Origin of the sequence: Paenibacillus glycanilyticus (genome assembly GCF_023715145.1) — a bacterium.
Taxonomy (GTDB): domain Bacteria; phylum Bacillota; class Bacilli; order Paenibacillales; family Paenibacillaceae; genus Pristimantibacillus; species Pristimantibacillus glycanilyticus_A.
On record NZ_JAMBNP010000021.1, the window covers coordinates 1 to 57,671 of the forward strand.

Here is a 57,671-nt window from a genome sequence, read left to right on the forward strand (position 1 = left end):
GCTGAAGAAAGCAGCAAGAGCAAAAATATCGCTGCAAGGGTAACCCTCTGCAGCGATATTTTCATGAAAAAACGTTTTTATTTACCTATGCGAGCCGTCTTTATAGTGAGCGATCACCTTTTGAGACAGCCCCATTCTTATTTTGGGAGGTGCATTAGGACAATGGTATCGGTAATGAAATTCCATGCAGACATTGTTGTTGAAACAAAAAAACTTACTCATGAAGAATGGCTAATACATCGCCGGAACGGCATCGGCGGTTCTGACCTCGCCGCCATTTGTGGCATATCGAAGTGGAGATCACCTATTCATGTGTATCTAGAGAAGCTTGGGGAAGCACCAGAGGAGCAATTCTCCGAAGCAGCTGAGTGGGGAACTAGGCTTGAGCCCCTCATTGCAAGTAAGTTTGCTGACGAGCATTCTGAATGGGCTATCACCGAGAATAAGGTTATTTATTGTCATCCTGATCATCGTTGGGCAACAGGAAATCTTGACCGCATGATTATTTGCCCCGATCGTGGTCGGGGTATCCTCGAGATAAAAACTGCGAGCGAATTCCTACGCCAAGATTGGGACAATGGTAATATCCCAGACTACTATTATGTCCAGCTCCAATGGTATATGTTTGTCACCGGTTTAGACTGGGGCTACTTTGCTACGCTCATTGGCGGCAATAAGTATCGTGAATATGAAGTCATACGTGATGAAGAACTCATAAATCAGCTTCTAAGACTGGCCAGTGACTTCTGGCATCATAATGTAGTCGTAGGTAAACGTCCTCCGGTAGACAGTTCTGAAGCTTGTGCGAGGCTGCTTGATAGGCTTTATCCCCATGCTCAGAGCAGTAGTACCATCATTCCAATAGAAGAGATTGCACAAATCGAATCGTATTTCGAAAGTAAGCATCAACTCAAAATGTTGGAGGAAACCATCTCAGAAATTAAAAATCAGCTTAAATCCATTTTGGGCAATCATGAAATTGGAATCGCAGGAGACTACAAAGTGAAATGGGAAAACCGCAGTCGATCTGGTGTGGATAGCAAAAAACTCAAGGAGTTACATCCTTTAGTTTACGAGGACTGTATTAAACAAACGAATTTTAGACAATTCAGTATTAAGAAGGAGGTAGTCCATAATGGGCAATGAAGCCACAAGCTTGTTCGAACGGTTAAATGCTCCATTTCTTTACTCTGACTATCAGTACGATAGCTTCGGTGATCGTTGCTACATTTCTGGCCAATGTGTTACAGAGCGATTGAACGAGGTGCTAGGAGTCGGATATTGGAAGTATGAAGGATTGTACGAGACCGAGAAAATTATACAGGAGCCAAACGCAAAGAATCCTCGTGTGAAGATGTATGTTCGATTTAGCCTCTATAATAATGAATTGAAAGATTGGATTACTTTCGTTGATGTTGGAAGTGAACAAGTGAAACCAGGTATGAACGAAGGAGATGCAACGAAGAGTGCAATCACCGATGGCATGAAGAAATGTGCGAGCCGAATCGGTGTTGGGAGCGACCTGTATAAGGGAATGATTACTTGGGATAAGCAAAAGCAAATGATCGTTGTTCCGGCGAGCTATAGCACTTACTATCAACAGATGGGCTGGCCCAATGCTCAATCCGCCGTGCCTGACGTCAGTACTAGCACTCCCCCATCCACTTCAAAAGCTATTAAAGCTTCTCTAACCAACAAGCTAAAGCAGAAAAATACTACCGCGCAATCCGCACTCAAACAATTATGGCAGGAGCTAGCTACAAACTTAGATGGCTTTGATGAATGGGTACAGAAGAAGCAAGCGGAGAAGATGTCCGATCAGCAATGCTGCAAATCTTGCAGAAACGACTATCGGGAAAAAGCGGAAATGCAAGCGCATAAGAAATCGAAGCTCCCCCACCTTAGCGTTATGGTTGGGGGAGTTTCACTAAGGATAAACATTTCACTTTGAAGACGCCATTTAAGAAGCTGCAAGATCAAAAATTGTAAATATATATTATACTCCTGACGCTATGCTAGATAGCGGTCTTCCGGAAGGACGGAACATAGTCTTCAGGATCATAAAATTCCATAGAATTCTTGAGAATTACATAGCCATTCCTTATTCTCAGAGGATACTGAGTAATGTAACTTAAATTGAAATAACGAAGTATAACGTTTCATAATGAAACAATACTGTAAATAAATGCATATTGGTGGTGACACACAGTGTATGATGATTATAATGAAATTATCACAGTTGGACAATTAGCTGAGCTCCTGCAAATCGGCATGAACACAGCATATAAACTGATAAACTCAGGAGAAATTGAATCATTTCGAATTCATAATGTCCATCGCATTCAACGAAGTGCAGTGACGGATTATATTATTAGGAAGAGCACTAGCTGCAACCGAGTTAAAGGAGAATCCTAAAGAATGTTATATATAAATTCCACTTCACAAGAAACTATGAAAACAATAGTCGATACTTATAAATTACCGGTCGAAGCCCCTGCTGAAATCTCTAATATTTCAGCATTAGCCACGTTTGTATTTGAAAGTTGTGTACATCTAATCCCACTTGATATTAGAGATTTTTTTAATGTCAGTAGCGAAAATTCCATTTTTAAATCAGAGCTAACCCTGCATATAATAATTAATGCATATATGGCTCACCTTATTGAAACAGAAGGGAATATTATTCGAACCGGGTCTTTATTTTCGCGGGTATTCGATTTTTTTGGTCTTGCCTTAATTAAAGAAAAGCCGGTTAACAATCTATTCGGAGATAAGAATATTCCTCGAGTTGCAAAAGAGCACTTCAAAAAACTTGCTGGTCATTGGATGCTCCCATCCTCAGATGATTCCCATGCTATCCCTGCATTCGCAACTCCATTGATTGCATTTCAAGCGGTTCATGGAGATTCTCATAAAGTCATTAGCGACTATACGGATAGTCAGCATAGATGGAACTACATGAAGCAGAATAAAGATATAGGTGAAAACTTACATCTACATTTCTACGACAATTTCAAATATTTATTAGATCATTTTCCGAACATCGACAAAATTGAACGCTTGTTTGAGGGAAACCGATTGAGTTATCATCCAACCCTGAACAAGATTTTATTTGAACGAGATTATTACTTAGGGCTTGCAAGTAAAATAGAAATGCTGACAATGCATTATTCCGATCACGCCAAAAATCAATATTATCAATATTTGAGCAAAGTCGCGCTACTTCCAAACATAAATGGTAGATTATATTATTTAACCTCTATACTCACTGGAAGTCATGACCCCTATATCAAAAACGATCATAATATAGAAATACTGACCGAAGACGAGCATTTAATAAGAATTAAAAAAATAAGCTCATCACTTATAGGCATGGCAGTGATAACAATCCCAGTTATGGAAGTCTATTTTCTTTACTTATTGAAGCAGAAAAACCTCTCTTTCAAAGATCACACAATGAGAAATGTCATGGAGGAGTACGGTCGAAATAAGTTTATCGATGAGAGAGTCAAGCCACTGATCATTCCTGGTGTCAAAACAAATATACTTGGCGCAAGAATGAGTGGTGAGTGGGAGCTTGCAGAACTCCCCTATGAAGGGATTCGTGACATATTAAATTTACTCAATAAAGTTTCTGTTCTACATAAAACTACTTTAAGTAATATTTTCATGCAGCCATATCAATACCTAGATAATAATGGATATGATAAATATGATCAGATGGTATTAAGTGATTGTCAGATGGTCGATGCAATCTCAGGTGTGATCGAAGTTAACCATTTTAAATAAGCAGTTCTTTAAATGGAGTTGAATACTCCGGAACAAATTGAGCCATCGTTCTGGTAAGAGAGAGCCACGTCTCCGGCGTTTTTGATCTACGCCTCCGGTAAAGAGAGCCACCCAATTTCTTGAGTGGCTCTCTGTCTTTTTTGTTAAACTATCGTCCCCATTACATTAAGTACATCTCTTAAAACTTTTTTTCTCAAATATAGCTTGTTTTCATTCCTATCAGCGATAACATAGTGTTATTACAAAAACTTAAAAGTCTCAGATGAAATTCCATTTGCTCTCAAGTCACTATAAAGATACCGAACGCAAACATCCTCAACTATTTTTTCTTTGCTATCATTCCACTCATTCGGAAGAGAAATTGGTGCATCCACATTCCAAGATATTATATATCCAGGAACTGATGAATCATCCCAAGACACAATAATATTTACGATCGCATTTGCAAGCTCAACATCATCATTACCTTCTCCAAACCGGTTTACTATAATCTCATAATTATATGAAAAACGATAAGTATCATTTTTTTTCAATGAACGGATATAATCGTCTTCATTTTCATAGCCATTAACCATTAATTTCCCCTCCCAATATAATATAAATATCAATTTGCAAAAAAAGCATTTTTTGTAATTATGGAGTTTTTATGGTAGTGCTGCAAGTATTACTTTGTGTCTATAGAACATAATTAAAACTTTGTGATATGAAACTCCCCAAATCAAATATATAATTATAAAAAAGCTTTCCTAAGTTTGAAGTGCACTCCGTCAAGTAGACAGTACAAAAAATAAAAGTCAATTAAGCGGCCTTCGTCCTGAATTCCATGGGACTGAGGCCGTTTAGTTTTTTCTGTAAACGTTCGTAATTGTAAAGGTGAATGTAGTCATCAATGTCACCTTGTAGTTGCTCAAAGGTTTTATAGGTGTGCAAATAATACTTCTCGCACTTCAACGTTCCCCAGAAGGACTTCATGGATTCGTTATCAACAATGCAACGTCCAACGCGAGACATGCTTTGCTTCAAGTCAGACTCGTCCAGCATCCCTTTAAATCGAAGGGATGTATCTACTCTAGAAATTCTTCTGAAGTTAAACTGCCCCGTTACTTCTACTCGTATATGGCGGCTCCCACCACCGGACATGCGGCTCAATTTTTCCGGACAGGTGGCTCACTACTCACCGGAATGATGGCTCTTTCATACCGAAATATTCAGGAGTTGCCTCTCAATGAGAGGCAACTCCATTTTTTAACCAATAATTATATCATAAATAAAACATGAAAACTAGACGCATTCCCAGAAAAACTAAATTATTTCTCGGAAGTTTCAAGTACTTCTTCTGAAGTATGATCATTCACAGAGGCGCCTCACAACAAATCCTCACAAGGAGAGAGAACGAATGATCACAAAAACATTGCTTAGTAATATGTCTGAAAAAGAAAGTAAGCTGGCCTATCAGCAGATCAAAAAGAAAAAGGATATCCAACTCTTGGCTAGTAATGGAGTAGAATCTGGAGTCTTCATCGATGATACGGCACTCCACCCATTTAATTTAATTATTGGCTTCGCAAGTAATCTGGGTAAAACTTGCACTGGCGTATTTGGTGAAAAGAACTTTTCATTCCCTTCAGATACCCATCCCATTCTAACAAGATTATGGATAGACTGCAGGGAGCAAACAGACATTAAATTTCATATTAATAGCAGCGGTCAGTATTACGGGCTTTCAAACGATGATGAGGAACAACTTGACGAAAAACTACTAATTGTTCTGCTTCATTGCTCTGATTTTATCCAACTGTCTTTATATGATGGGCGATTACCGGTCAGAAAGGTAAGTCATCTATTCACCACTTCAAATCAAGCAATCGAAAAAATAAACACCATTGGACTCAGTATGTTAAATCAGCAGTTTCCAGGGTTATCAGAATATCTGTGTCAGTTGGAAGGTGAAGAGAATGATGACCAATAAAGAAAAATCCATCAATCAAAGAGATATCACCGATGATGGTGATGCTTATCTGGAGGCACTTAAAGAACTAAATATTGGAAGAGTGGCCAGCGCGAGACTAGAAACAATGAATACAGAATTAATTAGCGATGACTATGATCAATCTGAATACGGAACCTTGAGAGGATCATACGCTGAATCACATACCGAAAATATTGAAGAGATTGATATCGCCCCTGCTGCACAGGGGCGGTTAAATCAAGAGTACTATGAGAAACACAACGAGTCGATTGATGAACCTGTTATTCAAATGAGCAACCAACCTTCAAAATCGATTGGCAGCGACTTTCAACCGGAAGAAAATCATTCAGAGTCAAGGATACCATTTGATGTGCAAGTAAAAATGGCCTTCCTAGAAAAAAGAACAGTACGTTGTTGTGGTTCAAGTGTCTTTCTCTATAAAGATGATTTTGGGTACTTTGAAGAACAAAACGAAACCAGCCTTCATATAGCGATACGTGAAAGCATTAGTAGCGACATGGATTTGAAACTGACTAAACATAAGATAGCCGATGTTGTTCATCGCATCGTAAGTAGCCCAGAACTTCAAGTCGATTACGAGGAATTTAATAGTCAAGTTCACTTGATCAACTTTAGAAACGGCGTTTTTGACATCAATACCAGATCCAGCCTCCGCCATAATCCAGCTTATTTGTTTACTAGCTTTATCGATGCTGAATACGGGGATCACCCTTCCCGTATTCGGGTTTATCGGACGTATTCAAATGGGCGTTCAGCAAATCAAGGCTATTATTTCATGAAATTTTTAGAAGACTGTACAGAGGGTGATCCACTCAAGATTAAGTCTCTACAACAGTTAACCGGCTACATCATCAGCAATGAATGGCGGGCTAAGAAATTCTTTGTGTTAATAGGTCTGCCCCATACCGGAAAGAGCGTATGGTTAGCACTGTGGCGTTCATTAATTGGTTCAAAACATACTACTGCCATGTCTCTTAAGCAATTAGGGGAAACTCGGTTCATGACTGCCGAGCTATTTAAATCAAAATTAAATATAAGTGCAGAGATGGATGAGAATGGGTCAATAAAAGCTACTGATGTTATTAAGACAATAACCGGGGGCGATCTACTCACAGCGGAAAAGAAAGGAAAAGACCCCTTTCAATTTTATGGTAAAACAAAACTTGTGGCGGCAGGCAATCATATGCCATTACTAAATAAGCTCGATGGAACTTCAGCTTTCACTGATCGAATCTTATTTTTAATGTTCAACAACACCATCCCTGAAGAGAAGAGAGATAAGTCTCTAATGGATAAGCTGATGAATGAGAAAACGTACATCGTAGAATGGGCAATAGAAGGCTTGCTCGAACTGATGGAGGATAACCTGATCTTCACAGAGAGTGAGGAAGCAACTGCATTTAAGCAACGCTATATCAATGAGTTAAATAACGTTTCAGAATTTGTCAGAGACCGTTGTCATGTCGATTTAGTTAATGATGAATGTAAGGTTCATCGCAAAGCATTATATCCAACCTATAAGCATTATTGTCGTGAAAATGGATTTAAAGCACTCAGTAAGCAAGAGTTTTTCATTGAGATCTTAAAGATAAATGTAAAATCAGCAAAATTTAGAATAGATAAATCCACACCATTACAAGGGTTCCGCGGCATTCGGCTCTTGACTAACGAAGAACTAAAATTGCTAAAAGAATAGTCAGTTTTATTGGCTACGTTGGCTACATTTGATATAGAGCCTTGATTTCACAAGGTTTATAGAGGATCTTCTGTAGATTCAGACAGCTACAGTAAGGCTACAACAGGCTACGACGACAAGTCACATAAATCAAATATATATTATCTTATTGAATAATCCAATTGAAGGAGCTTGATATAACATGGATACCTCAATAAATACAACAGTGACACCTGATAATAAGAATTCCCATAAACGAATTCGTAACACTCTGACATTTGCAGAAGCATGGGACGAGGTATTTGAACGAGCCCTTTCAAAGGACAAGCTATACTCCGAATGCAGAGCCGGACGCATTCCACACCTGAAAATCGGCTCTAAGTTAATTTTCAGACGTGATACTTTGGAAGGTTGGATTCGTGAGCAGGAAGCTGCAAATTTCAAAGTCAGGTAATGACTAATCTTACATGACATCAACTTTATCGGTCCCTTGTGTGCCCCACAAGGGACCGTACTATTTCAGGGAAACGGAGGATAAGTTCAATGGCAAGTATTGAAAAGCGTGGGGTGAACTCATGGCGGTTAGTTGTCGAAGCTGGGTATGATGCTACGGGTAAACGGTTGAAACGGTATAAATCGATTAAGATTGACGATCCAGCACTACTGAAGACAACAAAACGCTTGAAGGATTATCTAAACGATGAATTAGTAAAGTTTAAGATCGAAGTAGAAGCAGGTGAGTATATTGCACCAGAAAAGATGACTTTTGAAGTTTTTGTTCAAGAGTGGGAATCCAAATACGCTCGAAAGCATTTGGCAGAAAAAACATTATATACGTACCAATCTAACTTGAAAACTAGAATATTACCAACCTTTGGCCATTTAAAGTTGGATCAAATCAAAACCATCCACATTGTAAGCTTCCTAGACTCTTTAACCAAAGATGGTGCACGTAAGGGCTATCGAGAAGGGAATTTATCTACAGGTTCGATTGAGATTAATCACCGAGTACTAAAAAATATTTTTTCGAGAGCTGTCGAGTGGAAATTGCTCAAACAAAACCCAGTTTCGGGTGTAAAAAAGCCTGTTGTAAAGTACAAAGAAATTATCCCTTACGATGAGTCTGAGGTTCAACTAATGCTGCAAGCCTTACAAAATGAACCCATTCATTGGCGGACTATGGTGACTCTTGCTCTAACTACTGGTCTTCGCCGCGGTGAGCTGCTTGGCCTTGAGTGGCATCATGTCGATTGGGAAGCCGGAATACTTAGTGTAACCCAGAGCGTTTCGTTGTCCCCTGCTGGTATCGCCCATGTAAAGGAGCCTAAGACAAAATCTTCAAAACGTAAGGTAGCTCTTCCAACATCAATGCTTGATGAATTGAAGGAGTACTACAACTTTAAACTTCAGGAACGTGAAAACATCGGTGAACTATGGAATGGCGGCATGTATAATTTCGTCTTTTGTCATCCCGACGGTAAAGCGTTTCACCAGGAAAGACCCTATTTATGGTTCCGAGAATTTCTCAAGAAAAACAACCTTAGATACATTAAATTCCATACCCTGAGACATACGAGTGCCACACTCTTGATCAATCAAGGAGTTCATGCAAAAATCATCTCAGAGCGACTGGGCCATGGTAATATTCAAGTAACTATGAACACCTACGGATTTGCTCTCCGTTCAGCTGATAAGGCTGCAGCTGAAAAATTCGACTTCATACTAAGACGCAACATAGGAGATTCTTAACATACATTCTCATCTCCCCATAGATGGCGCATTAAAACAGCAAGGTCAAATCTTCATTGATTTGACCTTGCTGTTATTGTTAATGAAGCATTCTGCCACCTTTTAAATTGATTGCATCCTTGACCACTTGTCTTAGAATGGTTAAGTATTCATGTGATGAAAGCGTGGCTGCTTCTCCAGGGATCGGAGCGGCTATTTCAAAAATACTCTCCATGTGCTTAATTCTTTCGACAGTGGAGCCCCTTCCAGCAAGATTAAAGGCTTCATTCCAAGGTGTTTGACGCTCTGCCCATAACCGCTCTGTGGCTAGATTAATAAGTTTCGAATGAATCTCCCTTGCGATTCTGTCAACAGCTTCTTTTTTCTCTTCATCAGCAGTATTACCTGGCACCCAGCGAACAGGCTGGTTTAAGTACATTCTAATATGATCCATTAAACGATCTTTTAACTCAGGAATAGGTCGAAGATTATCATATTCAAGATTATCGTAATTAAGCGCAAGCCTGCGGGATATTGCTTTTAATCGTGCCCAATGTTGAACCGGTTCATTTGAAATGCTTATCCTCCCAAACCTTCCTTTCCAAATATCATGAAATCTCCTCGTTGCATTTTGCACAGCTATAATCAAATTTGCTTCATCGTAATAAGGAATAGCATCGCTTACCTTCTCAACAAAAATACTTGTTTCCAATGCCGCAACTAAGTTTTTCAGTTGCTCGAGTGTATTTTTGTCCTTTTCTTCAACATTTTGATCTAAGCATCCCATATAATACGAACGCTCAGGAAGCATCAGATCCAAATTAACTGCAACTTCATTGCCTAAAGTCTCCCGAATTCGTGTAACAACTTGATTAAGAGAAGCACTTACATGATTCACTCGACTTTTCCTAGTTGGCAAGTTATCACCTTTCAACTCGTCAAGATGAGTAAAGCATATTCGCAACTTAGAAATGTGTCCACTAGATGCAAGTTCTTTTAAGACCGCCTGTGATGCCGCTTGCATTGGCTGTTTTGAACTATCAACAAGCAGAATCGCATCACTAGTTTCAAACTTTTTGGATGTTTGGGATGGCAGGCTACTTGCTGACGTTACTGTATGGCCGATGCCCTGCCCATCGATCAATACTAACCTTGGCACAACAGTATATCCAGTAGGTATGAATGGGCCTTTAACTCTTATTCCTTGAACGAGTGGAGTAAGTAATTTTCCAAAATGAGGTGCATAATTACTCGAGAGGCTTCTCACATTCTGAATAAACTCACTTCTATCATTGGTTCTAAAGCTCCATCTTATCGGCCATTGCTCGCCATCGAATTCTAGGTGTCCTTCTTTCAACAACTTAAATCTTTCCGTCATCTCATCCAGCATATCATCAACTAATCTATGAAACTCTCTCTTTTGTCTAAGCTCCTCATCCATAATCTCTTCAAATGCCGTTTTATCCTCCGCACCTAGCGAATCAGGATTAAGATTAAACTCTTTCACCAATTGATTTTTTACCTTCTCACTTACCAAGGCTAACTCATTTACTTGCGATAGAAACCCCTTAATCACTAACTGAAACTTAGCATTTTCTTCTTTAGTCACTCGACCTTTAAATAAATCCTGATCTTCATCCTCATCTACTTCATCTTCATCATCTAAATCTATTGTAGGGTCACCTAGTACATAGAAAAAGCGAAATCTTTGTTCGCTATGCTCTAGTAATCGCATTGTAACTATATCATTGTCCAATCCGTTAATTTTCGCCAACACCGCCGCCATAACACAATCTTCAAGATGTAATCGAATTTCTCTAAGCTCGAAAAATGTTACTATTGTCTCGAAGTAACCCTGAGAACAAATTACCTCTATATCGGATACAGTTGTTTTATTGGGCGAAGTCGACGGGAACCGTTCCTTCTTTGGATCAGTGCCGATTAACTGCCTTAGAAGTGTCGTTTTCCCAGCCCCTGTTGTGCCAACTAAGAGGACCTTAGCATATCCTTGTTCTGCTCCAGGTAGCGGTAATGCAGCTTCCCTCAAGCTAAAATAGTCTGTATTTCTGGGCTCTAACGTGTCATAAAAAGCATCAACAATTTTTACATCATATTTTAGAAGCGCAAATTGCCTGGCACTTAGGTCCCAAAGTGTTTTATCAGAAAGAATTTCATTCATCTGCTCAACCAAACGTTGTGCTTCATTCTCGTCAGTGGTGCCAAGTCCCCTCCTAACTCTAAGACCAGCTTTTCCTGACGAATCCTTACGTACTGGATGTCTAAATACAATAGAATACGATTGCCTCCCGGCACCAAGCACTTTGCTTGCTTTGTAGCCCATAGTCAGTACCTCCTCATTTTTTGTTGTTCCACAGAGTATTTTGTTGTGTTCCATTGTATGTAATTATGCACCACCAACATATAACTGTCAATTATTTCATTGGATTTTTATGGTTCTACTCATTTGATTAATAAACTGAAATAGGGACGTGCTTATCGCACGTCCCCGTTTCGTCCCCCACTAGTATATTGACTTACTCAGAACCCTTATAAATCAACACACAAACACTCTCGATATGTGTCGTATGCGGGAACATTTGCACTCCGCGGATCCGCCACCTCGCTGATTTCCTTGCAAATGCTCAGCATCTCGGTAATGCTTCAAAATAGCTAAATCCACACTCAAAAACACCCCCAAAAGTCCTCCCCCGCATCTCACGACACGGAAGCTACCCCTTAAAGGTGTTTTCTAATTTCTAATTTTCTATTTCCTATAACACAGTCCTCAAACTCCAAAGCTCCGGGAAATACCGCTGACTAACAACATGCTTCAAGTAATCAACGCCTGAAGAACCGCCGGTTCCATGCTTGAAGCCGATGACCCGCTCCACCGTTCCCATATGGTTGAAGCGCCACTGCTGCTGGCGGCTGTCGATATCGACGAGCTTCTCGGCGAGCTCGTACAGATCCCAATATTGCTCGACGTCGCGGTACACGGTTAGCCAAGCTTCCTTGACGCTCTCGTTCTCCGCATAAGGCTGCGACCAGTCACACTGCAGGCAGTCTGCATCGACGGTGAGGCCTCGTGCCGCAAGCGCGCCAATCGCCGCATCGTAGATGCTCGGCTCATTCATCGCATCGCTCATCTGCTTGTGCAGCTCCGGTTGATGCTCATAGACGGCAAGCACGCTTGGCTTCTTCAGACCCAGCATGAACTCGATCATCCGGTTCTGATAGGACTGGAAGCCGGAGGAGCTGCCGAGCTTATGACGGAATTGCATGTATTCCGCTGGCGTCAACGTAGATAATACGTCCCAAGATTGGATCAGCTGCTGCTGAATTCTGGATACTCGTGCGAGCATCTTGAACGCAGGCTCCAGATTATTTTGCTGGATACTTGCTCGGGCTGCGCTTAGCTCATGCAGGATCAGCTTCATCCACAGCTCGCTGGCTTGGTGGATGATGATGAACAGCATTTCATCATGATGATCAGATAGTCTGTGCTGGCTGGATAGAATCTGATCTAAGTGAAGATAGTCACCGTATGACATCGATTTCGAGAAGTCGGAAACGAGATTTTCTTTGTTTTGCGGCGTATCGGCCATCTGTTCATAAGCTCCTTTTCTATGGTGTGTGTGATCGAAGTACAGCTCGTACAGGGCTGCCGTCCGCTTCTGTAAGCGGGAGTGGCAGCGCGATTAATTCGTAATCCCCAGGGGAGACATGGTCGAGATTGAGCCCTTCCAGGATATGAATGTCATGGGCATGCAGGCCGTGATGGGCCGCAAGCTCCTTGCTGTCCAGCGGATCAACCGAAGGAACATCTACTCCGATCAGCCGGATGCCTCTAGCATGCAGGAACGGTCCAAGATCCGCTCTCAAATACGTAATGTCGGGCGGAAATTCATCTGGATTAGTCCAAGAGCTCGTGCGCAGCAGCAGACGGGTTACCCCTTCGAGCTCATACGCTGCCAGATCCTCCGCACCGATACTCGAGCGGCCGGATACTTCAATCAAGCGCGCCGGCCCTGCATATAGCTCCAGATCCAAATCCATTACCTTACGCCCATCATTATCGAAGTGAAACGGCGAATCGATATGCGTGCCCGTATGAATGCTCATCGTCAGCCTGCCAACGTTCACCGATCCGCTCTGCTCCTTGGACCAGCTTACTTCATAGGAGAATGGCGTGTCTCCCGGCCAAGTTGGCGTCCCGTTAGCAAGAGGACGAGAAATATCGATTAAGGTCATCCAGATTCTCCTTCCTCCATCTTATGCGACGACATCCCGCATATTGGCGAACTTCTCGTATTGCTTTTCCGCCATGACGGTTTTCAGCCGCTGCACGGTTTCCCATACGTCGCTATAGCTGGTATACAGCGGAACAGGCGCGAGTCGAATAATGTTCGGAGCGCGGAAATCCGGCACGATATGCTGCAGCTCCTTAAGCGCTTTGCAGATTCTCGCAGCTTCCGCATGCTCGAGACTCACATGTCCGCCTCTGCGTTCGTCCTCGGTAGGATTGCCAAGCGTGAAGCCCATATCGCTCAGTTCGTGCTCAATCAATTGCATCATATAACGCGTGATATGCAGCGACTTCTGACGCAGCTTCTCCATTGTCGCTTCGGCGAATAGCTCCAGCGAGCCAATAAGCGGCGCCATGCTGAGGATGTTAGGCGTTCCAATCTGAAACGCTCCCGCCGTGTCCGCTTGATGGAACTGATGCTCCATATCGAACTGCTTCTCTTTATGAGAACCGAACCATCCCGTTAAGCCTGGGGTTGTGCCATGATGCTTGCGATTAACATACAGGCTGGCTGTCCCTCCCGGTCCGCTGTTCAAATATTTATAATTGCACCAGAAGGCAAAATCGACATCCCATTCGCTGAATGAATGCGGAATAGACCCGACCGAATGACAGCCGTCGAAGCCAATCAGAATACCGCGCGCATGAGCTTCAGCCGTTAGACGCTTCATATCCAGCAACTGCCCGCTCCGGTACAGCACCGCAGGGAGCACAATAAGCGCAACTTCGTCCGTCATTGCAGCGATGATGTCTTCTTCTTGGAGAAAACGTCCATCGCGGCTGGCCACTCGAATGAGATGCTCATCCGGATCGTAGCCGTGCAGCTTCAGCTGGCTTTGCAGCGCATAGATATCGGAAGGGAAATTCAGCTCGTCGGCCAAAATTTTTGTGCGAGTACCTTGGGGCTTATAGAAGGTCGCTACCAGCTGATGTAGATTCACGGTTGTGGAGCCCGTTACGATCACTTCATCAGCAGATGCTCCAACAAGCGGCGCGCTCATGGCGGCCAGCTTTTCCGCGAGATAGAACCACGGATGCTGACCCTGCGTCCAGCCGTCGATGCCTTGGTGTTTCCAAGCACCAAGAACGTCCATTATGGATTGCTCCGCGCGCTTCGAGAGCAGGCCCAGCGAGTTGCCGTCCATATAAATGGAGTTCGGATTGATGTAAAATTCATCCCGATATGAGGCAAGCTCATCATGTTCATCGAGCTGCCGGGCATATTCCTTGGAATATGGATCTAAGTCTTGTTGTTCTTGAACCATCATGTGCCTCCTTACTCCTATTGAATGTGAATTCATCATTGACTTGATTATCTTAACGTAGAGCTTTCGGGAGCGTCAAACGTTCCGGCAGGCCAGATGCGAATTATTAAATTCCTTGAATAAAACTTGAAATCATCCTCTTTAAAAAACGCAGAGCTATCCAGCCCAAAATAAAAAGTGGTACAATTTGGACGATTGTTCGAAAGAGCAATTGGACTTATAAATTTATTCATAAGGGAGCTGCATCGATGAAAATTGGTTTTCTCATTATCGATATGCAAACCGTGCATCTGGAGGGAATGGATAAGAAAGCAATCGATAGAGCGTGCGAGTACATAAATTATGTCTCAGACAAGCTTCGCTCAAAAGGTCAGATGGTTGTTCACATTCAGGATATTGAAGGCATTTCCGAGAGCAATAAAGACGTATATCAAACCATAGCAAGTATTGATCGAGAAGAGACGGACGTTGTTGTAACAAAAGAGTTCTCGAACGCATTTTGGAACACAGAGCTGGAGCAAGTGTTAAAGGACCAAGGAATTGAGCTCTTAATCCTTGCCGGTACGGCAGCCGAGCATTGCGTCTTGTTTACGTATAACGGAGCGGTGGAACGAGGCTTTAGACCCGTCATCTTGCAAAACGGGATACTGAGTTCGAATAGTGATGCCGTAACATCCTTGTATCGAGACAGAAACGTCGTATCTTACCCGGTAGTCCCTTATTTAATCCATGAATAGAAAGAGGCTGTCCCAGAAGCCGCGGCGACTGTGGGACAGCCTTTTTTTAGTATGTTGGATTCGCTCCAATGAAATCTAAAGACTTGGTGCACACGTAAAAGCTACGTTGGATTGGCTCCAATAGGTGACTCTCGGAAGAAGCAACTATCGACCAAATGAGCCGATTACCCTGTATGGAATCCAACGTAGATTGAGTTATTTGAGCAAAACGCCCCATTATGCTGTATGAAATCCAACGTAGCTGCAGCTTGATCGACTCTAGCTCTAGCTCCAGATCTGGCTATAGCTATGGCTATAGCTATGGCTATGGACTCTAGCTAAGGCTAAAGCTCTAGCTCTAAGCTCCAGCTCTAAGCTCCAGCTCTGGCTATAGCTATGGCTATGGACTCTAGCTGAGGCTAAAGCTCTGGCTCTGGCTCTGGCTCCAGCTCTGGCTCCAGCTCTGCCTGCCACTCAGTTCCAGCCACGAGCACGCATGCGCTGCGCCGACATAGCGGCGCCAGGTCTGCAGCTTAGCGAGCCTCTTTCAAGACGGCCTCTTTCTGTCCATCTACTCATGGACAGCCGCAGGCCGCTCCTTCGCCTTATCCGACTCGATCGCGTTGCGAGTCGCAGCCTCCCGATCCTGGCTGAGCTCCTCGATCGACTTCGTCTTCAGGCGCGCAGCGCCTTGGTAGTTCTCGCGCGTTGGCAGCAGGTTGCCGCTTGCCAGCCGCTCCTCCGCAGCAGCAATCGCGTCCTTATACTGCGGAAGCCACTTCGCTTGCGCGACGAGCATCTCATCGGCCATCTGCCAAATTTCCTTCGGATTACATACCGCGCCAACAAGCGGGTCCATCATCATCGCTTGGCGGAGCAGCTTGTCGTCGCCGTGAACGGCGGCTTCTACGGCCATGCGCTGGACGGAGATGCTGACGTTGCAGACGGCTGCGGGGCCAAGCGGCAGATCGCCGACAACCGGCATGTTGATGCCGTTGCGGTCGACATAACCCGGCGCTTCAATGATGGCATCGTCCGGCAGGTTGGTGATCACGCCGTTGTTCACGACGTTGAAGTGACCGCGGTAGACTCGGCCAGTCTCGAGGCCTTCAATAATGTAGGAACCATGCTCTTCGCCGCGGTTCTCCGCCGTATACTTGAATGGCTCTGCCTTCATCCAGTTCGGGAAGTCGGTCTCGAACCAGTTGCGGCCTTCGGTACAGACGCGCAGGTAACCGCCAGTCTCGCCGTTAATCCATACGCCAAGGTCAATCCAGTCCTTGATCTCGTCCGCACGCTTGCGGTACCAAGGCACGTATTCGCTGAGGTGTCCGTTGGATTCGGTGGAGTAGTAGCCGAAGCGGCGCAGCATGTCGATGCGGACCTTCTCGGTCTGGGCGAATTCCGGAACCGACTCGAATGCTTCCAAGAGATCCCCCGTACGATCTACGCCATCCGTCTTCACGGAGATATACCACGTCTGATGGTTAATGCCCGCGCAGATGATATCGACGTCCTTCTTCTCGCGGCCCAGCGCACGAGCGATTTGGTGATGTCCGCCTTGTACGCCATGGCAGAGACCGATGGTACGTACACCGCCGTACTTGTTGCATGCCCAAGTCAGCATCGCCATTGGGTTCGCATAGTTGAGTAGCAGCGCATTAGGCTCCGCAACCTCGCGAATGTCCTTGCAGATGTTCAGCATCTCGGCGATGCCGCGCTGGCCGTACATGATGCCGCCCGCGCAGAGGGTATCGCCGACGCACTGGTCGACGCCGTATTTTAACGGAATGTCTATATCGTACTGGAATGCTTCCAGACCGCCGATCCGAACCACACAGAAGACGTAACGCGCATCCTTAAGCGCCTCTCTGCGGTTCGTAGTAGCCTGAATCTCGATGGACAAGCCATTCTCGTTGATGTCTCTTTGCACAAGCTGGGTCACCATGTCGAGGTTATGCTCGTTGATGTCTGTAAAAGCAACCTGGATATCCTTAAACTCCGGCACCGCGAGCAAATCTCTCATCAAACCGCGCGTGAAGCCTATACTTCCCGCGCCTACGAATGCTACTTTAAAACTCACAAAAAACGCCTCCTCTTCGCCTATCAGGGTTTTGTTATTCATTACCCTTATTCTAGCAGGCGGAAAAAGAAGGCGTTTCCAAATTCGCAACGGGTTGCGTTAGATCTTGTCAACTATTTCAACTTCATAGTCGGTCCAGCTTGTAATTGACTTCTTCGAATTGCGATATTCGGCTGGCGATGCTCCGGTCATTTTCTTGAACAGCATGCTGAAATATTGGCGGCTGTTCAGCCCGATATGATCCGCGATCTCGATGATCGGCACGTCCGTGCGGGCGAGCAGCATTTTCGCTTTATCCATTCTCAAATCTACCAGATACTCATTAATGGTCTTGTTCATATTCGCTTTGAAAATACGCTGCAGATACACGGGATGCAGATTAACCGCCGCCGCAATATCCTTGGCTTGAATAGCGGTATCGTAATACTGGTGGATATATTCCGTCGCGTGCCGCACGTAATGATGAATTTGGCGCTCCGCGCTATTTTTCGATTCAACGGCAACCAGCCGGGCAACACGAACGAGCAGCTGGGACATGAGCAGATTCGTCATCATCTCGCGGCCCCGTTCAGGATCCTCACCGCCCAGATCCAGCTCAAAGACCAGATTTCTCAGGTTCACCTGAATGTCTTCATAGTCTCTTAGCACAATCGTATCCAGCCGCTGCTCCAGGAGCTTCGCAAACATCGGGTTATGGTTGGCAAGCTGGTTCATCGACGGATAAATGCCCTCGCAGGGCTGAAAGCCAAACTCCACGTTCAGCATCCGGCATGGACTGCCGCTCTCGACGATCAGCCTATGCGGCACCTCGGCATCCAGCATAATGAGATCGCCTTTGCGCATCGCAATGACATCCTTGTCCGTCTCCACGGTGCAGTTCCCGGAGATGACATACATGAATTCGGTCCAGTCATGCTGATGAAAGCCCATATGGAAGTCTTCCCACTGCTTGTAGTAGTACGCTATCACCTTCGGGCGGAAATCCCCGGACTCCCGCCAATTCGCATCATAAAAGCTGTTCGCGCTCATGGTTTTCCCACCTTTGCAACCGATATAGCCTCTATGGTCAGCATATACCTGCCGGAAAGGAAGGTCAACGCTTCTTGCAATCCTCAGCCCTATGCTTCCGGATACAGAACAAAATACCTCGTCCCAAACTTCACGGTATAATGCTCGGTTGTAATGCCATGCAGCTTCAGGCGTTCCTTCAGCTTCCTATAATAACTGTCTAATCTGCCCCTATCCTTCTTGTTCCCCGGCTCCAGCTCCAGATTATATCTAGCCTTAAATATCTTCTGGGAGGTACAGGTTAACCCTTCCGTGATCATCGTGAATAACACGCGAATATCGTCGGCGGACAGCCTCATAGCCTCGCCCTTCGCAAGCGATTCCCCTTTGCTCAAGTCCAAATAGATATCGTAATTCACCGGCCGGTGCTGATTATACACCTGCGTGAGCTGCTTCTTCGTCTTGGCTTCCTTCCGCACGCTGATGTCCGAATGTATGTAAGTCAGGACTTCCTCCAGCTCTGCCTCTGGATCCCCGTCTTCTTCAAGGGCTTCACGCAGCAGCTTCTGTGCGATCTCGCATTCCTCTTCCGTCAAATTCATCTCTCTAGCTTCCTCCTGCCCCACTTCAAACTGCCTCTTACTTTGCAAAAAAAGCCTCTGCCTTGTCCCGGTGTTCATCCGTAATATGCGAGCTTATAGCCTTGTAAGCGACGAATATCGCGGTCGCATCATCCCCATAGCCGACAAGAGGGAAAATATCCGGAACAAGATCGATAGGCAGAATCCAGTACGCTAGCGCGCCAATCGCCGTTACTTTTACCTTGGTCGGGGTATTCGGGTCCATAGCGCAGTAGTACATGGCAACCGCTTCCTTGGAGAAAGGCACCTTGGACGCATATTTTCTAACCTTGGACCAGAAGCCGTTATTGACGTACTTCAATTGCTCCTCATGGTCCCCGATCTTGGAGGTCCAGGAGTCCGTATCCACTTCCTCCTCTTGCGCATCCGTTCGGGCCGATTCTACGGTAGTTGCAATCTCCTCATCCGAAAAGGTTGCCGGGATCACATCATCCTGCGCAAGGCTCTCCTGGCAAGCCCCGCATTTCGCGTGCCTAAGCTTCTGCGCTTCTACTTCGTTTTTCTGTCCGCAGTTTGGACATTCAATCACAATGACAGACATCGCTATCCCTCCATTCATTCGATTCCATCTATTCGTTTACGTTAGAATATGATTGGACAACAACAAATACCCTCTTATCATCATTAAACAAAAAAGCCATTCTTTAGACAATTAACTTTTGTTAACTTTCTGCATAAAGCTCCCCTCCCTTGGGCGACAATAGCCTTTGGGTGCTGAACCGGTGCCCGACTACCAACACGTATAGGGGGAATATCCGTATGGCAAAGCCGGACAATCGGTCGGATAACGCAGAACATCTGCAGGAGCACATTGCGAATACGCAGCAGAACATCAATGAGACTGAGCAATATTTGAACGAGTTCAGCTCGGAGATTAGCAGTTCGCAGCAAAACGAGCTTAAAGAAAAGAACGAGCGCCGCAGAGAAAGTGTTGCAGAGTTCGAAGAAGAACTAGACGACGAAGAAGCTTAACGGAGCAAAGATGACTTCTGATTATGTCAGGAGTCATCTTTTTTCATATTCGCAACCTATGCTATACTGTCGCTAACTACTCAGATATTCGCATCGACAAAGGAGCAGGTTGGATGAATTTTGAACAATGGATTGCACCCGAGCAATATAGTATAAGCTCCGAGATCGAGCGTCATCAGTCGGATAAAATCGCGCTGCAGCTGCTGGATGATCAGGGCCAGACGACAAGAATTACATATAATGAGCTGCTGAAGCAGGTGAACCAGCTTGCCGGCGGCTTGAACGAGCTTGGTCTGACAAAAGGCGACCGCGTCCTCGTGATGGTGCCCCGAACGATCGAAGCGTACATGATCTATATCGCATGCCTCAAGCTGGGACTTGTGATTATTCCGTCCTCCGAGATGCTTCGGGCCAAGGATCTGTCCTATCGCCTGAATCATTCGGAAGCGCGCGCGGTTATCGCATGGGCGGAAGGTACCGCGGAGGTAGACCATATTACGGAAGAGCTGCCTTCGCTGCAGTTCCGGATTGACGCGAGCGGCGGTCAAGCTGGCGGCTGGATCTCAATCCGCACCTTAATGGATGGTCAACCGGAAGAACGCGCGGCCGCTCCAACCCACCGCGACGATATGGCGATTCTTGCGTATACGTCGGGGACAACCGGCAATCCAAAGGGCGTCGTTCACAGCCACGGCTGGGGTTATGCGCATCTGCGCATCACATCCGCATGGCTTGGCATTCAAAGCTCGGATCTGGTCTGGGCAACTGCCGCGCCGGGCTGGCAAAAGTGGATCTGGACTCCGTTCTTATCCGTTCTTGGCAGCGGCGCAACCGGCTTTATCTATAACGGCTCGTTCAGCGCTGAGCGGTATCTGGAGCTTATCCAAGAGAACCAGATTCAGGTGCTGTGCTGCACGCCAACGGAATACCGCATTATGGCCAAGACCGATGGCTTATCCCAATACGATTTGTCCTCGATCCGCAGCGCGGTATCGGCTGGAGAGCCCCTCAACCGGGCAGTGATCAAGCAGTTCGAGGATCTCTTCTCCTTCATCATACGAGACGGCTATGGCCAGACGGAAAATACCCTCCTGATCGGCAATCTGAAGGATTCCCCGATCAAGATTGGCTCCATGGGCAAGTCCATTGCTCCGGGACTAGTCGAGATTATTGATGAGGAAGGCCGCCCGCAGCCCATGGGTGAAGTTGGCAGCATCGCCGTTCATGCCGACATGCCCGCCTTGTTCAAGTCGTATTACAAGGATCCCGGGCGCAAAGGCGCCAATATCGTTGGCTCCTACTTCATTACCGGCGACCGGGCGAGCCGGGACGAGGAAGGTTATCTGTGGTTCGAAGGCCGCGGAGACGATATTATTATCAGCTCCGGCTATACGATTGGACCGTTTGAGGTGGAAGAAGCGCTGCTTCGCCATCCATCCGTCAAGGAATGCGCGGCTGTCGCAAGTCCGGACGAAATCCGCGGACATGTCGTTAAAGCCTTTATCGTGCTTAGGGATGGTGTAGCAGGGACGCAAGAGCTCGTGAAAGAGCTGCAGGATCATGTCAAATCCGTAACGGCGCCGTACAAGTATCCGCGTAAAATCGAATTCATCAGCGAGCTGCCGAAAACCAACTCCGGCAAAATCCGCCGGATCGAGCTTCGCCAGCGCGAGGCGCATCTGAACTCCTAGTAGAATGATTTGTCTTAGGAGTAGCAAGGACTAGCAGTTGTGCGGACTACGTTGGATTTCCTCCAATTAAGCGGTCCTTCTTACGCTGATTCGCATGTTTACGTTGGATTTTATACAACAAAATGCACATCGTTTATTCTGGTACTTGCCGAATAGTGTACGAATGATGGATGAAATCCAATGTAGGGGTATGCAGCATTAGAATAGCTTAAATGAACTGGATGAATTCCAATGTGTGCAAGCAAACAACGATGACTGTCATCGGTTTAGATGCTTGTGCAAATAAATAAGGGCTGTACCAAAGTCATTCTGGATGACTTTTGGTACAACCCCTTCTTTTACTTCATATAACTATACTTTTAACGAAAATGCCGCATTATCGAAGTTGCCGACATACTTCTTGCCTGTCTCGCCAGTAACGGACGTACCGGTAAGTACTAGATAGACGTCTTGAATGCCAGTCAGCTTCTGCGTCAAGCTGCCGCTCTCAACCTTGTACGTTCCCCAGCTTCCTGCCGTTGGAGGAACGGCGATTGTCCCCACCAAAGTGCCGGTTGGACTGCCAAGTCGCACCTCAATTGCAGAGTTATTAAAGCAGTTGGACGAGTTACTCGAATACTCAACCGAGAAGCTGTTTACGCCTTGCGTGCCAAAGTCCATTCGTTTATAGGCGAGCCATGCGCCGTTAAACGTGTTCTTCACTTGCTTGCCAGCTCCGCCTTTACCCGCTTCAGTACCGAGTGGATCGCTATTTGCTGGATTCCGCTCCGCAGTCAAAGCATCATATGACTCCAGCTCCAACTTGGCATAATCATTGCGAACAGACTTATAGCCAAGTGTGAAGCTGTCATAGTTGCCCACGTACAGAAGGTCCGAAGTTGTACTTCCCGTCATGACGATGTACAAATCCTGTTTGCCTTTAACCGTTGTGTTAAGGTCCGCAGTTACGGTATTATATTGACCCCAAGCACTCCCTGTATTAGGGATCGATACTGTTCCGACAACCGTACCATCGTAGCTGCCTAAGCGGATCTCCGCTTTTACATCCGCAGGAGCTCTATTGGTTGGTGCGTCGTAGACGATAGATATTTGGTTCTTGCCTTTCTGCGAACCAAAATCAACATCCTTGAAGCCCAGCCATGCACCGGTATACGTATTGCCGATCGTTTTGCCGCCATTGTTGTTCTCGATCTTCATTGCCTGTTTATTGAACGTATTAAGAGCCGTATTCCAATCCGTCTTGTCTTCGAATTGTACGGTGACTTGCTCCTGATCAGGCTGCTCCGGCTCCTCTGCTTTCAGGGAGAACGCCGCGTTATCGAAGTTGCCGATATATTTCTTGCCTGTCTCTCCTTCTGCCGCAGTACCGGTAAACACCAGGTACACATCCTGAATGCCAGTCAGCTTCTGCGTCAGGTTAACGCTGACCGTAGCATACGTTCCCCAAGCGCCTGCCGTAGGAGGCGTCGCGACTTTGCCAACCAATGTACCCGTTGGGTTGCCAAGACGAACCTCGACAGCCGAGTTGTTATAGGTGTTTGTGGTGTTGCCCGAGTATTCGACCGCAAACTTGTCAACGCCTTCGCTGCCAAAGTCCATCTTCTTGAATGCCAGCCATGCGCCGTTGAACGTATTGGCCACTTGCTGGCCAGCTCCGCCTTTGCCCGCTTCTGTCTTGAGCGGCGTGTTGCCATTGCCCGTATTCACGTCCGTGGTCCACTCGTCGTACGTTTCAAGCTCCAGCTTGGCATAATCCGATCTAATCTTCTCGAACTTGAACCAGTCGAAGTTGCCGATGTACGGAAGGTTATTAGGCGTTCCGGCTACCATGACAACATACAGCTTCTGTGCACCTGTCAGCGTTTTTGTCAGCTTCGCGCTTGTTGCGATATAGCTGCCCCAGCCTGCATTCTTATCATCCAGATCAACGGTCCCGACAAGCTCGCCGGTCTCGCTGCCAAGTCTGAACTCCAGCTTGGAGCCGGCAGGCACTTTATCCGTAGGCGCGTCATATTGAACGGTTACGCCATTAAAGCCTGTTGAACCAAAGTTCACATTATAGGCCAGCCATGCGCCGTTAAACGTATGGGCAACAACCGTTCCGCCGTTCCCGGCTTCCGTCTGCAGGGTTTTGCCGTCCGGATGCGTAGCCGGTGTCCACTCTGCGCGATCCTCGAATTGAACCGTCATTTCGTTGCCCGGCTCTTCCGGTGTTTCCGGTTCGTCCGGCTTCGGCTCCGGCAATGGGATTGGCACCGGCACCGGATCTTCAATAACCGGTGGACCTTCCGGATCCGGAAGCGATCCAGGTTCTGTCTGCTGGACAATTGGATCGGCCAGCCACAGCGGCGACTCGAAGATATTGCCGTTGAACTCATTCACAAGGTAGACGTTCACCTTGTACTTGCTTGCATCCACGTTGTAGATTTGCGAAATATCGAAGCTGCCTGTCTTAACCGGCACCGCGCTGGATACCCATGCGCGCTCTTTGCCGTCCATCAGCTGGAAGACAACAACCGCGGAATCAACATAATCGCCTTTTAAGGTACCTGTTACATCAACAACCATGTTGCCGTCTTGATGAATATTGGCCTTCAGGTCGTATACATCCCATTTCACATCAGAAGTGTAAGCTTCCGTAGAGAGTAGCGCTTCACCAGCTGCACGGTTCTCCTTCAAGTTAGCCATTACTCTGACCTGAATCTCTCCTGGTGCGTAATTGAGAGGTCCAACCGTCTGCGGATTGGCTGTAGCTTGTCTCCAAGACTTACCGCCGTCCGTACTGAATTGATAGTCGCTTGCTGAGTCGATGCCTTCTACAGGCGTCCACCCAATTGTGTTCATTTTATCGTCTGTCACCGGATTCGTTGGCGCGGCCGGAATCGTCAGCTCGCGAACGGCTTCCAGGCTGAACTCAAACGCGATATCCGAGCTCGTCGCATTGACCTGGTGAATCTCGGCAGTCAATACGTTCGTGCCGTCAACCAGATAGGAAGGATCAATGATAAATCCGACGCGATCCCGCTCATCGCCAACCGTTGCGTTTGCATACGTGCCGTAGCCTACGCCGCCTGTTGGCATATTGGTACGGAACACCTCATGCCCGTTCAGGTACAAGACCGCGCCGTCGTCGCGGATCAGGCTTCCGTCCAGCTCAAGGATCTTATCGATATCCTTCGCTTCAAAAGTCTTGCGGAAATACGTCGTTACGTACTTGTTGTTAGCATCCGGACCATAACTCACCTTGGTTGCCGGCTTGTTATAGCTGTCGTAACCAAGCATAGCTTGACCGGCGCTCCAGCTGCTGTCGTCGAAATTAACTTCCGTCCAGCCTTCGCCTGCCGCTTGGCCTTTGTCATAATATTTCCAAGTCGATTTCTCGGCGATCAACGGTTCATGATTCAAGTTATTGTCGATCTCAGCCGAATAATCCGTTGTTGGAGGAGCCGCGCTTGCTTTGGCACCCCAGCTGTAATTAGGCGTCTTGCTCATTTGGAACTCCAACGTGCCGCCAGCCATCAGATCCTCGAACGAAATCCAGGATTGATCGAAGCTCTTGCCGTTCAGCTCTGCGGATTGGATGAAACGGTTCTCGCTGGAGACGCCGTTTGCCTTGATCGTCAGCGTCTTGCCGCTACCCATATGCAGCTTCACTTCGGAGAAGATCGGCGAGCCGATCAGGAAGTAAGCATCGCCCGGGTTGCCAGGGAACAGGCCCAATGCGCTGAAGACGTACCAGGAGGACATGCCGCCTGCGTCATCGTCCATGGAAGGCAAATAACCTTCCGGATCGTCGCGATACACACGGGATTTGATCGGATAGGCGTAATTCCCGTGGTTATGATATTTCTGCGTCACAACCTCCGTCGTGAACTGTCTAGCGTAATATTGCGTCAAATACGGATAACCCAGGTAGTTGAAGAGATACGGAGCAGAAATATCTTCTTCATTGATCGCCATATACTCATCGATCTCGAAGAAATGCATCAGCTGCTTCGCCATCTCCGGCTTGCCGCCCATCAGATCGGCAAGGCCGTTAATATCCTGCGGTGCAGACCAGCGGTACTGCCACAGGTTGCCTTGGTAAGCATAACGGTCTACCGGCAAAATATCCCCGGCTCCAACCGTCGTGCCGTTTGGCGTAAAGAAGCCTGTTTTGACGCCCTTTTCATCCACCTGGTTCGGATTCCACAATTTCTTGTAGGCAAGGGCAAGCTCTTTGTACTTATCGTAAGTCGCTTTGTCGCCGATCAGCTCGGCCAGCTTCATCGGGAACGATGCGCTGTTCGCCTTCTCCAGCTTGCCGGAGATCTCTCCGTCGCTGATCGAGAAGTTGTCCGCGTCTACGGCCATTCCCTTAAGCGCCTTGTAGACGTCGAAGTCCCGGAACCCTTTGCCATAAGCATCGAGAATGACTTGACCGTTGAACTCATTGCGGACCGTCGGGCTTGGCCAATAGCCGTCGCCCCATTGGGTATAAGTGCCGCGGGTGCTGTACAGATCCACCAGCGATTTCACCATATTGTTGTAGCGCTCCGGCTCGAACAAGGAGAACATCGCGTATTTGCGGAAGTCATCCCATGTCGTCCAGCCATTGTAATACTCGAAATCTTCGCCCAGCTCGGAAGCCTGGCGGATTGTATTCTCGTCTCTGCCTGCCTTGAACGTGCCAGCCGAGCTGGTAACGTTCTTAGGGCTCAGATAGGAATGGTACATTTGCGTGTAGAACACGCGTTTATTCTGTTCGTCCGCATCCGTAATCTCAACCTTGTTGAGCACGTTGCTCCATGCCGCTCTAGCTTCCTCGTGACGGGCATCGAAATTCCAGTCCGCATACTCGCCGCGTTCTGCTTGGGCTTGCTCTACGCTAATCGTGGAAAGGCCTACTTTTGCTTGAACCGTTTTGTCAGCTGCCGTGTTAAAGTTCAGCCATACGCCGCTGCTTGCGCCTTTGCGCTCCGCAACCGCGCCTACGGAATCCCCTTGCCACGAGCTGTAGGAATCGAAATCTTGATCGAATTGGATCGAATAATAGATTGTATAATACCCGTGTCCGCATACGTTCTGAGATTTGATCATCCCCGTAATTTCATTGCTGCCCGTTACTTTCAGATTGGCATCCACCATGCCTGCGTACGAATTGGACAGGTCGACCAGTACCGAGCCTTTATCCGTTCCTTCCGGGAACAGGTACTTGTGGAAACCAACGTTATCCGAAGAAGTCAATTGCACGTTAATGCCGGATGCAAGCGTTACGCCATAAAAACCCGCGGATGCTTGCTCGCTGCTCTTATCGTACTTCTGCTTGTATTCCGCGACGTTCTTGGTGAAGTCGCGCGTCTCCGGCATAACCAGGATGTTGCCGCCTCCGCCGCTGCAGCCTACGCCGCTGAATCGCAGATGGGAGAAGCCCTTCAAATATTTGTTCTCGTAATAGTAACCGCTGAATGCTCCGCCATCGCTGTCCGGACCAAGCGATACCAGACCAAATGGCGTTGTGGGACCAGGATTTGTCTGGCCGTTATCGCCAAGCGTATTAATGAAAGGATCTACATAATCGATTGGCGCCAGGTTTGTTTCCGGTGCGCTAGGAATTTGATCGGCGTCAACCCCGTATACCTCGAGCTCATAGACCCGGGCTACGTTGCCGTCCGAAGCAGCCTTATCGATGTACAGACGGATATAACGCGCGGCAAACGGTTCAACGAACCGGTCGACAATCGTTTGTACGTTGTTAGTCACAACGTCAACGTCAGTCCAAGTCTCGCCGTCGTCACTCTTTTGCAGCTTGAAGTTTTTCGTATTCCAGAATGGATTGGACTCATTGATCGCCGCGTTCTGAATCGTCCATTCGTTGATCATGTACTCTTTGCCCAAGTCGAGCTTGAGCCATTTTTTCGCAGCTGCGGTATTGTCGCACCATTTGGTATCGGTCTTTCCGTCAACAGCATTGCTTGCTTTCTCGTTCGCGTTACACTCGCCGGATGATGTTACTGTCGCGTTCAAAGCCACATTGCCGGTGGCTACTCCTACTACCGGAGCCGCGTATGCCGTATTGGACGCTGCCGGCACCAGAAAGCTGGTAAGGCACAGCACGGTCATCGCTACCGCAAAAAGCTGTTTAAACATTCGGATGGATCCTCCTTCTTTCCTCTTCCTTAAGGAAGCAGCCGATTAAGCATGACGGCGACTTCCGCGCGCGTCACGGCTTGTTTCGGATGGAATAGCTTGCCGTCACCTTCAATTAATCCCGCAGCCCATGCTTTCTCAACAGCATCCTTCGCCCAAGCGGAGATTTGCTTCGCATCCGTGAACGCCGAAGCTCCCTTGCCGGATGATGTCAATTCGAAGTACTTCGCCGCACGCATCAGTGCAACAACCGCTTCTTCGCGGGTAATCGGATCATTTGGTCTAAATGCGCCGCCATAACCGTTCACAATGCCAAGCTTAGCCGCGCGGGTTACCGCATCGGTATAATATTGACCGGCCGGTACATCCTTGAACGGATTTGTTCCTGCTTCAACGGAAGCTTTTTCCGTCCAATCCACCGTACGCATGATCATCGTAGCGAACTCCGCGCGGGTAATGTTGCGGCTTGGCGCGTAATGCTGCTCGTCCACGCCGGTAACGATATGCTTCGCGCTTAGCGCTTTAACAGCTTCTGCTGCCCAAGCCCATTTGCCGGAGAGATCCGCGAAGGTCTTGTTGTACTCAAGAATGGTATAGGTCGAGAAATGATTGGTCTTGAACGTGAAGGTATCGCCTTTAAGCTTGCCGCCCACATATTCAAGCTTCGTGCCGTTCACATAATACACGCCGGCCAGATCGGAACCGATCTGCTTCGCTTGGTCTGGAGTCAGCTTAAGCGTAACCTCGGCAGGCTTGTCCAGATTATGAATTTCCGTCACATTGCTGCCATTCACGGATTGAATGGTTGCCGAGATAACAACGCCTGTCGACGCATAATCCTTGTTCGCTTGAAGCGCTTTGTCGATAACGCTCTTGGCATCATTCGTCAGCAGCGTATTTACTACGATGCGGATCTGCGCATTCGCCGAAGTGTCGGATGTCGCAAGGGATCCGGCCGGGAACCGGAGCGTCGAATTGCCGGAAATGATAATAAGATCCAGGTTCTTGTCTTTCAGCGTCTTCAGCGTCTCTGCCGGGAAGTTCAAGCTGCTGCCCGCATCACCAGTCGCCGCTGGCAGCTCTACCGTAACGGAGCCCTGCGCGCTACTGATCGCGGAAGCTAAAGTGCCGCTGCCGAAAATATAACCGTCTTTGCCAAGCTCCGGCTTAATAACAGAGCCCGTTGAATCGCCGGCGTCGGCAGGAATGGTAGTAGCAGGAGGTGTCGTCCCGCCGCCATTGCCCGGATCAGGGTTAGTACCGCCTTCGCCCAGCTTCTCGACCACCGAGAACGTCTTGTTCACGGAAGAGGAGCCGCTGCTCGCAACTACTTTATAGACGCCCCATGGCGCAAACTCTTGCGTCTCGGGAATCGTAATGGTTGAGGAATAAGTGCCTTCAGCAGGCTCAATAACATCCATATAAAAGGTCGTCTGGTTCGGACGGATGATCTTCAGGACCACATCGTCCTCTGCCGTTCCGGAGAACGTAATTTCACCGCCGCGCAGCACTTCCTTCGCGCTAAGATTAAGCGCGAAGGATGCTGCAGCCGCGTACCCGGTTGCCGGCAGGACAACGATAAACAACGCCAATAGGGCTGCCATAACTTTTTTCACTGCACATTATCCTTTCTTTCCAGCCGTTATTGGAACAGCTTCGGTCTTGCCAATTGAACCGGCGTCTCATTCTTGCTGTCGAACTGGTTCACGACGAATACCTTCACCTTGTAATCGGCTCCGGTTTCATTGAAGTACTGCGTCATCTCAAGCTTGGTCTTCTTGAGCGGCACGGCGCTGACGAGCAGCGGCTGCGGGTTATTCCCCTTCATCAATTGGAATACCACGTACGCATCATCCTCGTATTCCACGAGCGGCTCGACGTTAATGCTGACTTTCATTTGTTTGTCCCGTTCAATCTCGCCTGTCAGCAGGAACGTATCGCGGGTATCGTTCTTCGTGAACGCCTTCGTCGAAACGAGCGTCTTACCGGCAATAATGCCCTTCGCTTCGTTAGCCTTCACGCGAACCTGAACGGCTCCAGCAGCGAAGCTGCCATCGACGATAGGCTGCGGGTTCGCCGTTGCCGGCTTCCATGTTGTACCGTTATCCATGCTGTACTCGTAATCGGACACTTGAGCGTAATCCGCTGCATTCGTCCAGCCAAACGTGTTATGCGCGTCGTCCACTACCGGAGCTGTAGGAGCAGCCGGCTGATCGCCTGCGCTTGTCGCGATTTTGCCTTCCGAATTATCGCGTTTGTTAACGGCTTTCACGACAAATTCATAAGCTTGGTCAAGGTTTGTCTTCTCTACCACATATTGATAGCTAGCTTGACCTGCAACAGCCGGAATATAAACGCTCCAGTTGGCACCCAATTTGTCGTTCTTCTCGTAGATCCGGAAGCCTCTAACGCCTTCATCCTCCGGTTTATTCCACGTAATCGTGCGATTGCCGTTGACCGATTTGACTACATCCAATTGCTCGACCGGCTTTGGCTTCTCCTCGTCGCGAACAATCGTGTACGTATCAAACGGCGAAGTCTCTCCCGACATGAAGGAGTCAATCTTAAAGCTGTCCTCCGTCATGCTGACGCCGGAGAAGATCGCCTTCTTCGGCTGTTGGTATACCGCTGCATAGAAACGGTCGACACCGTCCTTCACATCGTAGAACTTCGTAGCAGCCGAGTTGTTAATCATGTAAAGCGTACCGTCAGGATTAACGGCTCTGCCTTGAGCGTCCGTCTTAACATTTTGAACCGGTTTATTGTCAAGCATCTGATAAGAACGCATGAAGGTATGGTCATGCCCTTGCAGCACGACGTCGATTCCGAGCTCATCGAAGACCGGATACAGCATTTTGCGCAGATCCAGGATATCGCCGTCAAGCGCGTGGTTGCCCACGGAATAAATCGCTTTATGGAAACCAACGATCTTCCATTTCTTATCCGTCGTCGCTACCTCATGCTTCAGCCACTCAATCTCCTGCTTGAAGGAATCCTTCTGTCTCTGATCCCAGCCCATATCCATCGTGTTGAGGACCATGATATGCGCATCGCCGTAGTCATACGCGTACACGCTTCCCGGCGGGAGCGGATCCTCAATGGAGTCATTCGGGTAATTGAAATGATAATAATAGTTGTCGTTGTACGGACCTTCATGGTTGCCGACCGCCGCCATAATTGGGAGGTTCATCAGTATCGACTGCGGCTTCTTGAAGTAGTCCAGCCATTGCGACTCAAGAGCTCCCGCGTCAACCTGGTCACCGGTCATAAGCAGGAACCTTGCATCCGGGAATTTGGTAATGGCTTGCTGCATCGTGTTGCCCCATACATCGTAATCCTGCGAATTGGAGCCTTGCGAATCGGTCATGTACAAGAAGCTGAAGTCGTCCTCATTCTCCGCTTCCGTTGTGAACGAACCCGCTTCGCTCCAGTAACCGTCATTGCCGACGCGGTACTTGTAAGCCGTTCCCGGCTTTAAGCCTTCAACCAGCACTTTATGGCTGATGAACGTCCCGGTCGTGCTGCTTGTAATCTTCAGGTTATTCAGTACGCGCGTTTCTTCCGGCTTGCCCACCACTCTGAGCTTGTTTGACGAGTCGAAGTTCTCACCCGCCGGCACGAGTTCAACGATACTGTCCGTTGCGTTTGTCGGTGCGCTTTGAGGCTTATTGTAGGTGGTGTACCAAGCGAAGGCACGATTGATCTTCGCGTTCTTGTATAACGTCATCGCGATCGCATATGGCGTATAGTCGACTACCTCAGAAAAGTTGGTTGGACTGAAGACGAAGCTCTTCACAGCCGAACCATCCTTATACTGCAAGCCGCCTTGCCCGTCATACGAGAGCTTCACCGATTGTCCTGGCAAAATCACGCTCGACAGGTCCATCGTTAAGCCGTTTGGCTTAGCGCCCTGCGCGATGGACTGAACCGGCACGGCTTGTCCATCAACCGTCACCGCAAGATGAGTATTGAGCTCAGCCGGCAGCTCTTTAAGATCCGAGATCATGTCGAGCAGCAGGGTTTTGCCGTCTGCCGCTACGCTTGCTGCCTTTGCTCCCGTATAATCCGCAGGCAGATAGAAAGCATTCTCGGGAATGATTTCCTTCGTAAGCGCAGGAGTCGACCAGCGCAGATACAGATTAGCGCCGCCGAAATCCTCGAAGTATTCAATCTTGATATCGTACTTGCGGTTGCCTTCCAGCGTAACCGGGGTGCTTGTCTGCTCTTTATCCCAATCATTCACCCAGTGGTCGATAACAAGCTTATTATCGATCCATACGCGGAAGCCGTTGTCACCCATCATATAGAAGGTGTAGTCACCGGATGCCGGCGGCATGATCTGACCGGTCCAGCGTACGTTTGCGTTTTCTTCGACACCCGTCATCCCTTTCAGGACAGGGTTCAGGTCCGTGAAATTAATCAACGAATCAACTGTTGTTGCTTTATAGTCGCCGTAGGCAAAGTTGTTGCCCGAGCCTGTATTCAGGTAATACTCGCCGAGCAAGCCATGTGCTTCACCCGGTTCTGCAGCCAAATCTGAGGTATCCTCTTGATTTGAATTGTCCGGTGCTTCAGGAGCTTCTTCGTTCTTGTCGAAGCCAATCGCCTCAAACTCATAGATTCTCGCGGCATAGAAACCGGTCTCGGAGTCCACTTCGCCCGGGTTCGTGATGGAAAGCTTGAAATATCTTGCCGTCACCGGCGTGTCCAGATCATGCGTCGTTGTGCCTTCCGTGTTACCGTCCACGGTTACGACCGGCGTCCAGTTGACATTGTCATCACTGGTTTGAATCGTAAAATCCTTCGTATTGTACTGTCCCTCTTCGCCGCCTGCTCCGGCATGTCCAACAACAAACTTCTCTACGCTGACCTCCGAGCCGGCATCTACCTCCAGCCAATACGGATTCTCCGCAGTCGGCAGGCCATCATTTCCTTGGAACTGCCATTCACCGCTCTCTCTGTGTCCGTCAATGGCCAAGGACGGCGCGAACGCATCCGATACATAACCGTTTGCCGTTGCGGTTACTCCCGCTCTCGCAAACACGTTCTCGGCGGATGTTCCGGCATTGGCATGCTGCACCATGAAATAACCTCCGGACGCGGCGACCGACGTCCAAAGCGTCACAACGGCCAACATTCGGTTAGTCAGCTTATAACTTCTCTTCACTCCCGATTCCTCCTACTCTACCTAATGCTACTGCATCATAATAAAGCAGATTAATTCATGGAGTGTAAAATAAATTTAAAGAAATAGTAAATGCAGGTTATTTATAATGATTATTTCAACTCATTATTCTAATTTATCTGAATGATAATTATTTATATTATATTTGTTATGTAATTTTTACATATTAATCACTTGTTCAATAAATAAATAATACTATTATTACATCCATGTCACTTGGTATTCAATAAAAAATAGGCCTCATTTTAATAGATATAATCTTGGTGTACAAAGATTTTATCTATTAATTTTTCCTATTAAATGGGATATCCCCTGCTAGATTACATGTTTAAAGGAGGTCTGTTATAGATGGGAGGGAGGCTTCGAAGGAAAAAAAAGCCGCTGTTCCGGCCGGGCTCATAACAAGCTCCGGCTCAAAACAGCGGCTTTATTATTTTACACAACGGCATGTACGCCAAGCTTACGGTCAATCATTTTCTTAATATCCTTCACCAGCTGGACGGAGGCTTCGATCTCCACTTTGCGCGTCGATACGCTCTCGATGCTGCAGCCGATGGGAATGCCTTTTTCAATGCCAAACTCAAACAGCTCTTCGAAAATTTTCAGGGCCAGCGTAACCGACTTGTCCAAAATATCGGAAGACTTGGTCAGGTCGTTCTCCAGCCATTTCGGAATGCTGATGCCAAGCCACTTCATGAACTCGAGCGTTTTCTGCGAGCCGCATGGGGCAAGGTTGAACAGAATCGGAACGGTCTCAATGCCTTGCTCCTGGCAGTAATAATAGTAATCCGAGAGCATGTTCTTCGAGGCTTCCACGTTAAACGTAGCCTGCGAGATGAAGAACTTGCATCCTCCGTCTACCTTTTCCCTGATCCGAAGGTGCTCGTCGTTCTTCTTCATATGGCGTTCGGGAATGACTACGCCGCCGAGCGTTAACCGGTCGTTCAGCTTTTTGCTGAGCTCATAGGCTTCCGGCAGCTTCATCGTCGTCTGCTGCTTGCTGGAGGAAGTACCAACAAAGACCGAGAACCGGTCCTCCTCCGCATCCTGCTTCAGCCAGTTCGCAAAGCTCTCTTCCGAGTTATTGCCAACAACCCGGTAAATAATCTTTGGAACCTTCCAATAGTTCAAGTAGTTCTTGCTATATACCGTTGGATCCAGCGCTTGCAAGTAAGGGAACGGTCGCTCTTCGTCCGTGCGGTCCGCTTCATCCTGAACGTCGTATAAGATCAGGCCGTCAATGTCCAGATCCTTCAGACGGTCATATTGCTTTTCCGATATTTCTGCCAGCTTCTCGGGCGTATGGCTCGACTTGGGAGGCGTCATGCCGTAAGTGATGATCCCGGCCTGTCTGTTCAAAATTTTATCCTTAAGCATCTCGTTCTTCATCCTTGCGTCCATAGTAGTAGTGGAATAATTTCTAGTTTAATTCTACATGCCGCGTCAAATTCCTTCTTATGCGGTCGGATTTATAATTTCAGGCTTGTCCTTCGGAATTCTCGCCATCAAGCGTTCAATGGTTCCGTCAAAAGGAAACTGCCCCGTCGCAACGCGTTCCTGAAGCCCGGCCAGCTCTTCCCTTACCTGCTTCATCAACGGCTCCGAATATCCGAACTTAACAGCATTGTCGGCAAATTCATCTTCATCTATAACCATCCACTCGCCGCCGCGCTGAACAAGATCCAGATCATAATCAACAAAGGAAACTTCGCTTCCGCTGATCAGCGCAGGCCGGTTGATGTTGCAATAATATTCGTTAATTTGACCGTCAACAACGGCTGCGCTAACGGTAAACCAATGCTTGCTCGAGAAGAACTCAATCGACCAATTGTTAACGGTAAATACGGATTTCTTCGTGTGATGCTGCAGCTTCCTGCCGTAGCGGCCAAGGACAAACACGTAACCGTCCCCTTCCTCCAGCAGATCCGTATTCCATTCATAATGCAAGATATCGCCGTGCTTTAACGCTTTTATTTGAATTGTATTATCCACGAAAATAGCCTTCCTTCTGAAAACGTTAGGTTAGGAAAGTATATCATACTTTTTATTGATGCGGCGTTATTCAACAGCTTCCTCATATTGCCCGGTCACCTGCATTTTTCCGTTAACAAACTTGCTGACGGTTATCTTATAGGCTTCTTTATCCGTGTCATATTCGTTTCTTACACTCTGCACAAGAACAGGTTTACCATCGATATACCTATAAAGATTCTCTACATGAACAGCTGCACTGTCACGTACTGTTGAAAGTATTGTTTGATTACCAGGATTAAACTCGGGCGAAGGAATCTCCTCCAGCTCCTGATTGGAAATGAATTGCTTGCCCGCAGGATCCCAAAGCCAGCATAGATAAGAGATATTAGGACCGGCAGAAATGTAATGCTGAACGGCAAGGTCGGGATATCCGTCGAAGTTCATATCTACTATCACTACTCCCAGGCCTTCACCGTCCCAGGACGCTGCCTCTTCAATGGAGATCTCTTGAATCAGCTTCTTCTCTGGCGAATATACTTCGATTTTGTTCGTCTGATAGCTGGTGGATTCATTCTCGCCATCTGCTTGCCCATATACCTTCAACGTATATTTCGGCTGATCAGATTCCGGCTGGAAATACTGATTTCGGATGATTAGACCTGATTTTGCTGTTGTACATCCTGTTAACAATATACTTAAAGCAATGGAAATACCTATTAATGTTCTCAAGCCAAGCTGCTCCTTCGTTAAAAGATACCAAAAGCCCCTCGTCTTAGACGAGGGGCTTCCGTGTAAAGTTCCTTTTAAATAAAGTCTACATATTCAAGCAGTCGCTTCAGCATAACGGTTGCTTCGGCACGGGTTGCTTTGCTGTCGGGAGCAAATTTGCCGCCCGTTGTGCCTTTGATAATCTTGGCACTAACGGCTTGCGCTACCGCTTGTTGTGCCCAAGCTTCGATGGAAGCTTTGTCCTTGAAGGCATTCAGCAACGCCGTTCCGCTGCCAGCTGGCTGTTTGCCTGCAAAGGCAAGCGCACGCGAGATCATAACCGCCATCTCTTCGCGGGTGATCGAAGCATTTGGCTTGAAGCTGTTGCCCTCGTAGCCTTTTACAATGCCTGCTTTCACCGCTGCGCCTACGGCACCTGCGAACCAATCCTTGCTGCTTACATCCTTGAAGGAGGCAGCAGCCTGATCCTCGGTAATGCCAAGCGATCTTACAACCATTGCCGCGAACTCCGCGCGGGTAACGGATGCGTTAGGACCAAATTTATCGTTGCTAATCCCTTTTACGATCAGTTTGGATGCCATCAGCTCCACGTCCGCTTTCGCCCAGTGCTTGCTCAAATCGCTGAACGTTTTGTTGAACTGCGCTATTGCGTAAATACTGTTGCCAGTACGCTTAATGGTAACAATCGTATGTCCGTTTTCTGTCTTGAAGGTCGCCGGAACGAAGGTAAATTCGCCGGTTGTTTCATTGTACATGACCGCCGTGGAATGCGTAGCATCCAAGGACTGATTCATGTCGATTGTACGGGATACATACGTTTTGCCAAAATCATGAATCTCTTGCTTATTGCCATTTGATTGAAGGAATACGCTGAACTCGACCGGAGTACCCGCCAGCTTGATGCCAGCCTTAGTCGCTTTATCCTTCATTGTTGTCGACAGCGTGCTGTCCACCGGATCAATCGTAATGACCAGCGATGCATCCGTGCCGATTGTTGCAGGAAGATTCAATGCGCTGATTGGCAGATCGTAGCTTGCGTCGCCAATCTTCACCGAGATCGTCAGATTCGGAGCTTGCTTCAGTGCGTCAAGCAGCAGACGTGCCGGCAATTCCGCATTTACAGCTTGCGTAGAATCCGTCTTAATTTCAATCGTTTGACCCTTTTGTCCAGCAATCATGTCAATAGCTTCGTTCAAAGTCTTAGTAGACACGGTTAACGTCGAACCGGAGGTTGATCCTTCAACGCTGACTCCGTTCGCTGTTTTTACTGGACCGTTATTGCCATTGCCGCCGCCTGGAACTCCTACAGGAGGGTTCGTTCCGGAATCGGCAGACGTCTTGCCTGTAACTACTGGTCCATTCGTGCTCCATTTACCGGATGCGTCTCCCGCTTCCACTTTGAACGTATACGAAGTATCGGCTGTGAGGCCGGTTACCGTGTAGTTCGTTCCAGTTACCGTAGCAAGCTCAACGTTATTTTTGTACACCTTGTACTGAACAACGCCAACATCGTCGGAAGCTCCAGTCCAAGTAAGCTTCAGCGAGGTTTTGCTCGCATCCGAAACGGACAAGCTGCCATTCGTCCAGCTAGGAGCAGTTGTATCCGTTGCCGAGGTACCCGTTGTAAAGGACCAGATATCGGACAATGTTTTGCCCGTATAAGCATCTTCTGCTGCCGCGTACCATTGGTACTTGGTGTTTGCGTTCAGGCCATTCCACGTTACGGAAGCCTGCTCGCCGCTTGTTACTTGCTCAACCTTTCCGATTGGCTGATCGGAATAGACGTTTACGCCCATATAGTCGGTCGATACGCGTTTCACCTGTGGTGTCAGGTCAATATCAATCGCGAATTCTTCCTGTTTTGTCGTATCGCTCGGGTCGTAGAAGTTATAATCGTCCATATAAGGTGAGTAGGTTTTCACATACATCTTGTCGTTGGCAATATCAAATTGAAGAAGCTTGATATAACCTTGGCCGCCTTCCGGACCGCCTTGGTAGTCGGACAACATTTGGTAAACTTTACGATCTGATTTGCCGTCACCATTGTCATCAACCTCGCTGACAAGCAGCTTCGAGTCATGATAATGGCCGGACAATACCGCAAATACGTTTTTGTTCTTTTGTACAACCTCTTCAAAAATCTTGTCCGCAATCGGAGCCCGGTTGCCGGATACAAGCAGGAATTCATGGAAGTTCAGGATCGCTTTGCGGTTCGGATATTTCGCCAGCACTTCATTCATCCAGTCGATATCCGAGTCGCGAATGCCCCAGCCCATGTAGACCATAATAAAGTCATTGCCATTCGAGGAGATAAGGTCATAGTGACCGCGGTTATTATCCAAGGAACCGCCATAAGTCGGCTGATCCTCGAAACGGTCTGCCCCGAAATAATTCCAATAGTAATCGTAAGCGCCAAGCTGATGGTCAACGTCATGATTACCGGCAAGTACGCCATAAGGAATATTCGCGTCTTCCAGCACCTTCATGTCTTTATCCGCGCGCTGCCATTGAATCTCTTTATCCGCTTCGTCGACAATATCGCCGGTATGGATAACATATTTAATTTTGTCTTTCTCTTTGTTCTCGGCAATCCAATCTACGATTTTCTCATAAATGTTTGGATAGCTTTCCGAGTAGTATTGCGTATCGGACATCCAAGCGAACGAGAAGTCATAGTTTTCTTGCTCCCCTTGATCTGCTTGCACTGCTTGATCCGCTTGATCCGCTTGAGCTGCAGGCAGTTCATCCTGCACCATCACTTGCAGCGTTTGATTGTCGGCATAATCACCAACATTCACCCAAGCGCCCAGCTCAAAATCTTCCGCTCCCGCAATTGTGCTGTCTACGCTGATCCATTTCTTCTCAGCAGGACTCCATACGTAGAGGCTGACTTTGCGTCCTTCAAGCGATTTGCCTTTCCAGCTCAGTTCGACCTGATCGGTACCCTTCACGGAAGGATCCAGCTGTACTTGGAAGCGCTGATAAGGGAATTTCTCCGTGGAATCGTCGGTCAAATACTGGCCGTCCGCTTTGCCGATCAAGCCGTAGTCCTCGGCTGTCATAGCCTGTTCACCGGCAGGAGCAATTTCCTTCGGAGGCTCGACATCCGCCGCGTTGCGGAAGCCTAAGAGACCTTCCTTATTCGCGCCGTCATATTTGAAGCCGCGATAGAAGGATACATCCATCTTGTCGCTTGTCGGATCCTTAACTGTAACAGCGAGGGTAGCGTTTCGGTCTACGCCGGTTCCGCTATCAGCAGGAGATACAAGCTCGGGCTTAAGCGGATTCTCGTCAGGCACGGTGAATTTAACTTCCTTCTGCACCTTATTGCCGACTTTATCCGTTGCTTCGGTTTTGAATACATGCTCTCCGCCCGTCAAGTCCTTGGAAGCCGTTGCATAAGGGAGAGTGATTGGCGTTTCGTCCAGCCATGCCTGCACGTTATCTACGCCGGACAAAGCATCCTGTACCGTCGCGTCAATCGTGAATGCACCGCGGTATTCCTTGCCTTCTTCAAGCGTAGTTGTAATAGCCGGAGGAGTGTTATCCACCTTCACAACGGCTGTTTTCTCGCCAATCGTCGAATGGCTGACCTTAACGGTATGTTCTCCGTCAGAGAGCTTAGTCGTATCAAGAGCATAGGCCTTGGACGCAAGCAGATCATCCGTAATGTTGAAGTTAAAGTCTACAACAGGATTTTTGCCCGCGCTGTCACCCATTGGGATAACCGTATCGCGGTTTTTGTAACGCTCATCGAAGATTTCCGTACCGTCTGCAAATACAAGTCGTACGTTACGTACGGTAAAATCGTCTTTGTTCTCTTCCGGACGATCATCAAACGGCGAAGCCTTGGTGCCTGCCCGGATGGAAATAATATTGCTTCCGCCCTTGAGACGTTCCGCTGCAATTGGTACCGTCAGCGTTGTATACGTATTGATTGGATCCAGGAAGATCGACAGAATTTCGTCGCCCATCGTAACGCCGTTCTTAAAGTAATAGTTGACGCCGTTTGCTTCATAAGCGAAATAAGCATCTTGTTCAACTGCCGAGTAAGTTCCTTCTGTCGTCTCTGTCTGGTCAACGGACAGATGAAGCTCGGAGGCTGGTGCTTCCTCCGCAGTCGCTTTCAGCACCTTAATGCCTGCCAGGAAATCTCCGTCCTTCACGTTAAGACGAAGCGGTGAATGATCCGTATTCCCCTTCACCTGAGTACGGTACTTGTCTGACGTCACTTCGTTCTGGCCGTCGGAGACAACATAATAGTACTCGATGTAATCGCGTCCGATCAGTTCAGGCGAGTAGATCGTGTAGTGATACAGCGTATCGTCAAAGCTTTCAGCGAGGTAGCGCTTTGTATACCCGGCATCAAGGTTGCTCTTGTAATACAAAGCTACCGATTTCACGTTATTCTCGTCATGCGCTTCCGCTTTGATCGAGAGATTTTGAGCTTTATCGATTTCCGGCGTATTCGTCAGATCCTTATAAGTAGGAGCCGTTGAATCTGCTGGTGTCTTAACCGTAATTTGCGGCACTTGAACCGGTGCTACAGAACCTGGTGTTGCCGCTTCTGTGCCGGCGCTGTATTTAATCATCGTTGTGCTGCCAGCTTGCGAATATTTATAGAAAATACCTTTGTTCGCAACGGTCTCTGCGTCCGTGTCGTAGTAACCGGCCGAGATCTCCGTCTTTGTATTGGTTGCGATAACAATCCCGCGTCCGCCGCCGTTTGCCATGCCATCGCTGTAGATCTTAACGATGTCTGTGCCTTCTACCAGATTGGTACCGTAGAGAGCGTTGAAGTCAGCAACGGTTTTTTGCGTATTCTGGCTGTTAATAATCCAGAACACCAACGTTTTTTTCGCAGGAATCAGTACTTGCTCCGGAGTTGATGGCCAAATGACATCCGCATCCGGTCCCGAAGCCGTATAACGGTATTGAATTTTGTAGTCCTTGAAGTTAATGGTTTTATCCGTATTATTGTAGATCTCGACAAACTCATAGCCGTCCGCCGAGCCTACGTTTGTGGAGTCCGGAACAATTTCCGTTACCATCAGCGGAGGAAGCTTGTTGAAGTCAACATCCCCAAGCTCGATAGTCACCGTATAATTGTTCGATTTTACTGTATCCGTTCCATCATTCGCTTGAATGTAATATTGCAGCTCCGAATCGGTGAACGCTTCCTTCGGAATGATAGCTGTATACACATTGTTATCTCCAGCTGTCATCGATACGGAAGTATACTCTGCTGCATCGCCCACTTTGTAGAATAAGGATGCCGTAACCGTAGCGCTGTCCGGATCCACAATCGTTGCTTGTACGGTCAGATCGTTATCGATACTGCCGGATGCAGGTGCTGTATGCTGGATAACAGGCAGCTCATTCACGGCTGGAGCCGGTTGAATTGGAACCAAGTCTGCTTCCACCGTACCAGGAGTCGCTGCATTTACGCCTGCGTTAAACAGCTTCATCTTGTTGGTGCCATCTACCGGATATTGATAGAAAATACCTTTGTCAACTACTGTCTGAGCATCGGTCTCATAAAATGCTTCGGAAATCTCCTTGCCCGTCTTCGAAGCGATGACAATCTTGCGTTGGCCTCCGTTAGCCATTCCGCCGCCGCCATCGATGCGGAACAGATTTGTATTCTCGACCAGGGAGGTTTTGTAGTTGGCGTTAAAGTCCTCGGCCTTCAAGTCCGTGTTGGCACCGTTCATAATCCAGAACACGACATTGCCTAGCGGAGGAATAACCGCCGTGCTAGGCAGCTCCCATTTAGCGTCTGGTGTCGTGGAGCTTGTATAACGATAGATCAGCTCATAATCTTTCAGCGAGATTGGACGAGTCGTATTGTTGTACAGCTCGACAAACTCATAAGCATCCGAGCTTACACCGGTAACATTCGTTGAATCCGGCACTAGCTCCGTAACGAGCATAACAGGCACTTTTGTAAAATCGAAGTTATGCTGCTCGATCGCCACCGTATAAGTAGACGACTTCACATGGTTTACGGCATCGGCCGCTTCAATATAATATTGGAGCTCGGTTGCTGTAAGAGAAGCTTTTGGAATGACTGCGGAGAAGGTTGCTCCCTCCGTGCTGGTCATCGGTACGGATTTAAATTCGGCATCCGACGGATTTTTGTAATACACCGCCGCCGTTGCTGTATCATCGGCATCCGTAATTGTTGCGGCAATAGTGAGATCCTGTTCACTGTCGCCTTCAGTAACTGGTGTATGGTCAATGACAGGCTTTTGATTAACCGGTCCTTCCTCTGGGAATTCATGGCGAACGGAAGGGATTTGGCCAGCTGCCAACGTTCCCGGCGTTGGAGTGGATTTCACTGCAAATTTGTCGGTTTGCGCACCGCCTGCTGCTGGCAGCATGTAATGGTCGCCGAGGCCAGCGCCTACATCCGTTGCGACTGCGTAGCTGGATTTCGAAATTTCCGTGCCTTGGCTTTTTTCAATGACAACAGTACGATCAGCCGAGTTGGAAAAGCCAGTGAAGCCCGCAACCTGAACAATCTGGTTGTCAGTCAAGCTTACGCCGTATTTGGTATTAAAGTCTGTAAGAGCAAAGTTTTTCGGATTGTACCAGAACACCATGACTTGCTCCGGATCCAGCGACTTCTCGCCAAACGTAAAGGTTGAGTCTGGTGTTGCGGTTGGGTAACGGTATAGAAACGTATAATCATTTAATTGAATCGTTTTATTCGAGTTGTTGTACACTTCAAAAAACTCGAAATCATCCGTCCCCGCCACGTCAGGATGAATCTCGGAAACGAACAGCTCCGGCACGTCATTCTCTTCAGCCGCAGCAGCAATGCCTACCGAGGACAGCATGCCCATCAGCATGCTTGCCAGTAGAACGCTAGAGATCCATTTCTTGTATCTCTTGCTTACCATAATAGGAAACACTTCCTTCGAGGTTGATTGTTAATAGTGAAACGGATTACATGTTGAATTCAGAGATTAGACGCTCAATCAGCCAATAAAGTCCCATCAGACCAACGATGGAGGAGGTAATATACGTCCACCAGACTTGTCGGCTGCTTGTGCTTGTAATCAGCTTTCGGATCAACCATAGAATTGGAATAACGATCGCCAGAACGACAAGCTGGCCAATCTCTACGCCAAGGTTAAAGGAGAAGAGCGGCAGGGCAATATTGCCCGACATTGTTCCGTGCAGAATCTCCGCAAATCCAAAGCCATGCACCATCCCGAACATCACCGTAACGGCAATCTGCTTGCCTTGCAGCTGCGGGAACCTTTTGCGGAACATCGTCTCAAACGCTACAAATACGATGCTTAGCGCAATAATAGGCTCTACAATAAGCGGCGACAACGACGCCAGATCCATGGCGGATAACACCAAGGTGATGCTGTGTCCGACCGTAAACGCCGAGACCAGCTTCAGCATCGTCCAGCCGCTTGTCCCCGATGCGAGGATTAAGCCGCAAAGGAATAACATGTGATCGGCACCCGACCAGATATGCTCCATTCCCATGGTGACGTACTCTTTCAACACGCTTGTCCAAGAGGATGATGTGCTAACAGGCTGCTGCCCGGACTCACCGGCTGCTGGCGTATCCGTTACACCTGCATCCGCACCGTGGTAGCCTTCCATTTGAAGAATATTGTTCGAGCTGTTAATGACTTGGACAATGGACTGCTGCCCCATTCGGATCGTTGCATAGCTGCGGTGATCAGGGTTTGTGCCATCATAAAAGTTATATTGAACCATGTACCGGTCGACAGGTTGTCCGAAGTCATAATTGATGTCGATCTCGATCATCGGCACTTTGGCTTTTTCCGTCTTTTTCGCTGCAAGAACAATTCCGGTACCCACCTTGCTGTTGCCGGTGACGATTAAGCGGTCATGAACCAGTGCCGTAAGCGTCGCATTTTCGCTGGTCAGCTCGTCTTCGGAAAGCTTGCCGTCACCGTTCCCGTCAAGCTGCGGCATAGCTTCGAGCAGCTCCTTCTCCAGCAAGAACAAGTTGTATTCCAGACTCTTGTCTTTTACGGTAATGTCCGAAAACCCCGTCGATGCGAAATGCGCGTCAGCTGTTCCGCCAAACACGGTCAGAAGCATCCATAAAGCAGCTAAAACCACTCCCGCTTTCCTGCGTATTCTCACAAGACTCCCCCTTTCTCTAGTTGATCAATAAACAACACACTTTGTGAGTATATGACTCTATTGTCAATCGAACGTCAATAATTGATTAAGAAACTGTTAAGGAGGGGCTTTTTGCCAAAAATAATGCATGATTTTGCATAAAAATGAACTTTTATACGAATCTATTTAAGTAATAACGTTTCTATGAAGCTGCAGACAGCGCAAAAAGCCCCTCAAAGCTGATACGCAGCCTTGAGGGGTGTTAAATAAACGATATCGAATACAAAACATTCTTACTATCTATTATTGAGACGCTTGCCTTTTAAATTGCTTCGCGTATTTGGCAACGACTCACGCGATCGAAGAGCTTAACAGATCGCGCACATTGGTATAGATCATCTGATGCGCGGCGGCGACGGCTTCGTGGGTAACGAAGCCGTCCATCACGTTAACGCCTCGCCTTACCGGCTCGCTGCCGGCGAGCGTCTCGCGGACGCCGCGGTCAGCGAGCGCCAGCGTATAGGGCAGCGTCGCGTTAGTCAATGCCGCCGTTGCCGTATACGGTACGGCGCCAGGCATATTGGCGACGGCGTAATGCAGAACGCCAAATCGCTCGAATACCGGCTCGGCATGCGTCGTGATCCGGTCGATTGTCTCCACGCTGCCGCCTTGGTCAATGGCGACATCCACAATAACCGAGCCGGCCGGCATGGAGCGGACCATGGTTTCGGTCACAAGCTTTGGCGCTTTAGCCCCCGGAATCAAGACCGCGCCAATGACCAAATCCGATTCGGCTACCGCTTCCGCGATTTGCCTCGAATGCGACGCCAGCGTCTGCACCCTGCCGGCGAAGCGGTCCTCCAGCGCCCGCAGCCTGTCTGCGTCCCGGTCAATGATAGACACCTCGGCGCCAAGACCCAGCGCAATCTGCGCAGCGCCTGTCCCAACCACGCCGCCGCCAATAATGGTCACGCGGCCTTTTTTCACGCCGGGCACCCCGCCAAGCAGAATCCCTCTGCCCCCATGCGCCTTCTCCAGAAACTGCGCTCCAACCTGTGCCGCCATCCTTCCCGCGATATCGCTCATCGGGGTAAGCAGCGGCAGCTGGCCGCCTGCCAGCTGAACCGTCTCGTAAGCAATCGCCGTTACTTTATGCCGTACCAGCGCTTCCGTCAGCTCCCGCTCCGCAGCCAGATGCAGATAAGTGAACAGCACCAGCCCTTCACGGAAATACCTGTACTCCTCCTTCAGCGGCTCCTTCACCTTCACAACCATATCCCTTGCCCAAGCCTCGCCAGCATCTTGGACAATCGAGGCGCCAACTCTCCGGTATTCTTCATCCGCGTAACCGGATGCCGTACCCGCTTCGGTCTCCACAAACACGCTGTGCCCATGCTTTACAAGTTCATATACTCCGCCCGGCGTCAAGGCCACGCGATGCTCCGAGCTTTTTCTCTCTTTTGGAACGCCAATCTCCATTTACGCTTCCTCCCATTCTCCTATCCTGATTGCGGCTGTGCCTTGCGTTGCCTATGAAAACGATCCTCTTGTATAATGAAGGAAAAACTAGATTCCCCCACTATTCCAAGTTAGGGCGGTGAATGTCCATGGTTGAAACGTTGATGCAGCTAACCGTTAGAGACATCCTGCAGCGCCCCCTGTTTCAGAAGGCTGAAACAATTGCCAGCGAAGAAGCCTTAAACCGCACCGTACGCTGGGTCCACATTATGGAAGTTACCCAGGTTGGCAAGCTTCTAAGCGGCAATGAGCTGATCCTGTCTACCGGCATAGGCTGGCATGACGATGAGGAGCTAAGCTTATCCTTCCTTCAGCAGCTTATTGATTCCGGCGCATCCGGCCTTTGCATCGAGCTTGGCACCTACACCAAAAAGCCATCCGATGCCATGATCGAGCTGGCGAAGCGCGAGAACTTCCCTCTTCTTTTTTTCCACCAAGAGGTCCGTTATATTGATATTACCCAAGATTTGCATGCCTACTTCATCCATCAGCATCACCGCATGGTCTACGAACTCGAAGCACTCTCAACCAAGCTCAATCAGCTCCTGCTCTCGGGCAAAGGCATTATGCCGCTGCTCAAGCTGCTCCACCACGCGACCGGCGCCCAAGTCGCCTTCTTCCCTCTGAATGCTGAAGCCCAGTTTATGCCGCATATGCCTCGTGCCAAGGCCGATACTTTCTACGAGCAGTGGATATACGGGGAAATGTTCGCCACACCCGTCCTAAAGCGCGGTCTCGCCCATCGTCCGATTCTTGCCCTTGATCATCTGTTCGCGGATCTGCTGCTGCAGTCCGAGCAGGAGCTTAGCGAATTTCAAATTCTCGCCCTCGACCGCTGCGCTACGGCACTCGCTCAAGAAATGATGCGCACCAAATATATGGAGGAAAGACGGCGCTACAAGGATGAAATGTGGGTTACGGATTGGCTAAGCGGCAAGCATGCCGACAAGGAGGTTCGGGACTACATCGGCTCGATCAAGCCTGCCGCCAAGCTGTATGGACTTACCGTCTGCGTGTTCCGTCTTCACGTAAAGCTGGCCGAATGGAAGGAAGGGGAGGAGCTGCTTATTCAGAAAAATATGGTTGCCCGCGCCATCTTCGAAGGCGAAGGCTATTTTCTCCTTCCCGCCATCCAGCATGACCATATCGTCTTTGTCCTCATAGACCAAATGAAGCAGTTGAAATGGAAGGAACGGCTTCTCCGCGCCATAGACCGCCTAAGAAGAACCGAGCTTAATCCGGATACAGCCCTATTCTCCGGCACGCTTGGCATCGGCAAATATTTGACCGATCTGTCAAGGGCCAAGGAGGGCTATGAATCCGCGCAGGAGACGGTAGCGATCCAGACGGATATCGGGCCGCTCAGCTCGCCGTTCTTCAACGATCTGCATACGTACCGAATCATCTCCGGACTGAAGAAAACCGGTATGCTGCCCGCTTTGATCGAGGAATATGTCGGCCCGCTCGCGCGGTACGATCAAGAGAAAAACGGGCAGCTGCTTAAGACGCTTAAGGTATTCTTATCCCTGTCCGGCTCCAAGCAGGATACGGCCCGGGAGCTGTTTATCGTCAGGCAGACGCTTTATCACCGGCTGGAAAAGATAGCCGCGCTGCTTGGCGAAGACTACCTGGTAGCCGATAAACGGCTGGCAATTGAGCTAGCGTTAAACGCGTACGAGTACAGTTACGGAGCGATCCAGTAACGCCGGCCTATCCAGCATCATTCCATCCGGATGAAGCAAGCTGCTTCACAACCAGATTGGACATGTACTTCCGGGCATCCGCGGAGAGCAGCTGCAGCACGGCGCTCTCCCCGCCGGGATGAACAAGCTCAATTGTTGCGCCGCTCAAATTCTCCACTACGCTATGAATTCGGAACTGCCTGCTTATATAAGCATCCAGCTTTGCTTTCTCCTCGATAAACTCCTGGTAAGCGGACATAAGGGAGCACCTCGCCTCTTTAGTAGATAGCTTCCAGTTACTCGTTGACAAACTTTTGGTCCACTCTCATACGGAATATCCGCTAACGATACCTTTGAGCTCGGCTCGCTTAAGCTTCTCCTCACTCTTTCTCCATGCTCTGTTAGATTCTTTGGGAGCTTACAGCTGCCGCACCTTCTCCTTCTTGCCGGAATCATTGGCATCCGGCTGCTTATACGTTGTCCGTTTCACGAATTGCCCCGTGCCCGCCGTCCCCACGTAAGCCTGATTCCTGATCACAAACTCGCCGCGAGAAAGCACGCTTTCCGGTACCCCGCTTACTTGAATGCCTTCAAACGGATTGTAATCCACGTTCATATGATGGGACTCCGCCGAGATGGTTCTTTCCGCGCCAGGGTCGAAAATAACGATATCCGCGTCGCTGCCCACGGCAATCGTCCCTTTACGCGGGAATAAGCCAAACAGCTTGGCATTGCGCGTGGCGACGATATCAACGAACTGGTTAAGAGTCAGCCTGCCTTTGGCAACGCCCTCCGAATACAGAATCGAGAAGCGATCCTCAATAACCGGACCTCCGTTTGGAATTTTGCTGAAATCGCCACGTCCAAGATCCTTTTGCCCCTTGAAGTTAAATGAGCACTGGTCTGAGCCCAGCGTCTGCAGCTGCCCGGTAATGAGGGCGTTCCAAAGCACCTCCTGGTGGCTCTTCTCTCGAAGCGGCGGAGACCAGACATACTTGGCTCCTTCGAAATCCGGCAGAGCCAGATACGATTGATCCAGCACCAGATACTGCGGACAAGTCTCGCCCCATACATCCACGCCGCGAGTTCTCGCTTCGCTGATTGCCTTTACCGCTTCCGCGCAGGTCACATGCACGACATACAGCCTTGCGCCAGTCAGCTCCGCAAGTGCCGCGGCCCGCGCTGTTGCTTCGCCTTCTATGGCGGAAGGTCGAGTCAACGCATGGTAGATAGGATCCGTGTTGCCTTCAGCGAGGGCCTTCTCCACAAGGAACTCAATCACGTCGCCATTCTCCGCATGCACCATCACCATAGCGCCAAGCTCCTTGGCCGACAGCATCGTCCGGTACAGCGTGCCGTCATCGGCCTGGAACACATTTTTATAAGCCATAAACACTTTAAACGAAGTGATTCCTTCGTCTTTCACGATAGAAGGCAGCTCTGCCAGCACGGCATCGTTAATCTCGCCGATCATCAGATGGAAGCTGTAATCGATCACCGCTCTGCCATCCGCCTTGGCATGCCACTTTTGAAGTGAATCGCTGAGAGGCTTCCCTTTGTCCGTCAGGCAAAAATCGATAATCGTCGTTGTTCCGCCAAATGCCGCCGCTCTCGTTCCCGACTCGAAATCATCGGCGGTCACTGTGCCGCCAAAGGGCATATCCAGATGGGTATGCGGATCAACGCCTCCCGGGAATACGTATTTCCCCGCCGCATCTACAATCTCCGCTCCTTCAGCCGTAAGCCCAAGGCCAATCTGTTTTATAATGCCGTCCTCAATCAGCACATCCGCCTGATACGTATCCGCCGCGGTGACAATTGTTCCATTGCGAATTATTTTTGCAGCCATCGCTTATACCGCCTCCTTGCTCGCGCCGCCCGGCGCTTGATTGGAATCGCCTGCGGACGCAATCGCCTTCTGGCGCTGATTCCAGGACATCGGCATTTCGCCCGATGGAATCTCCACCATGGAGATAGCCCCTTCTACCGGACATACGATGGAGCAGAGGTTGCAGCCGACGCAATCCTCCTCGCGAACCTTCAGGTAAGCCCTGCCGTCGTCCGTAGTCAGGCGCTCAATACATTGATGCGACGTATCCTCGCAGGCAATATGGCATTTGTTGCAGACGATGCAATTCTCCTCGTGAATCCTGGCGACCACCTGATAGTTGAGATCAAGATCGCCCCAATCCGAATAACGCGGAACGGACTTGCCAATCAGCTCGGTGACAGACTGCAAGCCCTTCTCGTCGAGATAGTTGTTCAGACCGTCTATCATATCCTCGACAATGCTGAAGCCGTGATGCATCGCCGCCGTGCATACCTGTACGCCCGTCGCGCCCATCAGCATGAACTCCACCGCATCGCGCCAATTGGAGACGCCTCCAATTCCGGAGATCGGCACATTCACTTGAGCGTTGCGCGCGCATTCGGCTACCATGTTGAGCGCAATCGGCTTCACGGCCGGACCGCAGTAGCCGCCATGCGCGCCTTTGCCGCCAACATGCGGGATCGTGTTCCAGGTGTCGAGATCTACGCCGGCCAGCGAGTTAATGGTGTTGATTAAGGAGATGGCATCCGCGCCTCCGCGGACGGCCGCTTTTGCCGTGGCTGTAATATCCGTAATATTGGGCGTCAGCTTAACGATGACCGGCGTCTTCGCCGCTTCCTTCGCCCACATCGTTTGCGCCTCGACGAGATCGGGCTGCTGGCCGGAGGCCGAGCCCATGCCGCGCTCCGCCATGCCATGCGGACAGCCGAAGTTCAGCTCAAGTCCGTCCACGCCAACGGCTTCCACCCTCTTGACAATCTCATGCCACTTCTCCCGCTTCGGCTCCACCATCAGGGACACCACAACGGCATGGTTCGGAAAACGTTTCTTCGTCTCGTAGATTTCCTTCAGGTTGACCTCAAGCGGCCGGTCCGTAATAAGCTCGATATTGTTAAAGCCGGCTACGCGCTGCCCGTTAAAATGCACGGCCGCAAACCTTGACGAGGTATTAATAATCGGATCCCCAAGCGTCTTCCATACCGCCCCGCCCCAGCCCGCTTCGAAAGCTCGCTGCACCTGGTAGCCCGTATTGGTTGGCGGCGCGGATGCCAGCCAGAACGGATTCGGCGAGGATATGCCCGCCAGATTGATACGCAAATCAGCCATCGCTATCCCATCCCTCCCACAATGTCATTGCTATGCCGTCTCCTCCTGCTGCTTCACCAGCTGCCGGTAGATCGCATAAGCGGCCTTCTTCCCCTGCTGCGCCGCCGACACGACCATCGCTTCCCCTTGCCCGTCGCCGAAAATCACATCGCCAGCGGCGAATATTTGCGGATCGGAGGTTTGGAACGTAACCGGATCAATCGCCACAATGCCGCGTTTATGCGATAGTCCAAGCTGCTCGACGAGATCGATATGCCTGTTCTGGCCAATGGCCAGAACAACGGCATCCACATCCATGAAGAACTCCGAGCCTGCCACCGGCACCGGACGGCTCCGGCCCTCGCTCTCCTCCAGCCTCATTGCTATACATTCCATCGCCGTGACGTTGCCCGCGGTATCGCCAACTACCCGCTTGGGAGCCGTCAGCCACTTGAAGACAACGCCGTCCTGCTTCGCGAAGTCGAACTCGAAATCGTATGCCGTCATCTCTTCGACGGTACGACGGTAGACAATCGTCACCTCGCCCGCTCCAAGCCGAACCGAACAGGTGGCCGCGTCAATCGCGGTATTGCCGGCCCCGATAACGGCAACTTTTTTCCCCGCGATGTCTGTCCGGATGGACGTTTTGGTGGATTCCACGAAATCAATCGCGTCGTAGACGCCACGCAAGCCTTCGCCCTCGATGCCCAGCTTTGGCACCTTCGACATTCCAATCGCCAGCACCACCGCATCGTATTGCTGTCTGATCTCCTCGACGGCGATATCGACGCCAACCTTTACGCCCGTTCGGATCTCTACGCCAAGCTGCTTCACCTGCTCCACTTCCCACAGCGAGATTTCCTGCGGCAGCCGGAACGAGACGATGCCATAAGTATCGAGGCCCCCTGCCTGCTCCTTCGCTTCGAAGATCGTTACGGCAAAGCCAAACCGGGCCAGCTCTCTTGCCGCCGACAAGCCTGCCGGCCCGCCGCCGATAACGGCAATCTTGTTCCCATTGCTTCGCCCCGCCGTGAACAGCACCTGCTCGTTGCGGATTGCCCAATCGGTCGCATACCTCTGGAGATCGCCAATCATAATCGGCTTGGACGAATGATTGAGAACGCAAGCCCCCTCGCATAGCTCCTCCGTCGGGCATACCCGCGAGCAGCTGGCGCCAACCGGATTCGCCTCCATGATCGTCCGGGCGGAGCCCTTCATGTTGCCGGAGGCGATCTTTTTGATAAAAGACGGAATGTTGATCCCTGTCGGACAAGCCTTGATACAAGGGGCATCATAGCAATAAAGGCAGCGGTTCGACTCCTCGATCGCTTCCTTTGGCCTCATCCCGGCTTTTACCTCGGCAAAATTGCGCCTCAATGATTCAGCAGATATAAACGTTGCAGCCATCCGTTCATCCTCCTTTCGCGAAGCGCTTATTATAGGTTTATGATGTTGTTGTACGTTTCCGGCCTGCGATCCCGATAAAACTGCCAAATATTCCGCACCTCGCGAATCAGCTCTTTGTCCATCACGCCAATGACGACCTCATCTCGATCCCGGCTGCCGATCGCCACAATGGAGCCTCGCGGATCCACCAAATACGACTGCCCGTAGAATTCTCCCATATTCCAAGGCGCCTCAACCCCAACCCGATTAATGGCAGCTACATAATACCCGTTAGCCACCGCATGGGCGGGCTGCTCCAGCTTCCACAAATATTCCGAAGTGCCCGCCACCGTCGCCGACGGATTAAACACAATCTCCGCCCCGTTCAGCCCAAGCGCACGCGCCCCTTCCGGGAAGTGCCGGTCATAGCAGATGTACACGCCAACCTTGGCAAAGGCCGTATCGAATACCGGATAACCCAGGTTACCCGGTTTAAAATAATACTTTTCCCAGAAGCCGCAGCCACCGTCGCCAGCCGCCACATGCGGGATATGATGCTTGCGGTATTTGCCGAGATAGGTGCCGTCCGCGTCAATGACCGCCGCCGTGTTATAGTAATTAGCTATGCCGTCCCGCTCATAAACAGGGAGAATAAGGACAACTCCCAGCTCGCGGGCAAGCTCCTGGAACAATCGCGTTGTAGGACCGTTCGGCACTTCTTCCGAAGCGTCATACCATTTGGTTACTTGCTCGGCACAGAAATACGGTCCGTAGAAAACCTCCTGCAACGAGATGATCTGCGCGCCTTTGACCGCTGCCTCCCGGACGAGCCGGACATGCTTCTCTATAGCTGCCTTTTTGTGAACCTCTACCGGTTCATCCCCATGCACATCGTTGGATGCCTGGATTAATCCGATCGTAACTTTACTCATCGCTTCTCCTCCCAATTTCTTTGGTTCCGCTTGCGATCCGTTGTGCCGCCCGATACAGCAGCTCGGCACCTGCCGCAATATCCTCAGGAGACGAATACTCCTTGGGATTATGGCTGATTCCCTCCTTGCACCGGACAAAAATCATGCTGTAATCACATACGTAAGACATGGTCAGCGAATCGTGGAAAGGCCCGCTCATGAGCTCAGGCAGCTGCATATCCATCCCGGACGCTTCCTTCCGCAAAATATCCTTCAGCCATTCCGCGCAATAACGAGGCTCGCTGTTCGTATCCTCCCGGATCAAATATTGCAGGTCATGCTCATCGCAAATGTCTTGAATCGTCTCGAGCAGCTGCTGCTCCCGTTCATTCCTCCGGGAAAGAACGATATCCCTCAGGTCAACCGTAAACGTCACCTTCTCCGGAATGATATTGCGGGAATCCGGAAATACGGTGAGCGATCCTACCGTCCCTACCGTTGAGGCTCCTTCTTCCAGCCTGGCAAGATCATTCAGCGCTACGATAACCTTGGCTGCCCCCACCAGCGCGTCCCGTCTCATCGGCATGGGCACCGAGCCCGCATGTCCGGCAAAGCCATTGAGTTCTACCGTCCACCAAAGCGGACCCGATATGCCGGTCACAATGCCAATAGGCGAATCCAGCGATTCCAGCACCGGCCCTTGCTCAATATGAAGCTCCAGGAAAGCGCCAATCCGTCCCGCTTCAAACGTATATCCTTCAAACTCAGCCGGGTCGCAGCCAAATTCAAGCAAGGCTTCCCGGCGAGTTACGCCATTCTTGTCCTTCCGGTTAAGCTCTCCTTCCTCGAGCTTGCCCGTCATGCCGCGAACGCCAAATAATCCTTTGTTGAACCGGCAGCCCTCTTCATCGCAGAAGGCGACGACTTCCATGTCCATCTCCGGGACAAAGCCCTTTTCCGCCATCGTCTGCACGACTTCGATCGCCCCAAGGACGCCAATGGCGCCGTCATAGCGGCCGCCATAAGGCTGCGAATCGACATGGGAGCCGAGCATAAGCACCGGAAGCTCCGGGTCCTTGCCTTTGAACACGCCAATCAAGTTGCCAAAAGGATCCATTCTCGTCCGCATTCCCGCTTCTTCCATCCAGCTCTTGACCTGCTCCACGCCTGCCCGGTCTTCCTTCGACAAGGCGAGCCTGCATACGCCGGTCTCCCCAATCCTTCCGATCTGCGCCAGTTCCTCAATTCGACGGTTTAACCGTTCTGCATTAATCGTTGCGTAAAGCTCCACACTCATATCCCGTTCCCTCCCGTCCAGACTCCGATGACATATAAGTATGTACAAGATTTGAATTTATACGGCTAGTCAGATAGCTGCCCCCAAGCGAGGGCAGCTTCCCGAGTTAGATCGATCCTCACCTCATGCCTTATGATTATGCGAGTCATGCGCTAACACAGTATTATTGACAAGGAGTTAAGGTCCTTCAGGGACCTTAACTCTCCAGATTCCGCTTACTATAGGCAGTTAAGGTCCCTCGGGGACCTTAAGCTTCTCCAACTAGCCCACTTCCGGCTCAAAATCATCCCTTCATCTGGACTTAAGGTTCCTCAGGGACCTTAAGTCTCCAAATTCCGACTACTGCAGGCTGTTTAAGGTCCCTCAGGGACCTTAAACTTCTCCAGCAGCCGATACATATAGGCTGAACCTAAACTAGCTCTTTTCCGCATCCGCCAGAATGGTCTTGTCGATCGCCTTGCCAAGATCCGGCGCCGCCTTGATTAATCCGTACTTGAGGGAGATATCGACCGTCCGCTGGACCGCATCATCTACAAACGAGCCGACCTGCGCATCCGTAAACCCTTCCGGCTTCACCAGCTTCGCCATCTCCATCAGCATCGTGGACTGATGCTCCTTCGTGGTGCTTCCCTCCGTTACGGCCTTCATCACGATATCCACGGATTCATCCTGGTTGGCAATCGCATAATTCCAGCCCTTCATTGTCGCGCGGATGGCTTTCACCGCGGTATCGCGGTTATTTTTCAGCCAATCCTCCTTCACTACGAGCGTATCCTCAAGCATCCCTACACCGGCATCTTCAAAATCATAGACGAACAGATCCTCCGGCTTCACGCCGCTCTCCAGCACGACATGATATTCGTTATAGATCGTGGAGATCGCCACATCCAGCTGCTTGTTGAAAAACTGATCCATCGTAAACCCCTGCTTCACCAGCTCTACATCCTTCTGCGGATCAAGTCCGTTCCTCTCCATAAAAGCGAGCACCTGGAACTGCTGGCTTCCCGTCCACATGCCAACCTTCTTCCCCTTCATCTTCTCAGGAGAGTCTATGCCGGAAGACTTATCTGCTACGAATCGGTAAGAGCTCTTCTGCAAGATTTGGGCGACCGATACAAGCGGCAGACCGTTGTCCCGGTTCACCAATAGGCTGTCAAAGCTGGTTACGCCGATATCCGCCGCGCCGTTCACCACCTGCTGCTCGATAACGACATCAGGTCCGCCCGGCACAATCTCGACATCCAGCCCCTCCTGATCGTAGAAGCCCTTTTCCTTGGCAACAAAAATACCGGCGAACTGGGCCTGCGGCACCCATTTCAGCTGGATCTTCACCTTCTGCAGCGGCTCGCTTGCCTTGCCTTCGTTTCCAGGCTCGGACGAGCTGTCATTGCCGCAGGCTGCGACTATGATCAGCGCCATCGCCATGGTCATCGTTGTTACAGCTTTCAGGACCCGGTTTCTCTTTCTCATCTCTACCATCCACTCCCTATCGCCATCTATTTGTAAGAGGCTGACATCCCCTGATGCGTGAGAAGCTACTGTCTTTTGCGCTGCGCAACATGCCACGGAACGGCGAGTCTCTCGATCAGCTGAATGCAATAGTAGAGAACGATGCCAAGCACGGCCGCGATAACAATGCAGGACCACGCGATTGGCATATTGCCCAGCTTGATCTGATCCGATAACAGAAAGCCAAGACCCCTAGATGAGATAAAAAACTCGCCCACGATCGCCCCGATAATTCCGGTAGCCATGTTGATTTTGAGCGCGGTAAATATCGTCGGCAGCGCAAGCCTGAATCGAAGCTTCAGAAAAATCGTAAATCTGCCGGCCGCGTAAGCATGCATAAGCTCCAGATAAGCGGGCTCGACGGAACGGAGTCCCTTGTAGGCGCTGACCGCCATCGTTGCCATCGTCATAATCGAGACAATGGCTATCTTGGAGGCGACGCCGTCGCCAAACCAGTTGTTCATCACCGGTGCAAGCGCGACAATCGGAACGGCGTTTAAGGCGGCAAGCAAGGTAATGGCGCCTTTACCGGCTTGAGGTCCGAAGGATGCTGCAACGGCTGCGAATAGACCAATCGCCGAGCCGATCAGGCAGCCTCCGATCATCTCCGCTCCGGTATATAGCGAGTAGCTCCATAACAGATCGCTATTTGCTTGAATAGCCTTCGCTATCGAAGAGGGAATGGGCAGCTGATAGAGCTCCAGGCGAAACAGCGTGTGGAACCCTTTTAACTGCCAGATCATCAGAAACACCAGGCCAAATCCGATGGGAAGCCAAAACGGGCTTCGGGATTCTTTTCTGGCAGAAGAACCCTTCGTATGGTGAACCCTAGCGTTCAGCCCTGAAGCAGGATCATCCGCTATTCTTGGCAGAGGGGCAGAGACAGGGGACTGCTCCGTATTGACGGCTGTTACCTCCTTCATCTCTCCCCTCCTCCTTGCTGTCGGAATTCCGGCTGCCATGGGGTCAGTAGCCGTTCAGCCAGCGTGACAAGAAGGAACCAGATTAGTCCGATGACCACGCTGATCAAGATCGTTGACCAGAACATATACACCTGCGAGCTGCCATAATAAAGTGAGCTGAGCATAAGGACGCCAATACCGTTAGGTGCGCCCATCAGCTCGACAATGATGGAAGCCGTAATGGCGAGTGGAGCGGATAGCTTCAGTCCGGCAAAAAGCCCCGGCAGCGATGCCTTCAGCCGCAGCTTGGCGTACGTCGTCCATACGGACGCGGCATACGAGCGCATAAGCTCCTCTTGCTCCGGTCTGATGCTCTGAAGCCCGCGAAGCATATGAATGGCTACCGGAAAGAACGTCACATATCCCGCCATTAATACCCTCGACAGCGCGGGATCATGGATAATGCCATACAGAATTGGAGCAAGCCCGATAATCGGAACCATTTGCGAAGCGATCATATAAGGAGATAACGTCAGCTCAACGGCCCTAGACAAGCTCATCACGATCGCAAGAATCACGCCTACCGCGGTGCCAATCAGGAATCCGGTTATCGAATTGCCGAACGTGATCGCTCCTTGCTCGGCAAGTGTAGGCCAGTGTTGGATTAAAGCTTCAATGACCAGATGCAGATAAGGAAGCTTGGAGGCCGGGGCCAGCACATGGGCAATATCGGTTATGTACCAGGCGGCCGCTTCCCACAGGATCAGAGCTCCAAGCACCCATAGCACGATAATCCCGCTTTGGCCGCCTTTTCTGAGCCATCCGCTCATGAGAATCACCTCTTCAAAAGAATTGCGAATGCAATTCTTGCTTCGTAAGCATTTGCTTAAAAGAATTGCGAATGCTCGCATCGTAAGCATTCTCTTAAGAACTGCGAATTAAAAAGCAACTCCTCACCTGAGCCGTCATCTCATGGAAACGGGTGGAATTGCGAATCTGCTCGTAGCTTCCCTCCTCCCGTTCCATGTCCAGAATGGAGTGGACGCGCCCCGGATGCGCCGACATCACGATAACCCGATCCGACAGGAAGACCGCCTCCGGAATGCTGTGAGTCACAAATACGATCGTCTTTTTTGTCTGCCTCTGGATATCGAGCAGGTCAAGCTGAAGCTTCTCCTTCGTGAATTCATCCAAGGCAGAGAAGGGTTCATCCATCAGCAGGATAGGCGGATCAAGCGATAAGGCTCTTGCAATGGCCACTCTCTGCTGCATGCCGCCGCTTAGCTGCCAAGGATAATGATGCTTAAACTTCGTTAAGCCAACCATGTCGA

At 49.3% G+C, this 57,671-nt stretch carries 41 protein-coding genes (1 of these 41 running past the window's edge); 12 read left to right on the plus strand and 29 right to left on the minus strand.

Going from position 1 to position 57,671, the window contains the following annotated elements:
- From M3194_RS29825 to M3194_RS29840, 4 genes are all read left to right on the plus strand, one after another.
- Nucleotides 1–1,146, plus strand: a 1,146-nt coding sequence (locus M3194_RS29825; RefSeq protein ID WP_251657760.1) for a YqaJ viral recombinase family nuclease, incomplete at its 5' end; no start/stop codon positions are given.
- Entirely contained in the window at nucleotides 1,136–1,951 is an 816-nt protein-coding gene (locus M3194_RS29830; RefSeq protein WP_251657761.1) for a Rad52/Rad22 family DNA repair protein, read from the plus strand. The genes M3194_RS29825 and M3194_RS29830, both read left to right, overlap by 11 nt.
- Nucleotides 1,952–2,208: 257 nt before the next feature.
- A complete protein-coding gene (locus tag M3194_RS29835) occupies nucleotides 2,209–2,415 on the plus strand; it encodes a helix-turn-helix domain-containing protein (RefSeq protein ID WP_311292452.1) in 207 nt (68 codons plus the stop codon).
- 3 nt (nucleotides 2,416–2,418) lie between these two features.
- Nucleotides 2,419–3,789 carry a hypothetical protein gene (locus M3194_RS29840; RefSeq protein ID WP_251657762.1) on the plus strand — a complete coding sequence of 457 codons (1,371 nt, stop codon included), beginning with the start codon at nucleotides 2,419–2,421 and terminating at the stop codon, nucleotides 3,787–3,789.
- Between the two features lie 239 nt (nucleotides 3,790–4,028).
- Here the strand turns inward: M3194_RS29840 and M3194_RS29845 are convergent, their stop codons facing one another.
- Together M3194_RS29845 and M3194_RS31750 are read right to left on the minus strand one after the other, a co-directional pair.
- Nucleotides 4,029–4,364 carry a hypothetical protein gene (locus M3194_RS29845; RefSeq protein ID WP_251657763.1) on the minus strand — a complete coding sequence of 112 codons (336 nt, stop codon included), beginning with the start codon at nucleotides 4,362–4,364 and terminating at the stop codon, nucleotides 4,029–4,031.
- A 223-nt stretch (nucleotides 4,365–4,587) separates the two neighbouring features.
- Nucleotides 4,588–4,929, minus strand: a complete 342-nt coding sequence (locus M3194_RS31750) for an IS3 family transposase (protein ID WP_397334394.1) — start codon at nucleotides 4,927–4,929, stop codon at nucleotides 4,588–4,590.
- A gap of 256 nt (nucleotides 4,930–5,185) precedes the next feature.
- Here M3194_RS31750 and M3194_RS29850 point away from each other — a divergent pair, with 256 nt between their 5' ends.
- The 4 genes from M3194_RS29850 (at nucleotide 5,186) to M3194_RS29865 (ending at nucleotide 9,203) form a co-directional block, all read left to right on the plus strand.
- Nucleotides 5,186–5,758: a hypothetical protein gene (locus tag M3194_RS29850; RefSeq protein ID WP_251657764.1), complete on the plus strand. Its 573-nt coding sequence runs from the start codon at nucleotides 5,186–5,188 to the stop codon at nucleotides 5,756–5,758.
- Nucleotides 5,745–7,475 carry a DNA primase family protein gene (locus tag M3194_RS29855; RefSeq protein WP_251657765.1) on the plus strand — a complete coding sequence of 577 codons (1,731 nt, stop codon included), beginning with the start codon at nucleotides 5,745–5,747 and terminating at the stop codon, nucleotides 7,473–7,475. The genes M3194_RS29850 and M3194_RS29855 overlap by 14 nt, the downstream gene beginning before the upstream one ends.
- A 181-nt stretch (nucleotides 7,476–7,656) precedes the next feature.
- Complete coding sequence (locus M3194_RS29860; RefSeq protein WP_251657766.1) at nucleotides 7,657–7,908, plus strand: helix-turn-helix domain-containing protein; 252 nt, start codon at nucleotides 7,657–7,659, stop codon at nucleotides 7,906–7,908.
- 89 nt (nucleotides 7,909–7,997) lie between these two features.
- A complete protein-coding gene (locus M3194_RS29865; RefSeq protein WP_251657767.1) occupies nucleotides 7,998–9,203 on the plus strand; it encodes a site-specific integrase in 1,206 nt (401 codons plus the stop codon).
- A gap of 79 nt (nucleotides 9,204–9,282) precedes the next feature.
- Here M3194_RS29865 and M3194_RS29870 read toward each other — a convergent pair whose 3' ends face one another.
- From M3194_RS29870 to kynU, 4 genes are all read right to left on the minus strand, one after another.
- Nucleotides 9,283–11,523 (minus strand): CpaF/VirB11 family protein, encoded by a 2,241-nt coding sequence (locus M3194_RS29870; protein ID WP_251657768.1) that lies wholly within the window; start codon nucleotides 11,521–11,523, stop codon nucleotides 9,283–9,285.
- A 430-nt stretch (nucleotides 11,524–11,953) separates the two neighbouring features.
- Nucleotides 11,954–12,787 carry a tryptophan 2,3-dioxygenase gene (gene kynA, locus M3194_RS29875; protein WP_251657769.1) on the minus strand — a complete coding sequence of 278 codons (834 nt, stop codon included), beginning with the start codon at nucleotides 12,785–12,787 and terminating at the stop codon, nucleotides 11,954–11,956.
- A gap of 19 nt (nucleotides 12,788–12,806) precedes the next feature.
- Nucleotides 12,807–13,433: an arylformamidase gene (kynB, locus tag M3194_RS29880; RefSeq protein WP_251657770.1), complete on the minus strand. Its 627-nt coding sequence runs from the start codon at nucleotides 13,431–13,433 to the stop codon at nucleotides 12,807–12,809.
- Between the two features lie 21 nt (nucleotides 13,434–13,454).
- The gene (gene kynU, locus M3194_RS29885; protein ID WP_251657771.1) at nucleotides 13,455–14,756 is read right to left on the minus strand and encodes a kynureninase; all 1,302 of its coding nucleotides are present in this window, start codon (nucleotides 14,754–14,756) and stop codon (nucleotides 13,455–13,457) included.
- Nucleotides 14,757–15,001: 245 nt separating this feature from the next.
- Here kynU and M3194_RS29890 point away from each other — a divergent pair, with 245 nt between their 5' ends.
- Complete coding sequence (locus M3194_RS29890) at nucleotides 15,002–15,490, plus strand: cysteine hydrolase family protein (RefSeq protein ID WP_251657772.1); 489 nt, start codon at nucleotides 15,002–15,004, stop codon at nucleotides 15,488–15,490.
- A 550-nt stretch (nucleotides 15,491–16,040) separates the two neighbouring features.
- Here the strand turns inward: M3194_RS29890 and melA are convergent.
- The 4 genes from melA to M3194_RS29910 all read right to left on the minus strand — a co-directional run bounded on the left by melA (nucleotide 16,041) and on the right by M3194_RS29910 (nucleotide 19,742).
- On the minus strand, nucleotides 16,041–17,552 hold the full coding sequence (gene melA, locus M3194_RS29895; RefSeq protein WP_251657773.1) for an alpha-glucosidase/alpha-galactosidase: 1,512 nt from the start codon (nucleotides 17,550–17,552) through the stop codon (nucleotides 16,041–16,043).
- 99 nt (nucleotides 17,553–17,651) lie between these two features.
- Complete coding sequence (locus M3194_RS29900; protein ID WP_251657774.1) at nucleotides 17,652–18,581, minus strand: AraC family transcriptional regulator; 930 nt, start codon at nucleotides 18,579–18,581, stop codon at nucleotides 17,652–17,654.
- 89 nt (nucleotides 18,582–18,670) lie between these two features.
- Nucleotides 18,671–19,162 (minus strand): hypothetical protein, encoded by a 492-nt coding sequence (locus M3194_RS29905; RefSeq protein WP_251657775.1) that lies wholly within the window; start codon nucleotides 19,160–19,162, stop codon nucleotides 18,671–18,673.
- Nucleotides 19,163–19,199: 37 nt separating this feature from the next.
- Nucleotides 19,200–19,742, minus strand: a complete 543-nt coding sequence (locus M3194_RS29910) for a DUF1232 domain-containing protein (protein ID WP_251657776.1) — start codon at nucleotides 19,740–19,742, stop codon at nucleotides 19,200–19,202.
- A gap of 218 nt (nucleotides 19,743–19,960) precedes the next feature.
- Between M3194_RS29910 and tlp the strand changes: the two genes are divergently transcribed.
- Entirely contained in the window at nucleotides 19,961–20,173 is a 213-nt protein-coding gene (gene tlp, locus M3194_RS29915; protein ID WP_251657777.1) for a small acid-soluble spore protein Tlp, read from the plus strand.
- Nucleotides 20,174–20,286: 113 nt separating this feature from the next.
- The gene (locus M3194_RS29920; protein ID WP_251657778.1) at nucleotides 20,287–21,864 is read left to right on the plus strand and encodes an acyl-CoA synthetase; all 1,578 of its coding nucleotides are present in this window, start codon (nucleotides 20,287–20,289) and stop codon (nucleotides 21,862–21,864) included.
- A 351-nt stretch (nucleotides 21,865–22,215) separates the two neighbouring features.
- Here the strand turns inward: M3194_RS29920 and M3194_RS29925 are convergent, their stop codons facing one another.
- The 9 genes from M3194_RS29925 to ald all read right to left on the minus strand — a co-directional run bounded on the left by M3194_RS29925 (nucleotide 22,216) and on the right by ald (nucleotide 45,478).
- Nucleotides 22,216–27,993 (minus strand): glycoside hydrolase domain-containing protein, encoded by a 5,778-nt coding sequence (locus M3194_RS29925; protein WP_251657779.1) that lies wholly within the window; start codon nucleotides 27,991–27,993, stop codon nucleotides 22,216–22,218.
- Between the two features lie 29 nt (nucleotides 27,994–28,022).
- Nucleotides 28,023–29,609 (minus strand): S-layer homology domain-containing protein, encoded by a 1,587-nt coding sequence (locus M3194_RS29930; RefSeq protein WP_251657780.1) that lies wholly within the window; start codon nucleotides 29,607–29,609, stop codon nucleotides 28,023–28,025.
- A 26-nt stretch (nucleotides 29,610–29,635) separates the two neighbouring features.
- Entirely contained in the window at nucleotides 29,636–33,160 is a 3,525-nt protein-coding gene (locus M3194_RS29935) for a PA14 domain-containing protein (RefSeq protein WP_251657781.1), read from the minus strand.
- 453 nt (nucleotides 33,161–33,613) lie between these two features.
- On the minus strand, nucleotides 33,614–34,555 hold the full coding sequence (locus M3194_RS29940) for a methylenetetrahydrofolate reductase (protein WP_251657782.1): 942 nt from the start codon (nucleotides 34,553–34,555) through the stop codon (nucleotides 33,614–33,616).
- Nucleotides 34,556–34,633: 78 nt separating this feature from the next.
- Nucleotides 34,634–35,170 carry a DUF402 domain-containing protein gene (locus M3194_RS29945; RefSeq protein WP_251657783.1) on the minus strand — a complete coding sequence of 179 codons (537 nt, stop codon included), beginning with the start codon at nucleotides 35,168–35,170 and terminating at the stop codon, nucleotides 34,634–34,636.
- Between the two features lie 66 nt (nucleotides 35,171–35,236).
- Nucleotides 35,237–35,881, minus strand: a complete 645-nt coding sequence (locus M3194_RS29950; protein ID WP_251657784.1) for an XAC2610-related protein — start codon at nucleotides 35,879–35,881, stop codon at nucleotides 35,237–35,239.
- A gap of 74 nt (nucleotides 35,882–35,955) precedes the next feature.
- Nucleotides 35,956–42,786: an S-layer homology domain-containing protein gene (locus M3194_RS29955; protein WP_251657785.1), complete on the minus strand. Its 6,831-nt coding sequence runs from the start codon at nucleotides 42,784–42,786 to the stop codon at nucleotides 35,956–35,958.
- A 46-nt stretch (nucleotides 42,787–42,832) separates the two neighbouring features.
- Entirely contained in the window at nucleotides 42,833–44,020 is a 1,188-nt protein-coding gene (locus M3194_RS31530; protein WP_251657786.1) for a HupE/UreJ family protein, read from the minus strand.
- Between the two features lie 330 nt (nucleotides 44,021–44,350).
- On the minus strand, nucleotides 44,351–45,478 hold the full coding sequence (gene ald / locus M3194_RS29965) for an alanine dehydrogenase (RefSeq protein WP_251657787.1): 1,128 nt from the start codon (nucleotides 45,476–45,478) through the stop codon (nucleotides 44,351–44,353).
- Between the two features lie 128 nt (nucleotides 45,479–45,606).
- Here ald and M3194_RS29970 point away from each other — a divergent pair, with 128 nt between their 5' ends.
- On the plus strand, nucleotides 45,607–47,220 hold the full coding sequence (locus M3194_RS29970; protein ID WP_251657788.1) for a PucR family transcriptional regulator: 1,614 nt from the start codon (nucleotides 45,607–45,609) through the stop codon (nucleotides 47,218–47,220).
- 7 nt (nucleotides 47,221–47,227) lie between these two features.
- On the opposite strand, the gene M3194_RS29975 is transcribed toward M3194_RS29970, so the two are convergent.
- From M3194_RS29975 to M3194_RS30020, 10 genes are all read right to left on the minus strand, one after another.
- Nucleotides 47,228–47,458, minus strand: coding sequence for a hypothetical protein (locus tag M3194_RS29975; protein WP_251657789.1), 231 nt, complete (start codon nucleotides 47,456–47,458; stop codon nucleotides 47,228–47,230).
- Between the two features lie 159 nt (nucleotides 47,459–47,617).
- The gene (gene hydA / locus M3194_RS29980) at nucleotides 47,618–49,048 is read right to left on the minus strand and encodes a dihydropyrimidinase (protein ID WP_251657790.1); all 1,431 of its coding nucleotides are present in this window, start codon (nucleotides 49,046–49,048) and stop codon (nucleotides 47,618–47,620) included.
- A 3-nt stretch (nucleotides 49,049–49,051) separates the two neighbouring features.
- Entirely contained in the window at nucleotides 49,052–50,356 is a 1,305-nt protein-coding gene (gene preA / locus M3194_RS29985; RefSeq protein WP_251657791.1) for an NAD-dependent dihydropyrimidine dehydrogenase subunit PreA, read from the minus strand.
- A gap of 30 nt (nucleotides 50,357–50,386) precedes the next feature.
- Nucleotides 50,387–51,742 carry an NAD(P)-dependent oxidoreductase gene (locus tag M3194_RS29990; RefSeq protein WP_251657792.1) on the minus strand — a complete coding sequence of 452 codons (1,356 nt, stop codon included), beginning with the start codon at nucleotides 51,740–51,742 and terminating at the stop codon, nucleotides 50,387–50,389.
- A 29-nt stretch (nucleotides 51,743–51,771) separates the two neighbouring features.
- Nucleotides 51,772–52,653 (minus strand): nitrilase-related carbon-nitrogen hydrolase, encoded by an 882-nt coding sequence (locus M3194_RS29995; protein WP_251657793.1) that lies wholly within the window; start codon nucleotides 52,651–52,653, stop codon nucleotides 51,772–51,774.
- Nucleotides 52,646–53,929: a M20 family metallo-hydrolase gene (locus M3194_RS30000; RefSeq protein WP_251657794.1), complete on the minus strand. Its 1,284-nt coding sequence runs from the start codon at nucleotides 53,927–53,929 to the stop codon at nucleotides 52,646–52,648. Before M3194_RS30000 ends, M3194_RS29995 begins: the two co-directional genes overlap by 8 nt.
- Before the next feature lie 414 nt (nucleotides 53,930–54,343).
- Complete coding sequence (locus tag M3194_RS30005; RefSeq protein WP_251657795.1) at nucleotides 54,344–55,399, minus strand: ABC transporter substrate-binding protein; 1,056 nt, start codon at nucleotides 55,397–55,399, stop codon at nucleotides 54,344–54,346.
- Nucleotides 55,400–55,464: 65 nt separating this feature from the next.
- A complete protein-coding gene (locus M3194_RS30010; protein ID WP_251657796.1) occupies nucleotides 55,465–56,361 on the minus strand; it encodes an ABC transporter permease in 897 nt (298 codons plus the stop codon).
- Nucleotides 56,358–57,170, minus strand: a complete 813-nt coding sequence (locus tag M3194_RS30015) for an ABC transporter permease (RefSeq protein WP_251657797.1) — start codon at nucleotides 57,168–57,170, stop codon at nucleotides 56,358–56,360. Before M3194_RS30015 ends, M3194_RS30010 begins: the two co-directional genes overlap by 4 nt.
- 94 nt (nucleotides 57,171–57,264) lie before the next feature.
- On the minus strand, nucleotides 57,265–57,671 hold the 3' portion of the coding sequence (locus tag M3194_RS30020) for an ABC transporter ATP-binding protein (RefSeq protein ID WP_397334395.1). Its footprint extends 406 nt past the window's final position; 407 of the gene's 813 nt are visible here — the last part of the coding sequence; the start codon falls outside the window, past its right edge; its stop codon occupies nucleotides 57,265–57,267.

Excerpts from the sequence above, each read along its gene's own strand:
- kynU (WP_251657771.1), bottom strand. The coding sequence starts at position 14,756 with ATGATGGTTCAAGAACAACAAGACTTAGATCCATATTCCAAGGAATAT.
- M3194_RS30000 (WP_251657794.1), bottom strand. The coding sequence starts at position 53,929 with ATGAGTGTGGAGCTTTACGCAACGATTAATGCAGAACGGTTAAACCGT.
- M3194_RS29995 (WP_251657793.1), bottom strand. The coding sequence starts at position 52,653 with ATGAGTAAAGTTACGATCGGATTAATCCAGGCATCCAACGATGTGCAT.
- M3194_RS31750 (WP_397334394.1), bottom strand. The coding sequence starts at position 4,929 with ATGTCCGGTGGTGGGAGCCGCCATATACGAGTAGAAGTAACGGGGCAG.
- M3194_RS29920 (WP_251657778.1), top strand. The coding sequence starts at position 20,287 with ATGAATTTTGAACAATGGATTGCACCCGAGCAATATAGTATAAGCTCC.
- M3194_RS29975 (WP_251657789.1), bottom strand. The coding sequence starts at position 47,458 with ATGTCCGCTTACCAGGAGTTTATCGAGGAGAAAGCAAAGCTGGATGCT.
- M3194_RS29905 (WP_251657775.1), bottom strand. The coding sequence starts at position 19,162 with ATGAATTTGACGGAAGAGGAATGCGAGATCGCACAGAAGCTGCTGCGT.
- tlp (WP_251657777.1), top strand. The coding sequence starts at position 19,961 with ATGGCAAAGCCGGACAATCGGTCGGATAACGCAGAACATCTGCAGGAG.
- M3194_RS29970 (WP_251657788.1), top strand. The coding sequence starts at position 45,607 with ATGGTTGAAACGTTGATGCAGCTAACCGTTAGAGACATCCTGCAGCGC.
- kynB (WP_251657770.1), bottom strand. The coding sequence starts at position 13,433 with ATGACCTTAATCGATATTTCTCGTCCTCTTGCTAACGGGACGCCAACT.
- M3194_RS29860 (WP_251657766.1), top strand. The coding sequence starts at position 7,657 with ATGGATACCTCAATAAATACAACAGTGACACCTGATAATAAGAATTCC.
- preA (WP_251657791.1), bottom strand. The coding sequence starts at position 50,356 with ATGGCTGATTTGCGTATCAATCTGGCGGGCATATCCTCGCCGAATCCG.
- M3194_RS29940 (WP_251657782.1), bottom strand. The coding sequence starts at position 34,555 with ATGCTTAAGGATAAAATTTTGAACAGACAGGCCGGGATCATCACTTAC.
- hydA (WP_251657790.1), bottom strand. The coding sequence starts at position 49,048 with ATGGCTGCAAAAATAATTCGCAATGGAACAATTGTCACCGCGGCGGAT.
- kynA (WP_251657769.1), bottom strand. The coding sequence starts at position 12,787 with ATGGCCGATACGCCGCAAAACAAAGAAAATCTCGTTTCCGACTTCTCG.
- M3194_RS29855 (WP_251657765.1), top strand. The coding sequence starts at position 5,745 with ATGATGACCAATAAAGAAAAATCCATCAATCAAAGAGATATCACCGAT.
- M3194_RS29845 (WP_251657763.1), bottom strand. The coding sequence starts at position 4,364 with ATGGTTAATGGCTATGAAAATGAAGACGATTATATCCGTTCATTGAAA.
- M3194_RS30005 (WP_251657795.1), bottom strand. The coding sequence starts at position 55,399 with ATGAGAAAGAGAAACCGGGTCCTGAAAGCTGTAACAACGATGACCATG.
- M3194_RS29955 (WP_251657785.1), bottom strand. The coding sequence starts at position 42,786 with ATGGTAAGCAAGAGATACAAGAAATGGATCTCTAGCGTTCTACTGGCA.
- M3194_RS29850 (WP_251657764.1), top strand. The coding sequence starts at position 5,186 with ATGATCACAAAAACATTGCTTAGTAATATGTCTGAAAAAGAAAGTAAG.
- M3194_RS30015 (WP_251657797.1), bottom strand. The coding sequence starts at position 57,170 with ATGAGCGGATGGCTCAGAAAAGGCGGCCAAAGCGGGATTATCGTGCTA.
- M3194_RS29990 (WP_251657792.1), bottom strand. The coding sequence starts at position 51,742 with ATGGCTGCAACGTTTATATCTGCTGAATCATTGAGGCGCAATTTTGCC.
- M3194_RS29830 (WP_251657761.1), top strand. The coding sequence starts at position 1,136 with ATGGGCAATGAAGCCACAAGCTTGTTCGAACGGTTAAATGCTCCATTT.
- M3194_RS29890 (WP_251657772.1), top strand. The coding sequence starts at position 15,002 with ATGAAAATTGGTTTTCTCATTATCGATATGCAAACCGTGCATCTGGAG.
- M3194_RS29910 (WP_251657776.1), bottom strand. The coding sequence starts at position 19,742 with ATGTCTGTCATTGTGATTGAATGTCCAAACTGCGGACAGAAAAACGAA.
- M3194_RS30010 (WP_251657796.1), bottom strand. The coding sequence starts at position 56,361 with ATGAAGGAGGTAACAGCCGTCAATACGGAGCAGTCCCCTGTCTCTGCC.
- M3194_RS29840 (WP_251657762.1), top strand. The coding sequence starts at position 2,419 with ATGTTATATATAAATTCCACTTCACAAGAAACTATGAAAACAATAGTC.
- ald (WP_251657787.1), bottom strand. The coding sequence starts at position 45,478 with ATGGAGATTGGCGTTCCAAAAGAGAGAAAAAGCTCGGAGCATCGCGTG.
- M3194_RS29870 (WP_251657768.1), bottom strand. The coding sequence starts at position 11,523 with ATGGGCTACAAAGCAAGCAAAGTGCTTGGTGCCGGGAGGCAATCGTAT.
- M3194_RS29925 (WP_251657779.1), bottom strand. The coding sequence starts at position 27,993 with ATGTTTAAACAGCTTTTTGCGGTAGCGATGACCGTGCTGTGCCTTACC.
- M3194_RS29865 (WP_251657767.1), top strand. The coding sequence starts at position 7,998 with ATGGCAAGTATTGAAAAGCGTGGGGTGAACTCATGGCGGTTAGTTGTC.
- M3194_RS29900 (WP_251657774.1), bottom strand. The coding sequence starts at position 18,581 with ATGAGCGCGAACAGCTTTTATGATGCGAATTGGCGGGAGTCCGGGGAT.